Origin of the sequence: Mycobacterium sp., from assembly GCF_032159565.1 — a bacterium.
In the GTDB taxonomy this organism is placed as follows: domain Bacteria; phylum Actinomycetota; class Actinomycetes; order Mycobacteriales; family Mycobacteriaceae; genus Mycobacterium.
Window position 1 is genome coordinate 1 of sequence record NZ_JAVHWR010000081.1, and the last position, 57,069, is coordinate 57,069.

A 57,069-nucleotide genomic window follows, 5' to 3' on the forward strand; every position below is an offset into this window, starting at 1 on the left:
TAAGCACCGCGACTAAGCACGGCGAGCGTGCGCGTTTGCACGCGACACGCCGCGAAAAGTTGGCATTCTATGCACGCTCGCGGTGCAAGTCAGGCGCCCTTGAGCCGCACGGCCAGGTAGTCGGACACGGCGTCGAGCGCGATCCGCTCCTGCGACATCGCGTCGCGCTCCCGGATCGTGACGGCCTGGTCGTCGAGCGTGTCGAAGTCGACCGTCACACAGAACGGGGTGCCGATTTCGTCCTGACGGCGATAGCGCCGGCCGATGGCGCCCGCGTCGTCGAATTCGACGTTCCAGGACTTGCGCAACTCGGCGGCGAGATCACGCGCCTTGGGTGACAGGTCCTCGTTCCGCGACAGCGGCAGCACGGCCGCCTTGACCGGTGCCAGGCGTGGGTCAAGGCGCAGGACCGTGCGCTTGTCGACACCACCCTTGGCGTTGGGTGCCTCGTCCTCGGCGTAGGCGTCGACGAGGAAGGCCATGAACGACCGCGTCAGGCCCGCTGCCGGTTCGATGACGTACGGCACATACCGGGTGTCGGAGGCCTGGTCGTAGAACGACAGGTCGACACCGGAATGCGCTGAGTGCGTTGATAGGTCGAAGTTGGTCCGGTTGGCGACGCCCTCCAGCTCGCCCCACGGGTTGCCCTGGAAGCCGAACTTGTACTCGATGTCGACGGTGCGGTCCGAGTAGTGCGACAGCTTGTCCTTGGGGTGCTCGTACAGCCGCAGATTGTCGCGTTGGATACCGAGGTCGACGTACCACTGCAGCCTGTTGTCGATCCAGTATTGGTGCCATTCGGGTGCACTGTCCGGTTCGACGAAGAACTCCATCTCCATCTGCTCGAACTCGCGGGTGCGGAAGATGAAGTTGCCGGGGGTGATCTCGTTGCGGAAACTCTTGCCGATCTGGCCGATACCGAACGGCGGCTTCTTACGTGACGTCGTGACGACGTTGGCGAAGTTGACGAAGATGCCCTGCGCGGTCTCCGGCCGCAAATAGTGCAGGCCCTCCTCGGTCTCGATCGGCCCGAGGTAGGTCTTGAGCATCATGTTGAAGTCGCGCGGCTCGGTCCACTGCCCCTTGGTCCCGCAGTCCGGGCACACGATCTCCGTCATCGGGACGGATTCGGGGTCTTCGATCCCCTTCTTCTCCGCGTACGCCTCCTGCAAATGGTCCTGCCGATGCCGCTTGTGGCAGTTCAGGCATTCCACCAGCGGGTCGTTGAACACCTCGACGTGGCCGGAGGCGACCCAGACCTCGCGCGGCAGGATGATCGCGCTGTCGAGGCCGACGACGTCGTCGCGGCTGGTGACCACGGACCGCCACCACTGCCGCTTGATGTTCTCCTTGAGCTCGACCCCCAAAGGGCCGTAATCCCAAGCCGACTTGGTGCCGCCGTAGATTTCGCCGGACTGGTAGACCAGGCCTCGGCGCTTGGCCAGGTTTGCAACGGTGTCGATGATGGACGCCACGGGTGAACAGCGTAACGATGCGTTTGTTGCGGCGTTTACTCGCACTTCGCCGCAACAAACGATACAAACCCGACGCCGTTGACATGCGTGATCACGCATGTATCGTGGCGGACATAATGAAAACGGTTTCCAACTTCTCATCGGGGCTGGCGCCGGATACTTCTGATCGCCACCAGCACAGCGACGCCCCGTTGCCGGACCTGCCGTCTCGCGAGGTCCTCGACACGGCTGGTGACCTGCTGCGCGCGCTGGCCGCGCCGGTGCGGATAGCGATCGTGTTGCAGCTGCGCGAGTCGTCGCGCTGCGTGCACGAACTTGTCGACGCCCTCGGCGTTCCGCAACCGCTGGTCAGCCAGCACCTGCGCATTCTCAAATCCGCGGGTGTCGTGGCCGGCGAGCGCTCAGGCCGCGAGGTGCTCTACCGCCTCGTCGATCACCACCTCGCGCACATCGTGGTCGCCGCCGTGACGCACGCCGCGGAGGACAGCGAGTGAGCACCGCGGACGCGAGGAGCAATTCGAGCACCGCGCACGCGAGGAGCAATTCAAGCACCGCGGACGCGAGGAGCAATTCGAGCACGCCGCCCGGACTGCGCGCCACCCGGCAGCGCGCGGCGATCTCGGCCTTGCTGGAGAACCTCGACGACTTCCGTTCCGCCCAGGAGCTACACGACGAACTGCGCCGCCGTGGTGAGGGCACCGGCCTGACCACGGTGTACCGAACCCTGCAGTCGATGGCGGCGGCCGGCCTGGTGGACACCCTGCGCACCGACACCGGCGAGTCGCTGTACCGACGGTGCTCGGACCATCACCACCACCATTTGGTGTGCCGGGTGTGCGGTTGCACGGTCGAGGTGCAGGGCGGCCAGGTGGAGACATGGGCGGCCGACGTCGCACGCGAGCACGGCTTCTCCGACGTCAGCCACACGATCGAGATCTTCGGCGTCTGCGGCGGCTGCGGACAGGCCGATTAGGAGTCGGCGTCGCCGCTCAACGTCTCACGGACATCGGCGCCCGCACTGATCACCATCATGATCAACGTCCGTAGCGCCTCATCGGTCAGGCCCGCGGCCGGGAAGTTGTAGCGCAGAGTGACGTCGGCGACGCCACTACCGGCCACCTGCTCGGCCAATGACACCGTGCCCAGCACGGTGTCGTGCGTCAGCTGAGCGACCTTGTCACGAATCTCGTGGTCCAACGGCAGGTTCCACGCCAGGATCTGGGTCAGCGACACCATCTCGAGATCCTCGGCGATCGCCACCACCCGCAGCGACGTGAAGGTGTGTTCATAGGAAACGGTGAGGGCGCCGTCGTCTTCTTCCTCGTAGCGCAGCACGCCGTCAAGGACGGCCCGCACCCGATCGGCGAGGTCCATCAGGCTCTGCCGAACCTTCGGTTGCGGTTGACGTACTCCTCGCACGCCTCCCACAGGTCGCGGCGATCGTAGTCCGGCCACAGCTTGTCCTGAAAGACGTATTCGGCGTAGGCCGCCTGCCACAGCAGGAAGTTGCTCGCGCGCTGCTCCCCCGATGTTCTGATGAACAGGTCGACGTCGGGGATGTCGGACCGGTGAAGGTGTTTGGCGAACGCTGCCTCGCTGATCCGGTTGGGGTTGACCTTGCCGTCGACGGCCTCCTGAGCCAGTTCGCGCGCCGCCTCGACGAGTTCGGTGCGGCCGCCGTAGTTGACGCAGTAGTTGATGGTGATGACGTCGTTGCCGACCGTCATCTGCTCGGCGATGTCGAACTCTTTGATGACGCTGCGCCACATCCGCGGCCGCGAACCCACCCAGCGCATCCGCACGCCCATGTCGTTGAGGTTCTCGCGCCTGCGGCGGACCACGTCGCGGTTGAAACCCATCAGGAAGCGGACCTCTTCGGTGCTGCGCTTCCAGTTCTCGGTCGAGAAGGCGTAGACCGTCAGGTGTTTGACGCCGACTTCGATGGCGCCGCAAGTGATGTCGATGAGGACCGCCTCACCCATCTTGTGGCCCTCGGTGCGGTGCAGCCCGCGCTGGGTGGCCCAGCGGCCGTTGCCGTCCATGACAACCGCGACGTGGTGGGGCACCTGGTCGGCCGGGATCTTGGGTGCGGCGGCCTTCGACGTGTGCTGGGGCGGACGCGCGAACCTGCCGTTGCTGTGCGGCGGCAGCGCCGGAAATACGACCGGCCACGACGACTTGTCAGGGAAGGTCGGATAGTCGTCAGGCGCCGGAGGCAGCTGAGGGTACGGGGTCTTGGCCGCCCGTTTCATCGCCACGTGTGACATCCTGCCCGAACAGCGAGACGCGATGCTCGGCGACCGCGCGATCAACCCGGTAGACACGCTCGACCAGCGGCAATGTCCGGAGTTGACGCTCGAGATGCCACTGCAGGTGCGCAGCCACCAGTCCGCTGGCCTGGTTGCGGTGCGACTGTTGCGAGGCCTGCGCGGCGTCCCAGTCGCCGTCGTAGAGCGCCGACATCAGATCGAGCACGGCCTGCGGCGGTGTGGTTGATCCGGACGGCCTGCAATGCACGCACACGCTGCCGCCTGCGGCGATGTGGAACGCCCTGTGCGGACCGGGTGCAGCGCAACGGGCACACGCCGTGAGTGCGGGCGCCCATCCGGCGATTCCCATGGCGCGCAGCAGGTAAGCGTCCAGGACGAGTTCCCACGGACGGCTGCCGTCGGCCACCGCACGCAACGCACCGACCGTCAGCCGGTGCAGTGCGGGCACCGGAGCGTGCTCCTCACCCGCCAGTCGTTCAGCGGTTTCCAGCACGGCGCACGCACAGGTGTAGCGGCCGTAGTCGCTGACGATGTCGGAGGCGAACGCATCGATTGCCTGAACTTGGGTGACGATGTCGAGATTGCGGCCGGGGTGCAGTTGGACGTCGATGTGCGCGAACGGCTCCAGCCGGGAACCGAACTTGCTGCGCGTGCGCCGGACGCCCTTGGCCACGGCACGGACCAACCCGTGGTCGCGGGTGAGCAGGGTGACGATCCGGTCGGCCTCGCCGAGCTTGTGCTGGCGAAGCACCACCGCCCGATCCCGGTATAGGCGCATTGACCCAGTTTCTCATCGTGTTCCGACAGGGCCGGTAGGCAGCGCCGGGATATTCTCGGTATCGATGGCTCAGCCTTCCATGCCCACACTTACGGGCTTGCTGTATCGGCTGGCCAGCGGCAGGGTGACGTCGGTCGAGCTGACCAAGCAGTCGCTGGACGCCATAGAAGCCAGCCAGCCGACGCTCAACGCGTTCCGCGTGGTGCTGCGCAAACAGGCGCTCGCCGACGCCGCGAGGGCCGACCGCAGACGTGCCACCGGACAGCAGGCTCCGTTGCTCGGGGTGCCGATCGCGGTCAAGGACGATGTCGACGTCGCAGGCGTGCCGACGATGTTCGGCGCGGCGGGCCGGGTCCGGTCATCGGTGGCCGACGCTGAGGTCGTGCGCCGACTGCGCACCGCCGGTGCGATCATCGTCGGTAAGACGAATACGTGCGAGCTCGGTCAATGGCCGTTCACCAGCGGACCCGCCTTCGGACACACACGAAACCCATGGTCGCGCAACCACACTCCGGGCGGTTCGTCCGGTGGCAGCGCAGCCGCGGTGGCAGCGGGGCTGGTGACCGCCGCGATCGGGTCGGACGGCGCGGGCAGCGTCCGGATTCCCGCGGCATGGACGCACCTGGTCGGCATCAAGCCGCAGCGGGGCCGGATCTCGACATTGCCACTGCCGGAGGCGTTCAACGGCATAACGGTCAACGGCGTGCTGGCCCGCACCGTCATCGACGCGGCACTGCTACTCGACGCCGCGTCGGGCAATGTTGACGGGGACCGTCACAAGCCGGCGCCCATTCAGGCAGCCGAGGCCGTCGGCCGTGCGCCGGGCCCGCTGAAGGTCGCACTGTCGACGAAGTTCCCGTTCAACGTCTTCCGCCCCACGCTGAACCCCGACATCCGCGCCGCATTGCACACCGTCGGCGAACAACTCACCGAACTCGGTCACACCATCGTCGCGGCCGACCCTGACTACAAGATCGGGATGTCGTGGAACTTCCTGTCCCGGTCGACGTCCGGGCTGATGGACTGGGCAGACCGCTTGGGCCACGACGTCGAGCTGGACAGGCGCACTGTCGAGAATCTGCGGATGGGACGGCTGCTCTCGGAGAACGTGCTCCGCAAGGCTCGCGCCAAGGAGGCCGCGGCACAGCGCCGCGTCGGCTATATCTTCAATCTGGTCGACGTGATCCTGGCGCCGACGACTGCGCTGCCGCCGCCGACCGTGCACCACTTCGACAAACGCGGCGGGTTCTCCACCGATCGGGCGATGATCCGCGCCTGCCCCGCGACATGGCCGTGGAACCTACTGGGCTGGCCGTCGATCAATGTGCCCGCCGGCTTCACCTCGGAGGGATTGCCGATCGGCGTGCAGTTGATGGGTCCGGCCGACAGTGAACCGCTGCTGATCTCGCTTGCCGCCGAGCTGGAGGCGGTGAACGGCTGGGTGACCAGGCAGCCCGAGCCGTGGTGGACGGAACCCGCGGACGGTGCCGCCGGCGGTTGATTCGCTTAAGCGGGCCCGGAATCGCTAGAAGCCGAGTCGCCCGAGCTGTTTGGGATCGCGCTGCCAGTTCTTGGCGATCTTGACGCGCAGGTCCAGATACACCTTGGTGCCGAGCAGCTTCTCGATCTGCGTGCGTGCGGCGGTGCCCACCTCGCGCAACCTGGCACCGCCCTTGCCGATCACGATGCCCTTCTGGCTGTCTCGCTCCACGAAGAGGTTGGCGTGCACATCGATCAGGTCATCGCGGCCATCACGCGGGCTGACCTCCTCGATCACCACCGCCAGCGAGTGCGGCAGCTCGTCGCGCACACCCTCCAGCGCGGCCTCGCGGATCAGCTCCGCCATCAGCACTTCCTCGGGCTCATCGGTCAGCTCGCCCTCGGGATAGAACGCAGGCCCCGGCGGCAGCTGTTCGACCAGCACACCGATCAGCACATCGATCTGCTCCCCGGTAGTCGCCGACACCGGCACGATCTCGGTGTCCTGGCCGACCAGCTCGCTGACAGCCATCAGCTGCGCGGCCAACCGTTCCTTGGGCACCATGTCTATTTTGGTGACGACCACGACCAGCGTGGTCTTGGGCGCGACGGTGCGGATCTGCTCGTGAATCCACCGGTCCCCCGGCCCGATCGGCTCGTCGGCGGGTATGCACAGCCCGATGACGTCGACCTCCGAATAGGTGTCCCGAACAAGGTCGTTGAGCCGCTGGCCCAGCAGAGTGCGTGGCCGGTGCAGGCCCGGCGTGTCGACGAGCACGATCTGGAAGTCGTCGCGGTGCACGATCCCGCGGATGGTGTGCCGCGTGGTCTGCGGTCGGTCGGACGTGATCGCCACCTTGGTGCCGACGAGCGCATTCGTCAACGTCGACTTGCCCGTGTTGGGCCTGCCGACGAAACACACGAAGCCGGAACGGAATTCGCTCATATGTCCTCGAGCCTGCGGGGAGGTCGCCCGGATGGCCGACTTCGCGATCTGTGCGCAGTCTCGGCGTTCACAACGGCGTCCCCGATCGGTCGGTGACGATGACCGCGGCGTCGCCCGACAACTCGCGCACGGCAGAGACGCCCGCGTCGTCGGCGGATCCGCCGACCAGCACGGCCGCCTCGAAACCGGTCGCACCACTCGACACAGCCGCGGCCACGGCGGCCTGCAGCGCGGTCAGCGTCAGCGCATCGAGGGTCACCGGTGCCCCCGCGTAGGTGCGGCCGTCGCGATCCCGCACGGCGGCTCCGCTGCGCGCCTCGGCCCGGCCCATCGCACCGCGGGCGAGTGTCACCAGCTTGGCGTCTTCCGCGTCGAGCTCAGTCATCGTCACCATCCTGCTCGGGGGCGCTGGGGCTGACCAGAACGGTGCCGATCCGTACCCGACCGCGATGGTCGCGGCCGCCTTCGGCGCGCAGCTGCAGCCCATCCCACGTCACCTCGGCGCCAGGCAGCGGGACACGGCCGAGTTCGAGGGCCAACAGGCCGCCGACGGTGTCGACGTCGAGGTCCTCGTCGAACTCGCGGTCGTACAGCTCGCCGAGGTCCTCGATCGGCAACCGGGCCGACACCCGGTAGCGCTGGTCGCCCAGTTCTTCGACGGGCGCGACCTCGTCGGTGTCGTACTCGTCGGCGATCTCGCCGACGATCTCCTCCAGCACGTCCTCGATCGTGACCAGACCGGCGATGGCGCCGTACTCGTCGACGAGCAGTGCCATGTGGTTGCGGTCGCGCTGCATCTCGCGCAGCAGCGCGTCCAGCGGTTTGGAGTCGGGTACGAAGACCGGCGGGCGCATCACCGCCGACACGTTGGTGTCCCGTCCGCCGTTGTTCGAGTAGTAGGTGCGCTCGACGAGGTCCTTGAGATACACGACGCCGATGACGTCGTCGACGTTCTCCCCGATGACCGGGATGCGGGAATGCCCGCTGCGCACCGCGAGCGAGGTTGCCTGGCCCGCCGTTTTGTCGCTTTCGATCCAGACCATCTCGGTGCGCGGCACCATCACCTCTCGGGCCGGGGTGTCGCCGAGTTCGAAGACCGACTGGATCATCCGTCGCTCATCGTCGGCCACCACGCCGCTCTGCTGGGCGAGATCGACGACCTCGCGCAGTTCGATCTCCGACGCGAACGGCCCGTTGCGGAACCCTCGGCCGGGCGTCAGGGCATTACCGATGAGGACGAGCAGGCGGCTGATGGGGGTCAGCAGAACCGAAATGGCTTGCAGGGGAACGGCCGCCCCGAGCGCGATGGTGTAGGCGTTCTGCCTGCCCAGGGTTCTCGGCCCGACGCCGATCACCACGAAGCTGACGACGACCATGATCGCCGCCGCCGCGATCAGGCCCCAGTCCAGGCCGAGATGCTCGTAGAGGTAGTCGACCAGCAGCGCCGTCGCGGTGATCTCGCAGGCGATGCGCAGCAGCACAACGAGATTGATGTAACGCGGCCGCTCGTTGATCACCCGGGCCAGCCGGACCGCACCGGGCCGCTCGTCGCGCACCATTTCCTCGACGCGAGCGATCGACACCGTGCTGATCGCGGCGTCGATGGCCGCGAACAGCCCACCGAAACCGATCAGCGCGATCGCGCCGAGCAGCGAACCCAGGCCGGTCACGATTCGTCGAAGAAACGGGATTTGTCCAGCAGCCGCCGATCCTTCTCGGTCTGCCGGTCTTGGTGATAGGCCTCGACCTGATCGGCCACCCACTCGGTGAGCAATTGACGTTGCAGCGCGAACATCTCTTTCTCTTCGTCGGCTTCGGCATGGTCGTAGCCGAGCAGGTGCAGCACACCGTGCACTGTCAGCAGCGCAAGCTCCTGGCCGAGTGTATGTCCGGCCGCGGTGGCCTGCTCGGCGGCGAACTGGGGGCACAGCACGATGTCTCCGAGCATCGACGGCCCCGGCTCGGGCGCGTCGGGCCGGCCCCCGGGTTCGAGTTCGTCCATCGGAAAGCTCATCACGTCGGTCGGACCGGGCAGGTCCATCCAACGCATGTGCAGGTCGGCCATCGCGGCGGTGTCGAGCAGCACCATCGAAAGCTCGGCCGCGGGATGCACTTTCATCTTCTTGATGACGAAACGGGCGACGCTGACCAGTTCCTCCTCGGAGACGTCGAGGCCCGACTCGTTGGAAACCTCAATACTCATGGCGACCCCGCTTATCGCCGCGGCCGGCTGCCCGAGGCGCGGCGCTGCGCCCGGTTCATCGACCCGGGATCCTCGGATTTGGCGTACGCGTCCACGATCTCGGCGACCAGGCGGTGCCGCACGACGTCGGAGCTGGTGAGTTCGGCTATGTGGATGTCGTCGACCCCGTCGAGTATCTGAACCGCCGAACGCAGCCCTGAGTTGGCGCCGCCCGGCAGGTCGATCTGCGTAATATCGCCGGTGACAACCATTTTCGCGCCAAAACCCAGCCGGGTCAGGAACATTTTCATCTGCTCACCGGTGGTGTTCTGCGCCTCGTCGAGGATGATGAAGGCATCGTTCAATGTCCGGCCACGCATGTACGCCAGCGGCGCGACCTCGATTACCCCGGCACTCATCAGCTTCGGGATCAGCTCGGGATCCAGCATGTCATGCAGCGCGTCGTAGAGCGGGCGCAGATAGGGGTCGATCTTCTCGCTCAGCGTGCCGGGCAGAAAGCCAAGGCGTTCACCGGCTTCCACGGCGGGGCGGGTCAGGATGATCCGTGACACCTGCTTGGTCTGCAATGCGCGGACGGCCTTGGCCATCGCCAGATAGGTCTTACCGGTGCCCGCGGGCCCGATGGCGAAGACGATGGTGTTCGCATCGATTGCGTCCACGTATCGCTTCTGGTTCAACGTCTTCGGCCGGATCGTTTTGCCGCGCCGCGACAGGATGTCGAGCGTCAGCACCTCCGCGGGTGACTCGTCCTCGGCGCCGGTCAGCATCGCGACGCTGTGCCGCACCACCTCGGGGTTCAGCGGCTGACCGCTGGCAGCGATCGCGATCAGCTCGGAGATCACCCGCTCTGCCAGGGCCACATCGGCGGGCTCGCCGGAGAGGGTGAGGGCGTTGCCTCGGGCATGGATGTCGGCCGCCAGGATGCGTTCGAGTGCGCGCAGATTCTCGTCGGCCGAACCGAGCAGGCCCACGACGAGGTCGGGCGGAACATTGATGCTGCTGCGGACCGGTGAGCCGGAGTCAGCGTTCGTCTCGCTGGGCGTCACGTGGGGTTTTCTGCCTACTTTCTGGGGTTCTTGCCTGTTTGTCTGCTACTAAGCCCAGTTTACCGCCGCCTGCCGACCCATCCCAATGTTTAACCTGCGACGACGTCGGCCGCAGCTGTCAGCCCCAGCGCGCCGTCAGCACCCCCAATGCACCGAGCGCGACGGCCGCCGCCGTCGACGTCCTGAGCACCGTCGGCCCCAGCCGCACCACTTTCGCGCCCGCACGGGACAGCGCGGCGATCTCGTCGTCGGCGATGCCACCCTCGGGGCCGATCACCAACATCAGCGAATCGACCTGCGCGAAGGACACTTTCGTCACCGCTTCGGTGGCGGACTCGTGCAGCGCCAGCACCGTCGTTCCCGCGGAGACGGCCTTGCGGACATCGGTCACCAGCTCGTCGGTGGCGACCACTCCGGTGACGGATGGGATTTGCGGCCTGCGGGACTGACGGGCGGCCGCGCGGGCGACCGCACGCCACCGGCGCAGGCCCTTGTCGGCCCGGCCACCGTCCCAGCGCGCCACGCAGCGGGCGGACTGCCAGGCCACGAAGGCGTCGGCGCCCGCCTCAGTGGCCAGCTCGATGGCCAGTTCGGAGCGGTCGGATTTGGGCAGTGCCTGCACGACGGTGACGGTCGGCGTCGTCGGCTCGACGGTCCAGCGGTCGCACACGCGGGCCGACAACCGGCCCTTGCTGACCTCTTCGATCACGCAGTGCGCCATCGCGCCTGCACCGTCTGACAGGTCGAGTTGTTCACCGACCCTGATTCGACGCACGTTGGCGGCGTGGAAGCCCTCGTCGCCGTCGACGACGGCCAGGCCACCGACCTCCGGCAGGGCGTCGACGTAGAAGAGGGCCGCAGGCACGCGGCGGCTATCGGCCGGTGAAGGTCTCGCGCAGCCTGCTGAACAGCCCGCCGCCTGCTCCGCCGGTCTGGGTGGATTTCACCTCGGCAACGTCGCGGATGCGGAGTTCCTTCAGCTTGCGCAGCAGCTCGACGTCGTCGTGGTCGAGCCGCGAGGGAACGACAACCTCGATGTGAGCATGCAGATCGCCCCGGACCCCGGACCGCAGATGCGGCATACCGTGGCCGCGAAGCGTGGTCACCGAGCCCGGTTGGGTGCCTGCGGGGATCGTGATCTCGGTCGGCCCGTTCAGGATCGCGTCGACGGTGACGGTGGTCCCCAGCGCCGCGTCGACCATTGGCACCGAGACGGTGCAGTGCAGGTCGTCGCCGTCGCGCAGGAAGGTGTCATGCGGCTTCTCGTGGACCTCGACGTACAGGTCGCCCGCCGGGCCGCCGCCGGGGCCGACCTCGCCCTGGGCGGCCAGCCGGACCCGCATGCCGTCCCCGACACCTGCCGGGATCTTGACGCTGATCTCGCGCCGTGCGCGCACCCGGCCGTCGCCGCCGCATCGGCTGCACGGATCGAGGATGACTTCGCCGACCCCGCCGCAGACCGGGCACGGGCGCGACGTCATGACCTGTCCGAGCAGTGAGCGCTGCACCGTCTGGATTTCGCCCTGGCCGCCGCACGTGTCGCAGGTCGTCGGCCTGGAGTTGCCGTGTGTGCCCTTGCCCTGGCACAGATCGCACAGCACGGCCGTGTCGACGGTCACCTGCTTGGTGACGCCGGTCGCGCATTCTTCGAGGTCCAGACGCATCCGAAGCAGGGAGTCGGCGCCGGGCCGCACGCGGCCGATCGGCCCACGGGACGTGGCGCCACCGCCGAAGAAGGCCTCGAATACGTCCCCGAGCCCGCCGAACCCGCCGAAGCCGTTGCCCGCCGAACCCGCGGACTGCAGCGGGTCGCCGCCGAGGTCGACGACGCGACGCCTCTCCGGATCGCTGAGCACCTCGTAGGCGACGCTGATCTCCTGGAAATGTGCCTGGGCCTCCTGGTCGGGGTTGACGTCGGGATGAAGCTCACGGGCCAGCTTGCGATAGGCGCGTTTGATCTCCGAATCACTCGCGCCTTTGCTCACCCCGAGCAGGCCGTAATAATCGCGTGCCACTCCCTGACCTTCCCTACCGCTGATGCGGTCTTACCGCTTACCTAAGACTTCGCCTATGTAGAGAGCAACCGCAGCGACGTTAGCGATCGTTCCCGGATAGTCCATTCGAGTGGGCCCGAGCACACCCATGCCGCCGTAGACCGTTCCCATACTGCCGTAAGTCGTGGTGACCACCGACGTGCCGGCCATCTCCTCGGCTTCCGTCTCGTGCCCGATGCGCACGGTGACCTTGCCGGCCTCCTGCTGCGCGGCCAGCAGCCGCAGCACCACGACCTGCTCCTCGAGCGCCTCGAGGACCGAGCGCAGCGAACCGCCGAAGTCGGCGGTGTTGCGGGTCAGGTTAGCGGTGCCGCCCAGCAGCAGCCGCTCATCGGTGTGTTCGACGAGCGATTCCAGCAGAACCGTCGCCGACCGGCCGATCGCGTCGCCGAGCCCGCCGCTGCCGTCCATGTGGACGGCCAGCTCCGACACCGCCACCGACGCCACCGACAGCCGCTTGCCCTCCAGCGCCTGGCCGAGCATTTCGCGCAGCTGGCTGACCTGGTGTTCGTCGATGACGTCGCCGAGCTCCACCATGCGCTGGTCGACTCGGCCGGAATCGGTGATCACCACCAGCAGGAGGCGCGCGGGCGTCAGCGGGACGACCTCGAGGTGGCGGACAGTGGACGTGGACAACGTCGGGTACTGCACGATGGCGACCTGTCGAGTCAGCTGCGCCAGCAGCCGCACCGCGCGCCGCAGCACATCGTCGAGATCGACCCCCGTCTCGAGGAATTTCAAGATGGCGGATCGCTCGGACGTCGACAGCGGCTTGATGTCCTCCAGGCGGTCGACGAACTCGCGGTAACCCTTCTCCGTCGGCACCCGACCCGAGCTGGTGTGCGGCTGGGTGATATAGCCCTCGGCCTCCAGCACGGCCATGTCGTTGCGGACGGTCGCGCTGGACACGCCGAGGTTGTGCCGCTCGACGAGCGTCTTCGAGCCGATCGGCTCGTGCGTCGCCACGAAGTCGGCGACGATGGCGCGCAACACGTCGAACCGACGATCGTCGGCACTACTCATCTGTTCACCTCCCGGACCGGATCCATTTTACGGTGACCAGCAGGGGCAACGCCTCCGCACACGGTTCGCCTGGCGGATCGGCCGGTTACGGCTAGCCTCTGATCATGGTGAAGCCATCGCCACGCGGGACAAGTCGAAGGATTTCGGGCAGGTGATCTTCAAAGGTGTTATCGATGGCAAGCCGTATCCCAACCACGGGCTGACGTATCGACAGTGGTCACAGATTCCGCCGCGGCAGATCCGCCTCGATGAGCTGGTGACCACCACGACGGTGCTGCAGTTGGACCGCCTGTTGTCGGAGGACTCGACCTTCTACGGCGACCTGTTTCCGCATGCCGTGCGCTGGCGAGGCGTCATCTATCTCGAAGACGGTCTGCATCGCGCGGTGCGGGCCGCATTGCGCAATCGGACGGTGCTGCACGCCCGGGTGTTCGACATGGACGCTCCGGTCGCCCGCCAGATGTAGAGGTACTTGCAGCTGGCAAGTATGCGCAGACTGGCGCTGGCGGGAGGGCGCAATGGGCGTCAGCGTTGACGACTGCGCAGCCCCAGACCGCAATTCTGTAAACCATGGTTACAGCGCAAACATCGCCCAAGGCGACGAGTGGAGAAATAGCCGAGGTCGTTGACGGTCCTCGGGCGCCCGTGAAGTACGCAGTCGAGGCAATTGGGACCTTCTTCTTGGTATTCACCGTCGGCGCGAGTGTCGGCAGTGCCAGTCCGTTCGCCCCGCTGGCGATCGGCGCGGTCCTGATGGTCATGATCTATGCCGGCGGGCACCTATCCGGTGGGCATTACAACCCCGCTGTGACGTTGGCCGTGCTGGTTCGACGACGGATCGGACTGCGTGACGCTGTCGCGTACTGGGTCGTGCAGTTTGGTGCCGGCCTGCTCGCGTCTGCCGTAGTACGGACGTTTATCGACCCGGCGCGGAGGCCGACCACGGCCGCCGCGATGCTGAGCGGTCACATCCTGGTGGCCGCGCTCGTGGTGGAGCTGTTGTTCACCTTCGCGCTGTGCTACGTGGTGCTCAATGTTGCCACCAGCAAGGACCACCCGGACAACGCGTTCTATGGTCTGGCGATCGGATTCACAGTCGTGGCAGGCGCTTTCGCGGTGGGCGCCATCTCGGGCGGCGCGTTCAACCCGGCGGTGTCGTTCGGCGCTGCCGTGATGGGGTTGTCCGCCTGGCAGACGTTATGGGTGTACCTGCTGGCCCAGACGGTGGCCGGGATAGCTGCAGGTCTCAGCTTCCTTGCACTGAACCCCGACGACAAGTGAGCGGAACATGAACAACGAGTCCGATCCCGAATTCATGCAAGCCGACATTCCGGTGATCGCACCGATCTCCCGGCACGACCCGATCGTTGCGCGCTCGGTAGTGGGCCTGCCGGGCCTCCCGACAATCGTTGCCATCGGTCCGTTCGACGACAGCACACACGCCGAGCAGCTGGCCGCCGCCTTTACCGTGGTGCGACGCCGCTGCCAGGCGCAACTCGTCCTCCTCGGGGACGGCACGCATCGCACCACCGTCATGAGAAGGACTCTGGCGCTGGGTGTTCGGACAAGCGTGCACATGGAAAAAGATCTCGCCGGGGACCGATGGGCAGACCTGATTGCCGCAGCCGATGTCGTCGTGCCCAGCGTCGCCGCGGGACCGATCACGCTGCTGGACGTGTTGGCCGCCGGCAGGCCCGTAGTCGCGCCCGTTGATCCAGCGGCTGTGCAGCTGATCGTTCCCGCCAGCGTTGGACTCGTCTACCGGCCGGGTGATGTGTCCGGGATGGCAAGAGCACTTTTACGTCTCCTGACCAGTCCGACATTACGAACCGGAATGGGCTGTCGCGCACAAGAAGTCGCGCACCGATACCACTGCAAACGGATGGCGCTGCAGCCGGCCGGACAGGCGGAGTGGTGATGCGTACCGTCGCTACACGACTGATCCTTTGGGTCGCTGAAATCCTCGATCATAATCTGGTCACCGTGCCGGATGTCGACCTGTTCGACGGAGGCTGTCTTCGTCTCGAGCGACCACCACTCGCTGACTCTGCTTGATGTAACCATGGCTGAGTCAATGCCCGTTTCTGGGACTCCACTCGAAGTTGAGCGGCTGTTGGCGGCGGGATTGTCGACCACGCTGCGGGCCTTGCCAATACCGGTTGGCAGGCATCCCGGTAGTGGTGCTGGCATGACAGGTGGTTGGTCGTCAGCACTGACGACGTGGCCGACGGTTGTGGCGAAGGTAGAAGCCATGGTCACGCCACACGCCACCGCGGGCGCAAGCGCCACCGGCGCAGGAAATGCCACGACAGTGCGCGGCCCGCGAGCCGGCGCGCGGTACGCGTTCGAGGCGATCGGAACATTCCTACTGGTGATCGCCGTTGGGGCGGCGGCGGAAAGTGGCAGCCCGTTGGCGCTTCTTGGCATCGGCGCGGTGCTGATCGCGATGGTGTATGCCGGTGGACACTACAACCCGGCTGTGACGCTTGCCGTGCTGATTCGACGCCGGGTCGGGTTGTCTGAAGCCATCGTGCATTGGGCTCTGCAGATCGGTGCCGGGGTACTCGCCGCAGCGGTGGTGTGGGCGATCGTCGACCCTACACGTGCGGCCGCGACGGCGGCGATCACGTTGACTGGTCACACTCTGGTGGCCGCATTCGCCGTGGAGCTGCTGGTCATCTTCGTGCTGTGCTACATGGCGACCAGCGGGGACCACCGTGACGACTCGTACTACAGCCTGGCGATCGGATTCACCACCGTCGCAAGCGCGTTCGCGGTCGCCGCCATCGCGGGCGGCGCGTTCAACGCGACGTTGTCGCTCGGTGCGGTGGTGACGCTGTCGGTGTACCTGGTCGCCCAGGTGCTCGGCGGAATAGCCGCCGGCGTCAGCTCCCTTGCAAATGAATCGCGACACGAATGAAGCGCCAGCCCCACAATGAGAGGAACGACAATGCCTGACCCTCAACCTATTCCGACGACGACGAATGCCGGGATTCCGGTGGAAAGCGATGAGCATTCGCTGACCATCGGCCCGGACGGACCGATTCTGCTGCATGATCACTACCTAATCGAGCAGCTGGCGCAGTTCAACCGCGAACGCGTGCCCGAACGACAGCCGCACGCCAAAGGTTCGGGTGCGTTCGGCCACTTCGAGGTGACCAATGATGTCAGCGCGTTCACCAAGGCGGCAGTGTTTCAGCCCGGCACCAGGACCGACACGGTGATCCGCTTCTCCACCGTGGCCGGTGAGCGCGGCAGCCCAGACACCTGGCGCGACCCGCGCGGCTTCGCGCTGAAGTTCTACACCACCGAGGGCAATTACGACATCGTCGGCAACGACACCCCGGTGTTCTTCCTGCGCGACCCGATCAAGTTCCCAAGTTTCATACGCTCGCAGAAGCGCCGCGCCGACAACAATCTGCGTGACCACGACATGCAATGGGACTTCTGGACCCTCTCGCCGGAATCGGCGCACCAAGTCACCTGGTTGATGGGGGATCGCGGCATCCCGCGCAGCTGGCGGCACATGAACCTCTATAGCGGACATACCTTCATGTGGGTCAACGCCGCCGGCGAGAAGGTCTGGGTGCGCTATCACTTCATCACCGATCAGGGCATCCAGAACCTGACCCAGGCCGAAGCCGACGCGCTGGTGTCAGTGGACACCGACTACCACACCCGGGATCTGTTCGAGGCGATCAAGGGTGGCGACCACCCGTCGTGGACCCTGAAGATGCAGATCATGCCGTTCGAGGACGCCAAAACCTACCGCTTCAACCCGTTCGACCTGACGAAGGTCTGGCCGCATGCGGACTATCCGCTCATCGAGGTGGGCCGGCTGACGCTGGATCGCAACCCCACCGACAACCACAGCCAGATCGAGCAGGGCGCCTGGTCGCCCTCCAACCTGGTGCCCGGCATCGGAGCGAGCCCGGACAAGATGCTGCTGGGTCGGATGTTCGCCTACGCCGACGCGCAGCGCTACCGCATCGGCGCCAACTACAACCAGCTGCCGGTCAACGCACCCCAGGCACCGGTGCACAGTTACAACACCGCCGGCCAAATGCGGTATCAGTTGGCCGCCGACCCGGTGTACGCACCCAACTCCAAGGGCGGCCCGCAGGCCGACACCGAGCGCTACGGCGCGCCGGCCGGCTGGCACACCGACGGCGACATGGTGCGCACCGCATACACGCTGCGCGCCGACGATGACGACTGGGGCCAGGCCGGCACCCTGGTCCGCGACGTCATGAACGACGCCGAGCGGGACCGGTTGGTCAACAACATCGTCGGGCACCTGCTCGACGGAGTCACCGAGCCCGTCCTGCAACGCGCCTTCGAATACTTCCGCAACGTCGACATCGACCTCGGCGAGCGAGTCGAGAAAGGTGTGCGCGCGGGCTCACTCATGCAAGGCGTGGACGAATGACCCGGGCTCTTCCAGCACAATTGGTGATCTTCGTGGCTGGATTCTCAATCGAGATCACCCTTGCCCCTGCCGCGACAAGCAAACAACGATGACGGAAAGAATCGCTGGAGTCACCATTCCCGACACCGTTGTAGTGAAGGCCGCGACCGAGCTGGCCCTTGATGCGGAAGACGAACTGCTGTTCCATCACTCTCGGCGCGTATACCTCTGGGGCACACTCAAATCCCGCCGGCGCGGGCGTCGGCCCGACCCCGAAATGAGCTACGTCGGCGCCATGTTCCACGATCTCGGCTTGACGCCGAAATACCGCACCGACTATCAGCGGTTCGAGGTCGACGGTGCCGACATCGCACGACATTTCCTGCTGGATCAGGGATACAGTCCCGCTGAGGCCCAGATGGTGTGGTTATCGATCGCCCTTCACACCACTCCGGGCATCCCCGAACACCTTTCACCGGAGGTCCATCTCGTAACCCTCGGTGTGGAGACCGACGTACTCGGCCGGGAACTCTACGAGATCACCGACGAGCAACGGGCCGCGGTGACCGCTGCGCATCCGCGCCCCGACTTCAAGAACCGGATTCAGCATGCGTTCTACGACGGCATGAAGGACCGGCCGGATACGACATTCGGCACGATGAACGACGACGTCCTTGCGCATTTCGATCCGCACTTCAACCGCGAAGACTTCGTCAGCGTCATCATGCAATCGGCCTGGCCCGAGTAGCCCACTCCTCGCGCGGCGCATTCGTTCTTGCCCTGCAAACCACAGCGCTTAGGGCGAGACTATGAGTCTCCTGCCCTAAGCGTGGTCGTGGTCAGCGGTGGTGGAACATCAGGGCGCCCATATCCCCGCCGAATGGCTGTTGGTTTTGGGCGGCCTCTTGCGAGGCTGCACCGGGTGTAGCAACGACTTGAGCATTTCCCGGGCTTTGGTGCACGGACGCGTCGGCCGCGGCGATCGGTGCCAGTCCAATCGCTGCCGCGGACGCGGCGAGGGCCAGGGGCGCAACGTATCGCAGTTTCATCTTCATTTTTCTCCTCATCTAGGTGACATCGCCTATACGCGATGTCGGGTAAAACCGCGTTCCGGCGGCTTACTCGCCAACCGGTAGGAGCACGGAGCAGGCGGCGCCGCCGATGTGTTTGCTGTAACCCTGGCCGGGGATCCTGCCGTCGGATGCACCCACCGTTGGCTGCCTGTCGAGCGGTCTGCGCCGACCATAGTCATCGATCTCCTCCACATGCTTTTTGGCTCGGCATGTATGTCTAGACTGCTCGATTCGGGCATCGTTGTCGTCGGCGTTAGCCGCCAAAACTGCTTGAGGAGAGCCGCAATCCCGCATTGCGGCTAGTTGCAATGCGGATCGCCATCCCACGGAAGATTTGGGGTCACTAGGAGTCCGCAGCGGTCAGCCTTGCGCCGTGGCATGTCCGCCGGAAGTGACTCGATGCCTCACTCGCTGTGGAGCGGGATCGTGACGTCCAGTGACGTTCCACTGCCGGCTCGGCTCGTAACCGTCAAACTGCCGCCGAGAGCCTCGGCCCGGTCTTTGAGCCCGATCAGTCCTGACCCCTTGCCCAAGTCGGCCCCCCCGACTCCGTCGTCGCGAATCGAGAGGTAGAGGTCGTCATCCCCGGAACGCGCGCACACTTCCACTTGGGACGCGCGGGCATGCTTGGCGGCGTTGGTCAGCCCCTCGGCCACGACGTAATAGGCGCCGACTTCGACGGAGTCCGGCAAACCTCGGTCGATGGCGAGATCGAGGGCGACAGGGACGGTGGATCGGCGGGCCAGCGTCTTGAGCGCGGGACCCAGTCCGCCCTTCGACAAGATCGCGGGATGAATTCCCCGCGAGATCTCTTGCAGATCGACTGATACGTCGGTCAACCCCGAAACAACGCGGGCCAGTTGGCTTTTGATGCCATCCAGTTGCGGCGGCACCGACGCCTCGGCCAGCCGCGTTTGTAAACTTAGCGAGACCAGCCGTTGTTGGGCGCCATCGTGCAGGTCGCGTTCCAATCGGCGGCGCGCATCGTCGGCGGCTGCGACGATGCGGGCGCGTGACGCCACGAGTTCGGCGCGCGTGGCGGCGTTAGCGATTGCCGTCGCGACGAGGTCGGCGAAGTCGCCGATCCGCGCCTCGGTGTCCGGTGGAAGCGGTTCAGGTCCCCAGGAGCCGACGATGGCCGCGCCCCACAGCCGCCCGTCGACAACAACGGGGACTCCCACTGCCGAACGGATGCCGAGCTCACGGATTTGGGCGGCATGGGTACCGGCGGCATTGTCATGTGTGTCCATTCGCGCGGCGCGACTGGTTCGGAACACCCTCGTCGCGACGTTGTCGCCGTCCAACGCCAGTCGCAGGCCCTCGGGCAGCTGCTGCAGCGCGTCCCCGTGAAAAATGGCGAGCGGGATGAGTGTGTCGTCGGCGCCGAATTGAGACACCGTCGCATGACGCACATGCAGGCATCGAGCCATTTCGTCGGCCACCGCGCAGAACACCTCCGACGGGGTGACCCCCCGCGCAACCAGTGTCGCGACCCGCCGCAAAGTGGCCTGCTGATCGGCGAGCACACTTAGCTCGTCGCGGCGCGACTGTAGTTCGGAGCGCGTGGCGGCGTTGGCGATCGACGTTGCGACAAGGTCGGCGAAATCGCCGACACGCGCCTCGGTGTCCGGCGGCAACGGTTCAGGCGCCGAAGAGCCTACGGCCGCCATTCCCCACACCTGTCCCTCGACAACGATCGGCACCGCCACAGTGCAACGCAGGCCCATCTCGCGAAGCCGTGCGGCGATGGAGCCCGGCGCCTGCTGGACGTCCGAGCTGTCAAGTCGCGCGGAGCGGCCGGCCTGAATCACTCTCGTCGCGATGTTGTCACCTTCCAACGTGTGGCGCTCGCCGACGACGGGCTTGTTCTTCATTTCCTGGTCAAGGTGAGACAGGGCCAGGACAGTCACTTCGTCGCCGTCGAAGCGGTTCACCGACGCGTTGCGCACCCCCAGGCAGCCGGCCATCTCGCGGGCCACCGTTGAGAACACCTCCGACGGAGGTGCCCCGCGCGCCACCAGAGTCGCGACTCGCCGCAGCCCGGCCTGCTGTTCGGCGAGCTCCCTTAGTTTGTCGCGCCGCGTCTCGGCGACGATCTGCGCTTGGTGCAACTCGGTTTGTTCGCGGCGACGTTCGGTGACGTCGCGGCCAACTGCGTAGAACAGGCCCCGATGCCACACGACGCTCCACTCGACCCAACGCTGGGAACCGTCCCTGCAGATCACGCGATCCTCGAAACGTACCGGCTCGGCACGGCCGGGCAGCCTTTCAAGCAAGGCGCGCACGTGATCTCGATCTTCGGGCACGACCAAATCGAGATAAGGGCGGGAAGAAATGTCGTCGAGTGAGTAGCCGAGTATCTGGCTGAAGGCAGGGTTGATGCGGATGACCCTTTCCGGACCCGTGATGCAAAGCAGGTCAGGCGACAGAACAAAGAACCTCTCGCCTACCCGCGCCAGGCCCGCGAGTGCGTTTGCTACCAACGCGACTACCAGAAAGACGCCGATCACCAACCAGCTCTGTGATTCCGCCATCGCAAAATCGGTGGTCGGCCACAGCCGGAAGTAAGCAAATGCAAGGGCGCTGGCGACCGACATCGTTGCGGCCAAGCCGAATCCCCACACCGTCGACACCATTAGGACGCCAACCAGGTAGAGCGTGCCGAAGCGTCCGGTCGAATCGGTAGCCACGTTGAGCGCACACACGATGAGGGTCTCGACCATAATCAAGGCCGCCGCGACCGCGACGCCCAGCGTCACCGACGGTGCCTTCGAGCCGCTCAGCAGCGCAAGTAGGCGCAACCGCAAGATGCGCGGACCCAAACCTGCGTCGGAGCGGCTGCCCGCGAACCAGCCGCCCGGCATCCACGCCGAGCCGGGTTGCCGTGACTGCTTCTGCGTCACCAGGAAACTCACATCGCTCTGCGGCGGCTGTCAACCAGACGGGTAGAAGCCAGCATAGCCGCGCCCAGACCTGCGCTGGGGGATTCCTGCAAGGCACGGCAGACCGTCGCTCGATACCCACTGGCTGCAAGGCACAGATCCCGGCTCGCGGGAGTGCACATTGGGTGTCTGCCGTGACGACATCTGTTTGCCGGAGCGCGATTATTGACCTCAACCGGCTAGTGAGGAGCGTCACGATGACATTCGGCGTCGCGCTTACATGCGCAGCCCTTACGGGGTGGATTGTGGAGTGGGCCCAGCGTCAGTGCGAACGGTGGGCATATGAGCGGGACAAGGACCTATGAACGAGCCTGAGAGCGCCCCGGCCTCACCGGCTATGGCGTGCCCGGCCAGCCATCGCGGGTGAATGTGCCGCCAAATCCCTGCAAAATTTCCCAGCAGCTTCACACTCGGCGTTCATCTCGGCAATGAATTGGGCCCAACGGGACTATTCCGCCCTTGCGGCGGCGGCGCAAGGGCGGCGCAAGGGCGGAATGGTCACAGCGAATGTCGCGTGGATATATCAAGAAGGCAGGCCTACGCCACCACCCGGATTCGCGTTGCCGGAGTCGTTCGGCAGGATCGGATTGTAATACCCGCTCTGAAACGGGATTTGGGGATCAGTCCCCTCCGGCACCAGAGGGTCTTCCCCACTGGGCGAAGGTGCCGCGGTGGTGATGACGTTGTTGTGCGGGACCGGCAATGCGGCGGTAGCGGCACTGGCCAAGGGCGCCAGGGCAATCGCCACACCGATGGCAGCGGCGGACAACCACGGTGCCATGTACTTGATGGTTTTCGTCATGGTCCTTCTCCCTTCTAGGATCGCTGTAATCGGCTGTGCCGTGGCCTAGAAAGGCAGGTCCAGCCGCCAGCAGGGTTCGTGGTGCCGGAGCCGTCCGAAGTGTTCGGGTTATAACCCCTCAGGGAAGGGGACGTATGGATCGGGTCCGAACGGCACCCGGGGGTCTTCTCCACTTTGCGCGGTGAACGTGGGCGTCGCGTTAGTGACGGCATTGTTGTGCGGGACTGGTGCGGCGGCGGAAGCAGCGCTGGCCAAGGGCGCCAAGGCAATCGCCCCGCCGATCGCGGCCGCGGACAACCACGGAGCCACGTACTTGATCATCTTCTTCATGGTGCTCCTACCATCTCTCACACCAGGGGCCGTCCAACAGTTCGGTTGCCTGACGTAGGCCCTGGAGATGTTTAGGTCGCGCCCCCTGCGTAAGGGAAGTAATCAACCTGCGGAGGCGCGTCGTTGATCTGAACGTTGCCGGGCGCCTGGCATTCGCTTTGCGTGCCGCCTAAGTCAGCGCAGGACTGTTGATCCTGAGAGGAATGACCCTGGGCCGTCGGTGCGGCAGTGGCAATCGGCGCTGCGGCGATGGCTACCGCGGCAGCTCCCGCAGCCAACAGTGGTGCGAGGTAGTTCAGTCCGAGTCGCACGGTGACTCTCCTTCGATGGTTGGACCATATGTATAAGTTCCAGAATTGCGAGACGGCGAGCCGCTGTCGTCACTGCTGACACCAATAAGCGCTTCCCGCCAGCCGGAATGACTTGAGCTCGAAGGCACGCGAAAGGGCGCCGGGTGGCAATGAGTGCCACACCGGTGCCCCGCTAGCAGCGATGTCGGACAACGCAGACTTATCGCACGGTCATTGACCGTTACCGGTGTCCACCGCCGTGACCCCCAGCGACGTGGCCCCCGCCGTATCCGTAACCGCCGAGAAGGAAGGCGTCGCCTCCGTAGGGGTAATAACTGACCGGCGGCGGCGAGTCGTTGATCTGGACATTGCCTGGCGACTGACACTCGGTTCCCGCGCCGCTCTGGCCGCAGGACTGCGACGGCGGCCCACTGGGAGCGGCCGCGGCGGCAATCGGTGCGGCGACGATCGCAAAAGCGGCGGCTGCCGCACCCAACGCCGGTGTGATGTAACTCAGTTTGATTCGCATGGTGGCAACTCCTCGATAGTTGATTGTGCCTGTCCGTGTTCCAGAATTGCCTTTCTGCCAACGGATGTCGTCACAGCTGACACCCATCCGTGGCGTGGCCACCTGGAATTTGTCTCTATCTGTCAGCATGCACGGCTCGAAGAATGCGCGGGGAAGTCGGTTCCGACAAGCGGGTCATGCCATGGTCGGCTCTTCATGGGCGGGTTTGGGTTTCGCCGATCTGTAAGGACGTAATAATGGCGGAAGCGGCATTCGTGACGCCGCTTCCGCACAATCATTAGCCTCGATCAGCGGCCCCAGCCCCAGGGGCTCCAGCCCCATGGTTGCCAGCCCCAGCCGCCGCGATCACCGTGAAAGCCACCGCGATAGCCGCCCCCGTGAAAGCCACCGCCATGTCCGCCGCCGCCGCCGTGGAAGCCCGCCGGGGTGACTTGGCTCGCCACAGCCGCGGTCGGGCCGACCGTCTGTGCGGCTGCCGGCTCGGCGGCAGCCGTAGGTGCCGCGGCGATAGCGACCGCCGCAGCACCCGCGGCCAGCGCTCCTGTGATGCGCGTGAGTTTCATTCGCATAGTTGCACTCTCTCGTGATGGCCGGCTTACCTGTTACCGAAAGCCGGCATATCTATCTCGTACACTTCCAGAGTTGCGCTGTAACAAGGCCGTGTCGTCACGGCTCACACCCATCAGCGCGACCCTGCTAACCGGAATCGCCGGCCGCGGGTCAGGATTCCTCGGAGGGGATCATGGCAAGGAGTTCCGTGCCGCTTCCGACGACACTGGAGATCCGCAGCTCCCCCCCAAGCGCCTCGACTCGGTCGATCAACCCGATGAGTCCGGATCCCTTGTGTGAGTCGGCACCACCGATGCCGTCGTCCCGAATCGACAGCCGCAAGTTCGGACCGTCGGCTTCCGCACTCACCTGCACCTCGGACGCTCTTGCGTACTTCGCAGCATTCGTGAGCGCTTCCGCGACAACGTAATAGGCCGCCACTTCGACGGACTCGGGCAACCGTCGGTCGATTGCGACGCGAAGATCCACCGGGACGGCGGACCGGCGGCCCAGCGTCTTCAGCGCTGGGCCCAGTCCACCTCTCGAAAGTATCGCAGGATGGATCCCGCGGGAAATCTCTTGGAGATCTTCTGATACACCCGTCAGACCCGTGACGACGTCAGAAAGCCTCTCCCGCAACACATGCCATTCGGGTGGCAACGACGCCTCAGCCGTGCGCAGCTGGAGCCCCAACGACACAAGCCGCTGCTGGGCACCGTCGTGCAGATCGCGTTCGAATCGGCGCCGGGCGGCGTCAGAAGCGGCAACGATCCTGGTCCGTGATGCCGTGAGTTCTGCGCGTGCGTCGGCGTTGGCAATCGCGGTCGCCACCAGGTCCGCGAAGTCCCCGACGCGCGCCTCGGTATTAGGGGGTAGCGGCTCATGTCGCGACGATCCGACATTGGCCGCGCCCCACAGCCGGCCGCCCACACCGATCGGCACGCCGACGCCTGAGCGCAGACCCAGCTCATGTAGGTATTGAATGTCCGGAGTGGGCGAATCCTCGTGGCTGTCCCGCCGGGCCGCCCCGCCCATGCGGAATACCATCGCCGGGACGCTTTCGCCGTCGAACGAAAATCGCCTACCGATCGGAATCTTTTTCTGCGACCCACGGTCGTCGTGGCTGGCGAGCAGAACCGCGGAACCGTCGGCCTCATAGCGGACCAGAGTTGCGTGGGTGACTCCAAGGCACCGGGCCAACTCCTCCGTCACCGCTGAGAACACCTCGGACGGCGCCACCGCCCGCGCCACAAGTGTGGCAATGCGTCGCAAGGCGGCCTGCAGGTCCGCGAGCACGCGGAGTTCATCCCGGCTTTCCTCGGCCTCCTCGCGGCGCCGATTCGCCTCGGCGGCTCGTAATCGCGCCTGGCCGACAAGCACATTGGCCAGCAGCGCGATGGGCACGAAGATGATGATCGCCACCGAGTCTTCGGTCGTGATGGGGAAGATGCTCCCGTCGGCGTCGAGATGGACGAACGCGTAGACAACCGCGCTCACCAACGTCGTCGACACCGCCAGCCCGAATCCCCAACCGGCAGAGACGACCAGGACGCCGAGCAAGAAGACGACGCCAAAGGTCATCACCGGAAAGACCTTCTCGAAGAGATACACCAGCAGCGTCTCCACGGCGATGAAGGCCGCGGCGACCGCGATGCCGAACGCGAGGGGCGGGGCTGTCGGGCGGACCAACATTTCGACCAGGCGGGCGCTCGTTCGTGGCGCCCCCGCAACCGCATCAGAACTGCATGTCACGCGCACCTCGACCACACACTTCCCTCAGATTGAGACGCCTACCACCGACAGCTTCATGTCGCGAAGACGGTCAGGCGATCGCCGGGTTGCGATGCGGTTTTAGCAGCCGCCGTGACGGCGGAGGCGACGTCGTCGTCGCCGTGGTCTCCGGCAATGGCCTCATACCAGCGCGGCAGTAGAGCGCTCGTCAGTGGGAGCTCCACACCGTGCCGATGGGCGGCGGTCAGTGCAAGCTCCGCGTCCTTGGTCGCGTGTCGCAACGGGAAGCCCGGGACGAACTCGCCGGTGAGCATCGCGGCGCCCTTTGCCATCGCGTAGTCCGACGCCATCGGCCCCTCTCCAACGGCTTCGAGCAGTAGCTGTGGGTCGAGGCCGAGCGCTTCAGTAAGGGTCAGTGTTTCCACCATCCCTTCGACGAGCACCGCCAGCCAGTTGTTGAGCGCGAGCTTGAGCCGGCTGCCGTCGCCGGGGCTCTGTAGCCACAACGTTTGATGTCCCAGCACGTCGAAGATCGGCTTCACCCGGGGACGGACCGCTGCAGCACCAGAGGCGAGGATAACCAGTTCGCCCTCCTCCGCGGCGCCGGAGCTGCCCGACACCGGGGCGTCGACGAACGTCACGTCATGGCTGACCACCAGGCCGGTGAAGCGGTCAGTCCATTCGGCACCGACCGTGCTCATCTGGATCCAGATCGCCCCCGCCCCAAGCATCGAGAGCGCGCCGGTCGGACCGGTCATGACCTGCTCGACGGCCGCGCCGTCGGCGAGCATGGTGATCAGCACGTCGGCGCCGGCGGCAGCATCCCCTGGAGTGGACATGCGGCGCGCATCGACGCCGACCGCCGCGGCTTTGGCCAGAGTGCGGTTCCATACGCGGACGTCGAATCCGGCATGGAGCAGGTTGCGGGCCATCGGTGCGCCCATCGTCCCAGTGCCCAGCACGGCAACAGTCACAAGTGGCTTAGTCACGGCATGCCTTCCGGGGACGGTCCGGCGACCGGTGTGGCGTCAGCCATGATCTTGTCGATCTCATCGAGATCCGAGTCGCAAAGTGAAATTTCGGCTGCGCTGAGGCTGTCCTCGATATGACCGACCTGCCGGGCACCGACGATCGCGACGTTCACGGCGGGGTTCGCGAGCGTCCATGCGATGGCCAACTGGCTCACCGTAATGCCACGGTCAGCTGCGACCTTTTCCAGGGCGCGCACCGCGGCCAGGTTGCGACGGTACGTGTCGCCGGTGAAAACCCCGCTCGTGCCGCGCCAGTCACCAGCATCGAAGGCGGTGTGCGCGCCTAGCGTTCCGGTCAGTAGCCCGTGCGCCAGCGGCCCGTACACCAGTACACCGATGTTGTTGTCGAGGCAGTACGGCAGCACCTCGTCCTCGATCTCACGACGGAACAGGTGATAAGGCGGCTGCAAGGTCTCAACTGGCAGCGTCGCGGCGAATTCGGCCATCTGTTCGGAGGTGTAATTCGAGACGCCGACATGGCTGATCTTGCCTTCGGTGATCAGGTCGCCTAGGGCGTCCGCCGTCTCGGCCACAGGTACCGTCGCATCGGGCCAGTGCACCTGGTAAAGGTCGATGTGGTCGATATCCAGTGCAGTCAGGCTTGCCTCCACCCCTTTACGTAGCCACTCGGGGCTTGCGTCGCGGACGAGGCCGGAATCGGTTTGGCGTAGACCGCCTTTGGTGGCAATCACGACCTCGTCGCGGTCACCGACAAGCTCGTGGCGCAACGCCCTGCCGAGGATACGTTCGGATGCGCCGAAGCCGTACGCTTGGGCGGTGTCGAAAAAGTTGACGCCGAGCTCGCGAGCCCGACGGATGGCAGTCACGGCCGCGTCCTCGTCGAACTTGCCCCAGTCGCCCCCAAGTTGCCAAGTACCGAATGCGATTCGCGATACTTCGAGCTTGCTTCGTCCCAATATCGTGGTCTTCATGCCGCTCCAATCTCGCCGAGTCTCGGCAGCCCTGCGTCAGCGTGGTTGTATGCCAGCGTTGCGCACAGACGAACCGGTGTCGCTACCGCTGATACCAATCGATGCCCCCCGGCAGGGGGAATCTCCGCATACCTGCCAGCTGGAGCTTGGGTCCGGGTGTCAGATGTTTGCAGTTAGTGGGAATGCGCACCTGCACTCAACACTGCGAAGCTGATCTCATGCTGCTGCGAGGTTCCCAATGCGCTGTCTAATCGTTGATGACAGCGCGGGTTTCGTCGACGCCGCGCGCGGCCTGTTGGAGTGTCAGGGCTTATCGGTCGTCGGCGTGGCGTCCACCAGCGGCGAGGCGCTGCGGTTGTTCGAGGAAATACGGCCCGACGTGACGCTGGTCGACATCAACCTCGGCGGGGAGAGCGGCTTCGAACTCGCTGAGCAACTCCATCGGGTTGGGGGGTCGACACCGTCACCGGTGATATTGATTTCCACCCACGCCGCCCAAGACTTCGCGGACATGATCGAAACCAGCCCCGCCGTCGGGTTCCTATCCAAGTCCGCCTTGACGGGCGCGGCCATCCGCGATCTCGTCGACGGGTTAGCAAGCGTCGAGGAAGGTGATCACCGCTAACACCCGGCGGTGATCCTCGCCGGCCTCCGGCAGGTTCAGCTTGGTCAAGATGCTGCGGACGTGCTTTTCCACAGTGCCTTCGGTGACCCAAAGTCGATGAGCGATACCGGCATTGGAACGTCCCTCCGCCATCAACGCCAACACCTCACGCTCCCTCGCACTGAGGGCCGCTAACGGATCATCCCGCCGCCGCGCCGACACCAGCTCGGACACCAACGCTGGGTCGACCACCGACGCGCCCTTGGCGATCCGCTCCAACGTTTCCAGGAAATCCGCCACATCGGTAACCCGGCTCTTCAGCAGATAACCGATGCTGTGGCCGCTGCCCAATAACTCCATCGCATGCTCGACCTCAACATGTGCCGACAGCAGCAAGATGGCGATATCGGGGAACTCCTCTCGGATCACCCGCGCGGCATCAAGCCCCTCAGTGCTATGCGTTGGCGGCATCCGAATGTCGGCCACCACCAACTCCGGGGTGCGCTCGCGAACCAGCGCGAGGAGCTGGCCACCGTCACCCGCCTGCCCCACCACATCGAACCCCGAACGGTCCAACAGGCTGGCCAAACCCTCTCTGAGCAACAAATCGTCATCGGCTACCACTACCTGCATCGCGATCACCACCTTCCGGGTCGGCTCGAACTCATACTGCACCGTTCGGATACCGATGCACCTGAGGATTGAGCAAAACTGAAGCTGGCAGGTATGCCACAGTCGGGCTGGCAGGGGCGCTCAGTGCGCGAACTGCTCCTCCACCGCGCGCCTGTCGAGTGCGCCCTTCGCAGTATGAGGCAGAGCCGCGACGACTTCGAGCCGTTCGGGCACTTCGAAAGGCGAAAGCTTGCTCTTGCACTCCCGCAGGATTGTCTCGGGTCCCATGCTCTCGTTCTGGGACAGGACTACGACCGCGCCCACACGCTCCCCGTATGTCGCGTCGGGCATCGCGAAGACGGCCGCCTCGGTGACACCACGACACCCGGCGAGGATCGCTTCGACGTGCTCCGGCGAGATCTTTTCGCCACCGCGATTGATGATGTTCTTGATGCGCCCGGTGAGAAACAGGTACCCGTCCTCGTCGACTGACCCCAGATCACCCGTGCGGAACCATCCTTCGGCGAAGCTGTGCGCCGTGCCGGCCTGGTTGGCGAGGTACCCGCGCGCGACCGTGGGACCGTGTACCCACACCTCGCCTTCGATGCCGGCCGGGCAGATGTGTCCGTCGTTGTCGACGACGCGAAGGTCCACCCCGGTTGCCCGGCCGACCGATCCGTGCTTAACGGGTCCGCGCAGCGGCAGCGGCAGGCTGGTCGCCTGATGCGAGGTTTCGGTCATCCCGTAGGCGGACAACACGGGCGCGCCGAAGGTGCGCTCCATCGCTCGCGCCGTGACCGTGTCGAGGGGCGCACTGCAGCTGCGCACGAACCTCAACGGCACTTCCTGCTGGCCGGGGTACTCGCGCGGTGACCGCTGCAGAAGGATCTGATGGATGGTGGGAACCGCGGTGAACCAGGTGGCGGCCGCGGCCCGCATGTCGTCCCAGAAGGTACGTGCGGAGAATCGGCCGTGCTCAGGGAGTAGCACACATCCGCCGCTGGCAAGGGTGGACAGCAGCACCGCGAGCAGGCCGTGTCCATGGAAGAGTGGCATCACCGCGACCGTCGCATCTTCGGGACCCAGCTCGTAGGTCCTGCAGATGGCCCTCACGGAGGCGGCGAGGTTCGCATGCGTCAGCGGAACCATTTTGGCCTGGTCTGTGGTGCCCGAGGTGAACAGCACAAGGGCGTCGTCATCCGAGAGATCGTCTATCGCGCCCCTGACATGTCGCTCTAGACGCGCGCCTGTCTCGAGGGTGGCCGTCGCGGGCCCGCCAATGGCGACGTCTACCTGCAGTTCCCATGTCGCGATGGGGAACTGCGGCGGTGCGTTGTCGGCCGCACGTGGTCCGACGAGGATCACCTGTGCGCCGACCCTTTCGAGCCGGGTGCACATCTCCGACTGGGGCAGCGCAGGATCCAGTGGAGCGACCACAATCCCGGCGCGTGCCGCCCCGAGGAGCGCCACGACGAACTCGACATTGTTGGCACTGATGAGGCCGACCGCATCTCCTCTGCAAAGCCCTGCACTGCCGAGGCGGCCGGCCATGTCGTCGACCAAGACTGCAAGCGCGCCGTAGGACACAGGTATCCGGTCCCTCGTCAGGACAAGCGCCTGCCCTTCCGGACGATCGCTTGCCTGCCGATCGAGGAGATCGACCAATCCTGTGATCACTGGCGCCAAATACGTGGTCGCGTCGCCGTCGATTCGCTCAGTGAGAGCGGCCATGGTCACCTCCTCCTCGCAAACGGTCATGCAGTCGCTTGCTATAAGTCTGGAAAGGAGTGGCGGGCGTGCCCAATACCGACCTGCGAACGCTCGATAACGGGCGGCTACCGTTTTCGGGCGGCATGCATTGCGGCGGCACGACCGGCGTGGTCAGCGTCCCACGCGTGAGGTACTGATCGAGATTTCGCAACACCAGTTCCCTCATCATCGAGAGGCTTCGCACTGTCACGCCGCCGATGTGTGGTAGCAGCACCACGTTGTCGAGTCGACATAATTCCGTTGGAACATAAGGTTCGTCGGTGAAAACATCCAGTCCTGCGCCCGCCAGCCGCCCCGCGACAAGCAGTTCGACGAGGGCATCCTGATCAACGACGCTTCCCCGCGCGATATTGATGACATAGCCGTGCGGCCCAAGGGCTTCCAAGACCGCACGGCTTACGAGGTGTTCGGTCCCAGCGCCTCCAACGGTTGCCACCACCAGCACGTCAACGGACTCGGCGAGCGCAACCGGCGAGGCGAGGTAGCGGTACGGAGAGCCGGGCACCTCGCGGCGGTTGTGGTACGCGATGGCACAGCCAAAGGCGACCAGCCGCGTGGCGATCGCCGAGCCGATGCGGCCAAGGCCCACGATGCCGACTCGTGATCCGCTCACGTCACGGCCCAGAGGATACTTTCCGTCATTGGGCCAACTGCCGGCGCGAACATGGCGGTCTGCTGTGCACAAGCCACGCATCGTCGCCAGCATCAGGCCGACGGCTGTGTCGGCAACGGAGTCGTTGAGCACGTCGGGGGTGTTGCTGACTCCAATACCGAGCCGGTACGCCGCGTCGACGTCGATGGTGTCGTAGCCGGCTCCGTGGTGCACGATGGCGCCGAGGTTGGGCAGCGCCTTCATCAGTTCCGCGTCCACACCAGGGAGGCCAGAGTCGACGATGGCAGTGACCGACCGTCCATGCTCGGCAAGAAAGTCGGCTCGTGTGGCATCGTTAGGTAATTGCAGCACTTGGTGTCTCGCCGCCAGTACGTCGGCCAGTGACGGCTCGATCGTGCCCACTTGAAGAACGCTCATACCTGGCCTTTTCGATCTCGGTGCTGACTCCTGGGCAGCTGTTTTCTGCCGTCAGTCAATGGTTGCGTTCCAGGCCCACCCCGTCGTCACCGATGACACCAATTTTGGGACCCTGCCAGCGGTACTCGCTACACACCGGTGAGCACGCAAGGCGAAGATTCCGGCTGGCTGGGGCCATTGATAGGTGCCAGCGGTGACGACACCGCTTGGCCGAGAGTGCAATTCTTTTGACGCACCGAAATTCGAGGGGCTGTGCTGACCGCGGACGGATTAGGAATTTTCACGATGAGCTACCCGAGCGGACGTCACTTCCTACAGATTCCCGGCCCGACGAACATCCCCGACCGAGTGCTGCGGGCTATTGACGCGCCAACCATCGACCATCGGGGCCCGGCCTTTCAAGCCCTCGCCCTCGATGTTCTCGAGCTGCTGGGCCCAGTGTTCGGAACCAAGGGGCCAGTGGTGATCTACCCTGCCTCGGGGTCGGGGGCATGGGAGGCCGCCCTGGTGAACACGCTGAGCCCCGGCGACACCGTATTGGCATTCGGCACAGGGCATTTCGCAACATTATGGCGTGAGATGGCCGGCAAGCTCGGACTTGCCGTCGACTTCGTTCCCGGAGACTGGCGTCATGGGGTGGACCCCGGTGTCGTGGCGGAGAAGCTCGCCGCCGACACTTCCGGAGCGATAAAGGGGGTGTGCGTGGTGCACAACGAGACGTCCACCGGGGTGACCAGCCGGGTTGCCGAAATCCGCAAGGCGATCGACAGCGTCGGCCACCCGACGTTGCTGTTGGTCGACGCGATTTCCTCGCTCGGCTGTATCGACTACCGACACGACGAGTGGGGTGTCGATGTGACGGTCGCCGGTTCGCAGAAGGGGCTGATGCTTCCGCCGGGCATGAGCTTCAACGCCATTGGCGAAAAGGCACTCGAAGCCTCCGCCGCAGCGGGCCTGCCCAGGTCGTACTGGGACTGGGGGCCCATCCTCGAGGGCAATCGGAACGGGTTCTTCCCTTACACGCCACCCACCAACCTGCTGTATGGGCTGAAAGAGTCGCTTGCGCTGCTGTACGCCGAGGGCCTACCAGAGGTATTCGCCCGGCACGCCCGGCATTCGGCGGCTACCAGGGCCGCTGTCCGGGCGTGGGGCCTGGCCGTGGTGTGCGCCGACGAGCGCGAGCACTCCCCGTCAGTGACGGCGGTGTTGCTTCCTGAGCAACACGACGCCGACAAGGTCCGCGATATCATCTTGGACCGCTTCGACATGTCGCTCGGCGCCGGCCTGAGCAAGCTTGCGGGGCGGGTGTTTCGGATCGGCCACCTCGGCCATTTCAACGACCTGACCCTGGCCGGAACGCTCGCCGGGGTACAGATGGGGCTGCAGCTCGCGGAGGTCCCCATCGACCCTGCCGGTGTGAGCGCTGCGTTGGAGTTGCTGCGCGCATGATCACCGCGCTGATGCGGGCACGTTGGTTTCGCGGGCGGTCGAGCGGCTGCGAACGCGCGATCCTGAGCGTGACGCGTTGCGCCGTGCCGGCCGGGCGGCGATCGTCGTTCCGCTTGCGGCCGCGGTGAGCTTTTTCGTTGTGGGCGGCTCGCAGGCACCGTTGTTCACGGCTCTGCGCCAACACCTTTGCCACGCTGCGAGCCGCGCCCCAGCCCGCAGCGGGATGGTGATAATCCTCCCGGGAGAACTCAGCACCGGCGTTCGGACCCCGGCCCCACTGCGGGGCGTCCCGGCTCACCCTGACCAAGCAAGTCACCTGCAATAGGGGCCTTGTCGTTGCTCACCGTGATGCCCTTCCGCCGTGTTCCAGCCGGTCGACGCGCCGCTGTATCTGACGTTCCCAGCCGAGAGGCAAGAACTGATCCTTCAGCTTTGCAGGCCCGATGTCGCCATGGCTAGCTTCAATGTGCACGTGTATGCGGGGTTGGACGGCAGACAACCCGGCTAGCGGGAATCTCCGGTGGGTGTCCGCTGTGGTGACACAGGTGCGCTGAGGCGGAACCCTTGACGCTACAGCCAGATAGTGCCGGCCATCGGGCGCCGACCCGCTCAACCGCGTCGTCATGGCTGATTGGTACCAAGCAGTCCACGTACCGGAAGGCGGCCCCATGGATCTGGACAGACGCTCCTTACTGGTTGCCACATTCCTGACGGCGGCGGTCGCCGGCTGTGAAAAGAACGCCGGCCGTCCGGCTATCCACTCCATATCCACGACTGACCCCTATCCCCCCGATCCCAACGAAACCTTCGTGCTACCCCACGACAAAATGGCATTCAAAGCTTGGGGCGGCTTGCCGCCACGAAGCGGCGAAATGGCAATGCTCTACGGCGATCTCAACAAGCAAGGCCCGTATCTAGTAATGATGAGATGGCATCCCGGTTGGTTCAGCGCACCACATACCTATGCGACCGATCGAGTTTGCGTCGTCGTGTCCGGCACCTGGTGGGTCAACAGTGGGAACGATTTCTTGCCCAACGACGCAGTTCCCGTTGGGCCAGGCGGATATGTGAAACGTACTGCCCGCACACCGCACTACGACGGGGTGTTGGCCGGTCGACGCAATCCCGCCGTGATCGCAATCTTTGGCTTGGGCCCCGTCGACATCCAGTTGGTTGACCCGACAGAGCCTTCATGGCACCAAGTTTGAACGCTACCTGTCCACTGTCGCTTCGGAGAAAATGATGAGTAAATCGAGCGTGTCCCGGCCATTGGCCGGTCGCGTCGCCGTGGTGACCGGTGCGGCTCGCGGAATCGGACGGGCAGCCGCTGTCGCTCTTAGCGGTGCCGGCGCGGACGTGGCCGGGATTGACATCGCAAGCCCGGTGAGCGACATCCTTGACTACGAGCCGGCCACCGTCGACGACCTGTGTGAGACCGGCCGACTCGTGACGTCCGCGGGTGGCCGGTGGTCACAGCACGTCGCCGATCAGCGCCGGATCGATGAGATTCGCGCTGCGGCTGAGGCGGTTGCACGGGAGCGGGGAGGCGTCGATATCGTCTTCGCGAACGCCGGCATTCAGGCTTTCAAGCCGCTACTCGAGATGTCTGACCCCGACTGGCGGGACCAGATCGAGGTGAATCTCGACGGCACGGCGAACGTGTTGCGGGTTTTCGCGCCGCTGCTGGTCAGCCGCGGCGGAGGGCGGATCATCGTCACGTCATCGACACAGGGTCAGCACGGAACCAAGTTCGGATCGTCGTACTCGGCCTCCAAATGGGGACTGCTCGGCTTGATGAAGTCCGCGGCACTAGAGCTGGGCGTCCACAACATCACGGTGAACGCCGTCATCCCGGGTTTGGTCAACACGGCGCTGACCCGGCATGAGGACCGCTACGCACAGGCCATCAGCGATGCCGGAGGCGCACCGAGCGGCGATCCGGTTCAGGATGAGCGCACCACCATCGAATTGATGAAAAAGAAGACGCCGCTTGGAGTTCCGTGGGTTGAACCCGAGGATGTTGCTTCGCTGGTCGTCTTCTTGGCAACCGATCAGGCGGCCATGGTCAGCGGTACCGCATTCGCCGCCACCGCCGGTGACAGCGCACACGTCACCGCCTAATCAGCCGGCGCATCGGCCGCGAAACCCAGTGTCCTTTGAGTGCCCGCGAGGTGTGCCTTGATTGCATCGAGGGATCGATTACGGTCGCCATCTCGCAGCGCTTCGGCGATCTGCATGTGTTCAGTGAGAATCGTTTCCATTCGCGCGGGCTCTCGAACGGCGGATTCACCGACCATGCGCATCTGGCGGTCGCGAAGCGAGTTGTAGACGTCATGCAGAATGCCGTTCCCGGTCGCCTCGATGAGAATGGCGTGGAAGGCGCGATCTGCATCCGAGAATTCGCGCAGGTCCCCAGCTGCGGCAGTCTGACGCTGTCGAGCGAGCTCGGAGGTCATCCGATCGGACACAGCACCGCGCGCTTCAGCAGATTGCCCGGCGACCTTCCCGGCAGCGAACTGCTCGAGAACCAGCCTGGCCTCCATGACGGCGCGCACCTCTTGTGGGGAAACGGAGATCACCAGGGCGCCGCGCTGCGGATACAGCCGCAGCAGTCCTTCGGCCTCCATGCGCAGGAACGCCTCCCTCACTGGGGTGCGCGACATGCTCAATGTGTCGGCGACCTCGCCCTCGCTGATCAGCTCGCCCCCCGGGAAGGCGCCACTGAGGATCTGGTTCTTGACGTAGTCAAGCGCTCGATCCTTCGCAGTGCGTCGGCTCCCGCGAGTGGGCCTTTTTGCCACGGCGACCTCTGCTTCAATCTCAGTCGTATACCAGTGCGTGTTGAGCGTACCGCCCAATCCCCAATCTCAAGCGGTGGTGAGCGACGTCACTGGCCGGCTGACGTTTTACTAACTAAGATACAAGTTGTATCTATTGGCAAAGCTGCATTCTTTGTAGGAGGAGACAATGTCCACCAGCACAGAGCTAGAGCCAGTCGACGTCGGTGAGGACGGGTTGGATCCAACGGTTCCGGCGCCGATGACCAACGTGGCCGAGTACGGGTTCGAGGGGCGCTTCGAGGATTGGGCCGAGGACGCGCGTTACTTCGAGTACTCCAAGGCCGCAAACCCGATCGGGTCCGGGCACACTACGCAGGTTCCTATCAAGTCCTTCGGCCGCGACCTTTACCTCGACGGTCCGACTCGAATCATCCCGTTGGACCTGTCCGCCGAACTGGGCATAAGTGGCGGGCCCGCGACCAGCCCGGCGTTGGTGGCGCACTTCGTGCGGATCTGCGGGGGTGACCAGATCGCCACCAGCCCGAACGCCACCTCTCAGCTGTATTACGTGATCAGTGGCCGAGGCTTCACCGCCGTGAACGGTCGGCTTGCGCGGTGGGAGAAGGGTGACTTCCTGACGCTGCCTGCCAACAGCCTGGCGACGTTCTACGCAGACTCCGGCTCCGACGCCGCGATGTACTGGGTGCACGACGAGCCGCTGCTTCGCCACCTGGGCGCAGAGGCCACCGAACCACGTTTCCGCCCAACGAAATTCCGCCGCACTGAGGCCGTGGCTCGGCTGGATGAGATCGCCTCGCGCCCGGGCGCAAACGACAAGAGCAGAGTAAGCGTCCTGTTGGCCAATGCCGAGGAGGAGCAGACACTGACGATCACGCACGTGTTGTGGGCAATGTTCGGTCTGCTGCCGCCGGATCAGGAACAACGTCCACACCGCCACCAGTCGGTCGCGCTCGATCTGATTCTCGACGCCAAGCCCGGCTGCTACACGCTGCTGGGCACCCGATTGAACGAGCGGGGCGACATCATCAACCCAACCCGTGTCGATTGGGAGGCGGGCGGCGCGTTTGTCACGCCACCTGGCCTGTGGCACGCGCACTTCAACGAGTCGGGGGCGCCTGCGCACCTGATCCCGATCCAGGACGCGGGCCTGCAAACCTACCTGCGGAGCCTGGACATCCGGTTCTCCGACCGCCGGTGATCACTCGATTTCGAAAGGGATGTTGACGTCCAGCGAGGTGCCGTTTCCGGGGTGGCTCGAGATCGACAAGGTGCCCCCGAGCGCCTCGACACGGTCGATGAGACCGACGAGTCCAGATCCTTTGGCGGTGTCGGCACCGCCGATTCCATCGTCTCGAACCGAGAGATGCAGATTGGGGCCCTCGGTATCGACGCACACCTGCACTTCAGTCGCCCGAGCGTATTTGGCCGCATTCGTAAGGGCCTCGGCCACAACGTAATACGCCGCCACCTCGGCAGAGTCCGGCAACCGTTTATCGACAGCGAGGACCAGCTCGACGGGGACCGCGGATCGGCGGGCCAGGACCTTGAGCGCTGGGCTCAGTCCTCCCCTGGACAGGATCGCCGGATGAATCCCGCGGGAGAGTTCCTGTAGCTCGGTCGAGATTTCGGCCACTTTTGTCACAAGGTGGTCAATCTGCTCCTTCAGCGGGTTCAGTTGGGCAGGCACGCCCGCCTCCGCGGTACGCAACTCGAGCCCGAGCGAGACCAACCGCTGTTGGGCGCCGTCGTGCAGATCGCGTTCGATACGGCGCCGGGCGTCGTCGGCGGCCGCGACGATCCGGACCCGCGACGCGGTGAGCTCGGCGTGGGTGTGGGCATTTGCGATCGCAGTCGCCACCAGATCCGCGAAATCCCCGACGCGCGCCTCGGTGTCGGATGGCAGCGGCTCGGGTCGAGACGAGCCGACGACCGCCACACCCCATAGCCTTCCGTCGACGATGATCGGCGCCCCAACCGACGAGCGGATTCCTATCTCACGGACGTACTCGGCGGCCAAACCAGCAGCTTTGTCGTGGCTGTCCATTCGGGCGGTGCGGCCGGTTTCGTGGACCATCGCCGCGACGTTATCGCCCGCGAATGAAAACCGCCTGCCGACGGGAACCGTCTTCAACCCCGGCTCGTGGCGGGCCGCGAGCAACGTGGCCGTGCCATCGGACTCGTAGCGGAACAGCGTCGAGTGGTGCACGCCCAGACACCGGGCCAACTCCCCCGCCACTGCGGAGAAGAGCTCAGACGGGTGTTCCCCGCGCGCAACCAACGTCGCCACCCTTCGCAGGGCAGTCTGTTGCTCGGCGAGCACAGCGAGGTCGGCGCGGGTCTGGGCGTTGGCGATCGCGGTCGCGACCAGATCCGTGAAGTCCCCGACGCGCGCCTCGGTATCGGGAGGCAGCGGAGCCGGCTTCGTCGAGCCGACGATGGCCGCGCCCCACAGGTCGCCATCGACGATGATCGGCGCGCCTACGGCTGAGCGGAGTCCCAGATCGCGGAAGCTCGCCGCGACGGACCCGGAAGCATGCTCGTAGCTGTCCATTCGGGCGGCGCGACAGGTGCGGGCCACCTGTGCCGCGACGCTTTCGCCCTCGAGTGAGAACCGCTGCCCCACCGGAGCCGCCTTGAGCCCACTGTCACCATGGCCTGCGGCCAGCAGAACGCCCGTGCTCTCGGACTCGTACCGGAATAACACGGCATGGTGGTACGTGCCCAGGCACCGCGCCAGCTCCTCCGCCACCGCGCAGAACAGCTCCGACGGGACGATCCCGCGAGCAACCAGTGTCGCTACCCGTCGCAACGCGGCCTGGTGATCGGCGAGCACACTGAGATCGTCATGGCTTGCCTCGACCTCCCGGCGGCGCTCGTGCGCCGCGACGGCGCGCAATCGGGCCACGCCGGCGAGAGCGGTGGCGGACAGCGCGATAACCAGGAAGACAGCGACGGCCACCCAGTGCCGGGGGTCGGTTGGGACGAAGCTTCCGCCTGTCTGGAGATAGTGGAAGTACCCGTAGACGAGGGCACTCGCCAGCGCCGTCGTTGTCCCGAGCCTGAATCCCCACCCCAGCGAAACCACCAGCACGCCCAGTAGGAAGACCACACCGAAAAGGTTGCCGGGGACGACCTGCATGAGCAGATATACGACGAGGCTCTCTGTCGCGAGGAGTGCCGCCGCGACCGCGACCCCCAGAGCAAGAGGTGGGCTGATCGGACGCAACACCAAAGACAGCACGCGTGCGCGCATCGGCTGCACTTCTACATCGGACGTGACGCTCGCAAAATTGCCACCCTGCATCCGGCCGGGCAGCCGCGACAGCTTCTGCGTCATAGGCAAGCTCACATCGGTCGTGGCGGAGTCGCTCGAGCGCCAACATGCAGCATAACCGGCGTATCCGCCCCTCGGCCGTGGGGAGTCTAGCTGGGGTCGGGTGGACCTTCATCGCTCGATGCCGCGAAGACCTCGCTGGCCGCGGCGCCGAAGCCGTCGGGTTGTCCTACCGCCGCGAAGGTCCTGCCGACCTCGGCGAGTTCGTAGGACCACCGCCAGCCCTTCTCGTGGGTCTGCTGGCGGGCTTGCCGCCACGCCTCTGCAAGATGGGGTTGGCTAATCGCCCATTCGTTTACCAGGTCGCCGTCCACCCCGTAGCCGGCGGCGGTACGTCGGATCGAAACCAGCAATGCCGCAGTCGTCTTGGTCCAGGCCGCGTACGTCATCTTCAGCGCCGATGCGGCCGGCGGCGCGCCGGCCAGGCTGACGGCGTTGAGCGCGGATCCGGCGAAGAGGTTGGCGACCTCGCCGTCGTCGCCGGCGAGATAGAGCCGCGTCGTGCCTGCTGTGGTGGGGGGCGGCCCGATGATGCCACCGTCGACGTAGCCGGCGCCGCCGGCGATGACGGTGCGACCGATAAGCGCCGATGTCTCGGGACTAATAGCGTTGGCGTCCACCACAATTCCCTGGAAGCCCGCCAACTCTCGGGCCATTTCGAGCGCACCGTGCGGCGGGCAAATCGAGAACACAATGTCGCTGCGGGCCAGCAGCTCGGCAAGGTCGTCGAACGGAGTCAACCCGGCCTGTGCGGCCCGCCGTGATGTCGCTTCGCTTCGGCCGGTGTGCAGCCAGCCGACCTCGTGGCTGCGATCGACCAGACACGCGGCCACGGCCGCGCCCATGGCGCCGGGATGGAGAACGGCGAGCATACGCTTGCCGATCATTGAAGGCTGAGACGTAGCGCCGACATCGCTCGCCACACCGGACCCGCCAACCGATTACGCGGCATAAGCGCCCTCCTGCCTTTCCGTGGGGCCGGCGATGAGCGGTGCGAGCCGCTCGGCCGAACGAATCGCGGATCCCGATGTCGACCATACGGCCAGGACGGTAATCACAAGCCCTAAAGTTGCGCACATCAGCCACAGCGGCCTGGCATCCACGGTGTACTGGGCACCGCTTGCGGTCAGAGCCGCCCCCGCGAGCGAACCGCAAAGCGCCACACCGATACTGACGCCGACCTGACGGCTGGTCGACGCCACCGCCGACGCCGCGCCTGCACGATCGGTCGGCATGCCGCTGACCGCAGTGGTCGTGATCGGTGCGTTGGCCATCGCGAAGCCCGCACCGAACACCGCAAAGATCGCCACCACCGCCCACACCGGAGCGGTGACGGTGAGACCGGCCAGCATCATCGTCGCCGCGGTGATCATGATGCCGGCCGCGACCAGAGACGGCCGACTACCGAAGCGACCGACCAACCGACCCGACAACGGCGACAGAGTCAGAGCTGCAACCGAAATCGGTAGATACATCAAGCCCGTGTGAAACGCCGAGTAGTGCCGCGCACCCTGCAGGTACAACGACATCATGAACAGGAATGCGCCATAGCCGGCATATGCACACACGGCGATCACCGTCGCCGACGCGAACGGGACGCTCTGGAAGAACCGCAAGTCGATGAACGGATCGTTGCGCCGGGACTCGTAACGGAGAAATCCCAACAATGCCAACAATGCGACGATCGATATCGCCACCGACGGAGCGGCGCTCCCGCCCAGCTCTCGTCCCTGGATGAGGACGAAAACGACGGAGAACAGGAACGTCACGGCCAGCGCTTGGCCGATCGGGTCGACGTCTCGCATTGTGGCCGACCGTGACTCCGGTACGAAGATCGCGGTGAGCAGTATCGCGGCCGCGCAGATCGGCAAGTTGATCCAGAACACCGCGCGCCAGTCACCGAGCTGGATCAGTGCGCCACCCAGCATCGGGCCCAGCGCCATCGCAATGCCCATCACGCCCCCCCACACGCCGATCGCCCGGGCCCGTTCGACCCGGCCGACGAAGACCTGACTGATGATCGACAGCGCAACAGGATTCAGCATTGAACCGCCGATTCCCTGCAGTAGTCGGGCCGCGATCAGGGTGTGAGTGTCGGGAGCCACGCTGCATAACAGCGATCCGACGGCGAAGATCGTCAACCCGATTTGGAAGACTCGGCGGCGGCCAAACCGGTCGGCGGTGGCTCCGGACAACAGCAGCAACGAGGCCAGCACCAATGTGTAGACGTCGATCACCCATTGCAGCTCACTAGCCGATGCGTGCAGCTCAGTACGGATCGACGGGATCGCGACGTTGACGATGGTCGCGTCCATGGACACGATCAACAGGCTCAGGCAGCAGGAGATCAGGATGATCACCTTGCGGCGCGAGCTGAGAGCGTTCACCTACCGATTGTGAAACTGCAAGGTCATTCGGTCGAGCATGCCAGCCGGAATCTGTGATCACCTGTTAGCGCCCAGCGAAGGGCTAACACCACTACCACTTCCGGCCCCCTGGCGCTCCAAGGCTCTAAGCGACCCAAGCGCCAGTCCGGTCCGGACCCGAGTTCAAAACTCCACTCCTGTACTGGGTTTCAGGTTGTAGGCGTCGACGCGCCATACACCGCCGACGAAGCTGAGCTGGTTCCAGCAGCCGGTCCTTTGCTCGATGTCGGTCAACGAGGGATCGATCAGCGGGAGCAGTGCGCAGTTGAATGCATCGTGAGACACCAGGACGAGAGGACCAGTGTCGTGTTCGACCACCAACTCGATAAACGCTGCGCGAGCACGCGAGGCCAGAACGTCAAGTGGTTTCAACTCCGGGCGCGGCGTCGATGCTGCCGAACCGGCATCGCACCTCATCGCGACGCTCTCCGGTCAGCGTTCCGTAATCGCGGTCGTTGAGGCGGATGTCGATCGACGCCGGCACACCGGCCGCCGCACCGATCGCCTCTGCGGTGGCAACCGCCCGCTGAAGCGGGCTGGAGATCACCGCTGTCGGGTTCTTGGTGGCAAGCACTTCGGCAAGCCGAGCCGCCTCCGCCACACCGACTTCGTCGAGCGGTGGATCGCTCAACCCGAGCAACAGGTCTTCCGCATTGAGCGCGGTGCGGCCATGCCGAGCCAGATAAACCCTTGTGGCGCCGCGATACATTACAGACCTTTCCTCGCCTCAGGAATACTTACGAGCGGACGATGGCTGCCTCGGATGGCTCGTTAGTCGGTGTGTCCGAGAGTGCGTACAACTCAGAAAGATTGATCACAATTGCTTCTTGGGTGCTGCGTGCGATCACGATCTCAGCGGGTGAGCTGGGATCCGGATTCTCTTCCCGGTGCGGAACGTACGGCGGGACGAAGATGTAGTCACCGGGTGCGGTGGCGATGCGGACTTCACCGACGCCGTCGTGGAATACAAACTCCGGGTTTCCGCTTCGTACGAATATCGCTGTTTCGGATTCGCCATGGTGATGGTTGTCCGACGCCGTCGCCGGCGAAACGTGGGTCTCGCCCATCCAGATCTCCTGCGACCCGACCGAGGTACCGCTAATTGCGGCAAATCGCTGCATACCCTCCGTCTGGGCCGTAGCGGCGCTGAGCTCTGAAACCCTGACATGGTGCACGCGCGAACGTAACGACCTGCGGGCACTCTCGCCGCGGGTCAAGTCAGGATGAAAACCGTCGATGTTGGACATGAAACATCGGCCTCATTCCTTCGTTGCTCGAATCCGTACGATGCTCCGCGATCTCGTCGGCGCCCGTTCGAACGGTTGGCACTGGCCCGCCTGATCCAGCCTCCCCGCTCAGAATCGCATTTCACCAGACCAAAGTCCCGCCCGCTGGCACCCATCTGAGCCGCCCTCCAGCTGCAATTTCGACGCACCCGCCCGTTGGAGTCATGTGTGTCGTTCGATGAGGGTATTCAGAATGGCATGGATGCATTTCTCCTTGCACGGCCAGCAATACCAGTCCTCCCAGCTCTTTATCCACTGGAGTGTCCGCTTGGTGGTGCCGCAGACGGAGCACTTGGGCTTTTCATCGCGCGCCGATCTCTTGACCGTCTGGCAGATGCCGTAGAAGAGCCCCATGAAGATGAGGACGACGATTCCGGTCATGACCCCTCTGCAGTACAACGACTTTCACCTATGACGACGTGCGTTCGCTGTTGCGGTTCCAAGCGACGCGGGTCCGGTCCGAATCGGCCTGACTGACGTCGGCGCTTGCGACGGGTCTCACTGCGATGTGCGACCCGTGCTGATTTGAGAATGGCGATTGCGAAGGCGGATGTCATCAAGGCCAGCCGCCATGTGCGCTTCCGGCCGGTCGGTGCCGAGAACTACCTGTTACCTGGAAGCGCACAGCGCCATCGCTCGCGGGTTTGGTGACGAGCGGGCCTGAGGTGGAGCTCCCGCCGACCTCTTGCACCCACCGATCACGGACTCTTACAAACCGCGGATCTGGTCAGTTCCGCGGACGGCGACCGGCACGTGTCGGCTTCCAGATAAGCAGTCTGGGCGGCTGGATCATGCGCGGTCTATTTGGAACACTGCGCAGGTCCCGGCGAGCTCGGCGAATCCGTCTGGGCTGATGTCGTCCACCACGCCGGCGTCGCGCATGATCGCGGCGCCGGTCGCGGCATGCGTGGGCCATTCCCGCAGAATGACCACCGCGGCCAGTGGGTCGAGTTCCACCAGGTGTACACGCTCGACCTCGCGACCGACGGCAAGAACTGCGATCCCGCCGGCTGCGCGAACGTTGCGTGCCCAATCGGCGCCCGGGAACCCCTCTAGCAGGTAGCGGTTTGCGTCGAGGGTAACGACGGTGATCGGGGTGCTGCGTGGCTTGCCGCTGACGCGGCCGGCGACGGTGAGCACGTGCAGCTCGCGCATCCCGCCCACGCGACGCATAACGAGGAACATGCGGTTGAGGTGCTTGAGCCAGCGGGGTGGCCGGATCACTCTGCGTGGTGGGAGCATCGGTACGGTCGCTTCTCTCAGTAACGTTGGACAAGAAGACAAATGGCGTCGTGGCGCAAGAGCCGACGCAGTCCCCGATGCCCGCGTCGCAACGCATCAACGCAATGCGCGGAAGAACTCGCGAATGTCCGCAGTCAGGTCAGCAGGGTGCTCCAGCGCAGCGAAGTGGCCACCGTGGTCCACGTCGGTCCACCGCACGATGGTGTTCTCGGCCTCCGCATAGCGTCGTATCCCAACGTCGTGGGCGAACACCATCGCCGCAGTGGGAACCCCGGAGTTCGCCTTCGGCGCCCCCCAGGGCGCATTTTGGGCATAGCCGACATAGGCCGCTGACGCGGCCGTGCCGGTCAGCCAGTAGATCATCACGTTAGTTAGGAGCCGATCAATGTTGATGACGTTCTCCGGCAGCGTCTCTCGAGGGTGGGTCCACTCGCGGAACTTGTCCATAATCCAGGCAAGTTGGCCGACCGGCGAGTCGATCAACCCGTACCCGAGCGTCTGCGGCCGGGTGGACTGGATCGCAATGTAGCCGGACTCCTCGCGCATGAACGCCTCGATCCGGCCTACCCGGTCACGCTCTATGTCTGACAACGATGCAAGTTCGTCCTCTGGCAGTGGCACCGTTACAAATCCGCCAGGTCCGCCGTTGGTATGCACTCCGACGACACGCGCCGGGGAAACCCGGGCCACCTCGGGTGCCACTGCCGCACCAATGTCTCCGCCCTGTGTGCCGTAGCGCCGATAGTTCAGGCGGGACATCAACTCGTCCCAGGCCTGCGCGATCCTGGTGACAGTCCACCTGTCGTCGGACACGGGGCCAGAGAATCCGAAACCGGGTAATGCCGGAATCACCACGTCGAAGGCGTCAGAAGGGTCGCCATCGTGCGTGCGCGGATCGGTGAGTGGGCCGATCAGGTCGATGAACTCCACTGCCGAACCGGGCCATCCGTGGGTAAGGAGGAGTGGCAGCGCCTCCGACTCTGGTGAGCGGACATGCAGGAAGTGGATATGTTGGCCGTCTAGGACTGTGGTGAACTGGGGGAAATCATTGAGTTGCCGCTCGGCCTCGCGCCAGTCGTAGCTGCTCCGCCAGTACCTGGTAATCTCGCGCAGCCACGAAACCGGGACGCCGGTATCCCAGTCGTCGCCCGGCATCGGCGACGGCCACCGGGTGTCGTCGAGCTTGCGGTTCAGCGAATCGATCTCGGCTTGCGGGATGTCGATTTGGAAAGGTTGGATCGCGTCGGTTGTGTTCACGCCACTATGCTATGAACGATTTAGGACAGGTTCGGTCCTAAGAATCCGCGAATGCGCGCGCCAAGCACCGAATTGAGCACCGCCGGGTCTATCGCTGATCTCCCGCTTTCGGTCTCATCTAGGCCGCGGACCCAAAACAGCACGGACTGGGCAACTTGACTCGCATCCCGAACGCCCCGACGACCGTAGACACCTGTCCATTCGAAAGATCCAGAACACCAACAGTTCTCGGTGCCCGCTGTGAGACAACCAAGACGGCCGATGTCATAGCCTCGCGATCGGTCCCACGGCAGTTCCCTTCCGGCCGGCCAGCGGACGACCTCAGCCCGTTGACCTCGACTAGCTACGCCGACGCCGGCACCCACCAATAGCCGACACTCACTCGCGGTGGATCAGTTACCGGGGTCCCTCCAGATCTCGGTTGGTGTCGGCGTCGACGAGTGCGACGTCGTCGCATTCCTCGATGTCACGCACGGGATTCCCGCCCACGTGCATCATGGGGTGGGCCTCCGAAATGGCGGTGCACATGTAGATGCAATGCACCAATACGGCGCCGACGACGTTGCGCCCGACGAGGGTATCCAGATTCTTGAGGCTGATGTCACCCGACAGTCCGTTCACCTCGGCCTGGGTTGGCATCGATACGGTGAGAGTCGTTCCACAGCCTTGTGGGCAGAGCAGCCTGAGTCCCCGTGGTTGGTTGTTCATGCTGCGGCCTCCTGGTCCTCATTGCGGATGTTGAACAACTGTGTCACCGCCGGTTCTACTGCGTAGAACACGCTTCCCTTCGGAGTTGTTGCTAAATCTGGACTTTGAGTTTCTTGTACTCGGGTCGAGCTGGTGATCGTTGTCATCTCTTGAGTTGCGTCGAGTAACCGCATTCTCGTCGCAACGATTGCATACGATTCAGCAAGAGTCGTTCCCGCTGGCGCCCGTGTGAGATACCTGCTACCTGGAAGACTTCGGCGGCACCTCGATCGGAACTGGGGGCTCCGGCTAGCAGGTATGCGCGAATCTCGTTGGCGGGTAACACAGATTGCGGCTGCCCTCGATGACACCATGGCCGCCGACCGCGATTCTCAATGCACGACGAGTCGCATACAAAGGGGTTGGACATGTCGCAAGTGCAGATGGAAGAATGGCACCAGTCTCCACCCATCGACGATGCGCCGAGACGGCGAGACGGCGTTTCGCCGCCGGGACCGTTCGGGGGCGCCCGCACGCTGGTCCGGACAATCGGACGGGCCGCGATGGTGCAGGCATACGAACTGGGGCTGATGGCATCGGTAGTTACGACGGCGTCGCTGCACCTGGTCGGCGGCGGTACCGACCCGGCATTCGTTGCGCTTCAAAGGGTCCCGGCCCACCCCGCATCCTCGACGTGCCCGGTGTTGCTCGTGCACGGCTTAGGGGGCACGAAGTCAAGCTGGTCCTTCGTCGCGCGAGCCCTGGCTGCCAAAGGCTTGACAGTCGACGCGATCACCTACACGCCGTTCGGAACTTCGGTGGAGCAGCTAGCCGACCGGCTCGTCGTCAAGGTTGAGCGGATATTGTCGCGAACCGGGGCCGATAAGGTGCATCTGATCGGACACAGCCTGGGCGGGGTCGTCATCGCGCAGGCCATCGCAAGCGGTCGGCTCGCCGGGAAGGTCGACACGATTGTCACCCTCGGCGCACCGTTCGGGGGTTCGCCGTGGGCGCATCTTGCGCCGTTCGGGGCGATTGTCCGGGCGCTGCGGCAAGGTTCGCCACTCTTGCGCCGACTTGCCTCCGCGCCGGTACCCGAAGGCGTGCGCTGGCTGGCAATCACGGCCACACTCGATATGATCGTGCCCGGCGTCCGGTCGGTTCCCGCCCATGCCGAAGTGAAAACCGTGGCAATCGGCGGCGTCGGCCACCTCGGAATGCTCCTCAGCCCGGAGGTTGTCGGAAGCATCGTCGCCGCATTCCCTCAAATCACCGACGAAGACAACGCATCTGATTCGTGCCCCTTCGTCAACCCAGTGACATGCCTTCGGCAAGCGATTACCCCCGCCGACGAGAGCGTCACGAAAAGTGGTCGTCGAAATCGTAGGAGCGACAACGGCTCTAATGAGCTTGTCCGATAAGCGGACCGTACTCCCGGCAGCGACTTACCAGTGAGGCGGCCACGACCGCACCCGTGGCGCCGGCGAGAGAGGAGGGCGAGCACACGCTTGCCACACCAGTCCTCCAACCGGTTACGCGGCGTAAGCACTCTTCGGTCTGTTCACGGGCCCCGCGATGAGCGGTGCGAGCCGCTCGGCCGAACGAATCGCGGGTCGCGATGTCGACCAAATGGCCAAGATGGTGATCACGAGCCCGAGCATTGCGCACATCAGCCATAGCGGCCTGACGTCTGCGGTGTACTGGGCAGTTCGCAGCGTCGCGGCCTGCGCCAGGACCGTCGTCGGACGTCCGTGGGCCTCCCGGTGTGGACGCGGATCTGATGAAGGCACTACCGAACCTGGGCGCCATCGTCCACCAGGGAGCCGGCACAACACCACCTGACCAGAGATCCGTACTGCGTCCCGAGGCAGATCGGCAGCCGCGCGGGGCTCGGAGGCATGGACTAGATCACCTTGACCGCTATGAGGCGATGTGGCGGAGATTACTTGGCATCTAGACTTCTGACGACCACTGCCCGCCCAGGATGCCGATCCGCAGCGGACCATTCTCGCTTCCAGTCACAGGCGCGGCGCTAACACTGCAACCCTGCGCGATGACTGAACTCCATGGCGACGCTCCTCTGAACAGCCGGATTTCTCATCAATCGGTGTCATCCGAGAGCGCGTAGAGCTTGGGAAGATTGATCACAATCGCTTCTTGGGTACTTCGTGCGATCACGATCTCAGCGGGTGAGCTGGGATCCGGATTCTCTTCCCGGTGCGGAACGTACGGCGGGACGAAGACGTAGTCGCCGGGCGCGGTGGTGACGCGGACTTCACCGACGCCGTCATGGAATACAAACTCCGGGTTTCCGCTTCGTACGAATATCGCTGTTTCCGATTCGCCATGGTGATGGTTGTCCGACGCCGTCGCCGGCGAAACATGGGTTTCACCCATCCAAATGTCTTCCGACCCAACCGAGGTACCACTAATCGCGGCAAATCGCTGCATACCCTCCGTCTGGGCCGTGCCGGCGCTGAGTTCTGAAGCCCTGACATGGTGCACGCGCGATCGTAACGACCTGCGGGCAGGCTCGCCGCTGGTCAAGTCTGGATGAAAACCTTCGCTGTTAGACATTGAACATCAGCCTCACTCCGTTGCCACCTAATTGTCGTCATGAAGGCCCGCAATCTCATCGGCGCGGTTTCAAGCCGCCTATGCGGAGTCTTGCACGCTTCTTGGGTTGCCGCGGTTGACATCGCGGACACAACGCCACGATGACCGGCGTCCTGAACGGTTCAAGGCATCGACGGCAGTACAGCCACAGCATTACGGCCACTCGGCCTGCCGCCACCCGGCCTTGGTGACAGCAAAGCGGATGGTCGACAGGGCGGCAAACGCCGCAATGGCTGCGCAGGCCAGTGTTTCGAACATAGGCGTTCTCTCGATCAATCCGAGGAGGGGAACGGACCCTCACCCGACCGATCCAATGGCGAATGTTAGGACATCCCAAGGACGATGGGCCCGTTCCCTACTTACCAGGTTGGACTGGAGGGCTGGCTGTGTCATTGCTGCCATCCAGGAAATTCATAGGGAGGCTAGCCGGTAGCGCCCACGTGCCAGAATCCGAAACAATGAGCGGTGCATCAATTCTCGTGAAGACCGAACAAACTAGATACGGATCGAGTTCGATGACGATCCCGCCGGCCCGCCCGCCAGATTTGCAGTGAGGATCCGCCCGCTCCAACTGTTCAGCTAGCCAGTGCCCGCATCGCTGTTGCCACGATGGCGTCGGCGTCGGACGGCGTCAATCCCCCGTGTCCAGTCGCCATCCGGTACATCGCCGCCCCGAAAATGAGATCCAGCGCCACCTCGGGATCGACACGCCGACGAGTTGGGCGTACATCGCGCCAGATCGGCTGCTGTAGAACCCCATCATGCCGCGCAATGTCAGGCGCAAGTCTTCGGCCGCCGATCCGGTGTCGGGCACGGGCGCGTCGGTCATCATCCGATCCAGGAACGCGTCGATTGCTACCGCGGTTCTGTTCGGCCACCATTTGTAGATGGTTGCCTTGCTGACCCCGCTGCGTTGGGCGATCCGGTCGATCGACGCCCTGCGCAGGTCGTCCTCCTACATTAATTCCATGGCGGCTTTGAGGACGGCGTCGCGGTGTTGCTCGCTACGCGGTCGACCGCGCCCTCGATTCGGGCTCATTCCTCCAGTGTCCTACCCGTCGTTGGTACAAAGGTAATTACTAGACGTCTCGCTGTGAGTATGCCTCCGTGAGTTGCCACCAGCTAAGCGGACGCGCAACATGCTGCTGTGCAAGCAAATTCGAGCTCAGACAGCGGCTCAATATCAAAGGAGAGTGAGGCACGCGCCGAACTCATCGGCGTGGTGACCGCCAGTCTCGAGGAGTATATCGCCTCCCCACTTAGTCCGATCTTGTGGTGCGACAACACGATCGACTGCGAATCCATCGTGAAGTTCGTCCTGCTGGCCTACGCAATCGTGGGTGGTGACGTCTGATGGCATGCATCAACTCCCAGCTCTGGCCGCCGCTATCGAGGCCGACCTCGCTGCGCTCATATCTCGACTGCGCCTGAACCGCCGCCGAAGCAGGCGGAGGGTGCGCGCATGACCGCGGGAACAAGGCCGCCACGGTCAATTCGGGCCACCGCCGTTGGGTTTGCTTTCTTCTGCATCACGCCCGCTCACGCAGACACAGCCAGAACCACACCCAGAGCGTTGGCTAGTTGTGCGTCCGCTGTCAGATGGCCGAGGACATCTGAGTGCATGCGCGAACTCACGCGTTGTGGAAACGGTCGCCGCTGGTCAGTTCCGGACGAGAACCGTCATAGTTAGACGTAGAACCTCGGCCTCATTCCGGTAGGTGGTGGTGGACCATACATAGTTGATGAGTCACCGGCGGATCACGTGTTCTTCGAAAGCGATGAGCGGCATGAGACGTCTTTCGTCGCGGCTGGGTGAACGCCAGACTGGTCTCCGGTGTCCAACGCGTGGCGCCGGCGGGATCCGCCAGCCGGAATCGGCGCCGAGCGCCCCCGCACTGATTCAGCCAGCTGACCAGCGGGCAGAAGGTGATGGTGGAAATCGACCCGCGTGCGGCTAGGGCTGATTACGGTCATGGGTTGATCACGATCCGGCCCGGGGTGCCGCTGGCCACCGCGCGGTAGGCGTCTTGGCTTTCGCCGAGGTCGTAGCTCCGAGTGACCTGCAGTGGCCGGAACGCGCCGGATTCGAAATATGAGGCCATTTCGGTCAGTCGACTGCCGGATTCGGCAACGCCGACAAAGCTGCTGTTGACGCCAAGCAGCCGACTCTCGTTGCGGTAGAAGTCGATTAGGTCGATCGGCACGACGCGGTTGCCGACCGCGTTGATGACGACCAGACGGCCGCGGGGGGCCAACGCCGCCAGCGCCGCAGGCGTGGTGACCCCTCCGACGGCGTCGTACACCACTTCGACGCCGCGGCCCCCTGTCGCCTCTCGGACCTGATCGGCGACTCCTTGGTGGTCACCGTCGAACGTCACGAAACCCTCGACGATCGTTGCCGCGGGCGAATCGACGAGCGGCGGGATGCGGTCGATCCCGATCACCCGGGCGCCGCGGGCGCGGGCGATCTGGGCCACCGCGCCGCCGACCCCGCCGGACACCCCGAACACCGCGATGGTCTCGTCCTTGTCCAGCTGTGCGGCCTCGACCGCGCCGAGCCAGCCAACGACGAAGTTCACCCCGACCGTGGCGGCTTCAGCGAAGCTGAGCGCTTCGGGCTTGCGTGCCAGCGCCTCGACGGGCACGCCGAGCAGCTCGGCGTGCGATCCGTCCCGGGTGAAGCCGACGTCGCCGCCGGTTCCCCACACCTCGACACCGATCCAATCGGTGGGTCCATCGACGACAATGCCGGCGAAGTCGCGGCCGGGCACCCGGGGCAGCACCGTCGCCGGGAACGCCCCGGCGACATTCTTGACGTCCGACGGGTTCACCGACGCCGCCTGCACGGCGATGACGGCCTGGCCGTCGCTCGCGACGGGATCGACGACGTCGGCGACATGCAAAACATCGGGAGCACCGAAACGATCAAAACGTAAGGCGCGCACGGGCGGATCCTCCTGTGGTCTTGGCAACTGCCGGGGCGCTTTCGAGCGGCATTCTCAAGAATTCAGCTGCGGCACACCGTTGTCGTCACCGCTGACGTCCATCAGGACCCCCCGCCAGCGGTACCCCGGTCATACCGGCCAGCTGCAGTCACGGCCGATGCCGGACCGGGTACACGGCGCACTTGGAGCTAGAGGGTATGCGCGGAGTGTTGCTGGCGGGCAGCGCCGATGGGCGTTAGCAGCGACGACAGGGAACGCCTCGCATCACCATGATGGGCCCTGACACCTGAGCCGTCAGATGCTCAGCCCACCACGACGGGGTAGGACGATGACCCACCTAGAGCCCATCTCGACGAAGGATGCCGAAATCTCGTCAGAGAGACGCGCAGCACCAGTCGTCGACGATGCAACCGAGCTCACCGACGGGTACCACTTGGTTGTCGATGCACTCAAGCTCAACGACATCCACACGATCTACGGGGTGGTGGGTATCCCGATCACCGATGTGGCGCGCGCCGCGCAGGCCTCGGGTATCCGCTACATCGGTTTCCGGCACGAAAGCGACGCGGGGCACGCGGCGGCGGCAACCGGGTTCCTGACCAAGAAGCCGGGTATCTGCCTGACCGTCTCCGCGCCGGGCTTCCTCAACGGAATCGTCGCACTCGCGAACGCCACCACGAATTGCTTTCCGATGGTTCAGATCTCGGGGTCGAGCGAGCGACATATCGTCGATCTCAAGCAAGGCGACTACGAGGAACTCGACCAGCTCGCGGCGGCCGAACCGTTCGCCAAGGCCGCCTTTCGGGTTAACCGGGTCGAAGACATCGGTCGCGGCATGGCCCGAGCGATACGGACCGCAGTCTCAGGGCGCCCTGGCGGGGTCTACCTCGACATCCCGGCCGCGGTGCTCGGCCAGGTCATCGACGCCGCGGTCGGCAGCGCGTCGCTGCGGCGCGTCGTCGACCCGGCGCCGCGCCAGCTGCCCGCGCCCGAGGCGGTGGACCGGGCGATCGCGCTGCTCGCCGGTGCCCAACGGCCGCTGGTGGTGTTGGGCAAGGGCGCCGCATACTCGCAGGCCGACAAGCAGATCCGGGCGTTCATCGAGGCGACCGACCTGCCTTACCTGCCGATGTCGATGGCCAAGGGCCTGCTGCCCGACCGTCATCCTCAGTCGGTGGCCGCAGCCCGGTCGCTGGCACTGCGCGAAGCCGATGTCGTGATGCTGGTCGGCGCCCGGCTGAACTGGCTGCTGGGCCACGGTGAGGCGCCCCAGTGGAATCCCGACGCGCGGTTCATCCAGGTCGACATCGAGCCCGCCGAGCTGGACAGCAACCAATCGATCGACGCGCCATTGGTCGGTGACATCGGCTCCGTGATGTCCGCTCTGATCGAGCGGACGAAGCCCGACCAAATCAGGGCGACGCCTCAGTGGCGCGGTCAACTCAATGCACGCTCGGCGCAGAACCTCACAAAAATGGCCGATCGGCTCGACGCCGATCACCACCCGATGCGTTTCTACGGAGCGCTGCGCGCCATCCGCGACGTGCTGCGCGAGCGGCCGGACGTCTATGTCGTCAACGAAGGTGCCAACGCACTTGACTTCGCGCGCAACGTGGTCGATATGTCTGTGCCGCGTCACCGCCTCGACAGCGGCACCTGGGGCGTCATGGGAATCGGGATGGGTTATGCGATCGCCGCCGCAGTCGAAAGCGGCTCGCCGGTCGTGGCGATCGAAGGCGACAGCGCGTTCGGGTTCAGCGGTATGGAGCTGGAGACCATCTGCCGCTACCGGCTGCCCGTCGTGGTGATCGTCCTCAACAACGGCGGTGTCTATCGCGGCGACGGTGTCAACCGTGTTTCCGACGACCCGTCGCCGACCACCCTGATGCCGCTGGCCCGCCACGACCGCCTGATCGAGGCGTTCGGCGGAAAGGGCTACCAGGCGACTACGCCGGCGCAGCTCACCATTGCGCTCACTGGCGCACTCCTGTCGGGCGGTCCCGCGCTCATCGATTGCATGATCGATCCCGCCGACGGCACCGAAAGCGGCCACCTCACCCACCTCAACCCAACCGGCGTCGGACAGAAATAACATCAAAGATCCTGCACAGGACCAAAACTCATGGCGACCTAGTTGCCTGACCGGAATCGAGGCCATCGACTCCGCTGGAGTCCTGGCAGGCCCGGCGTGAACTCAAAGGCTTGCTTGCTTCGGGGCTCGACGTCGAGCGCCCCGTCAAGATGCACGCAGACCACGTCGTCTGACCCGATGAACCACCTGCGCCTCTAGATCGTATTTCTAGTAGAAACCGTGACGACGGAGTCATGGCGCTGCTGTTCGCCGCGGGGAGTAGGTCTGTTGAAGTCGTCTGCACGTGCATTGAGCACCGCGCCACCAATGGTGCTACGCGTCGCTCGGCAATTGACGCGATTCGACGCACGCAATACACCTCCGCCGCCGATACCGTGGGCCGTCATCGTGCTGACCGATGACCGGCGGATGCCGCCCGGACTGCAGCGGGCACTCGCCAGGTACAGCAAGGTCAATCCCGCGTTGCCTCAACACCTGGCTCTCGTCCGCACTACGAGAGGCCAAGATCCGCGATGACCGTTCAGATCCAGGACAACCGCGATGTGGTTGTCATCGGGGCGGGCCCTTCCGGGCTCGCTGTCGCACGCGAACTCGAGCACAAGCACGGCGTCGAGACACTCGTCGTTGACCGAGCCGCCGCACCGGCCGTCTCGTGGCGCACGCGCTATGACAGCTTCCGCCTCAATACCACTGGGTTCCTGTCGCACCTTCCGGGGCAACGGATCCCGTTGAGTGCAGGCCGTTGGCCAACGCGGGACGACATGGTTCGTTACTTCGACACCTACGTGCAGCGGCAGAACATCACACTCGAGCTTGGCTGTGAGGTCGACGGGATCGTCCCCGTCGCAGGCGGCTGGCGCCTGGAAACATCGTCAGGGGAAATACGAAGCCGGGCAATCGTCCTGGCCACCGGCAATTACCGCACACCTGTCATTCCTCCGTGGCCGGGCCTGAGCCAGTTCACCGGCGAGGTCGTTCACTCCGGCAACTTCAGGAACGCCCGGCCCTTCCGCAACCGCGATGTCCTCGTTGTCGGCGCGGGCAATTCGGCAGCCGACATCGCAGTTCAGCTTGCCAACAACGGTGCGCGACGGGTCTGGCTTGCGGTCCGCACACCGCCGCATCTCGTGCGGCGCGCCATCGGACCGCTTCCGTCGGACATCCTCCTCGAGCTTTTCGCCTGGGCGCCTGCCGGCGCGGTCGATCCGATCATCGGGCTCTCGGAGCGCCTGATGTGGGGCGACCTCTCGGCCTACGGCTTCAACCGCCCGCCGGCAGGCCTGAAGGCGACGGTGGAACGGACGGGTCGGATCCCCACGCTGGCCGACGAGCTCATCGACGTGGTGCGAGCAGGCCGTGTCGAGGTCGTCCCGTCTGTTGAGGCCGTCGAATCCGGCCGGGTGATCCTCGCCGATGGCAGCGCCGTACCACCTGCGGTGATCATCGCCGCGACCGGCTTCAGTGTGGATCTCGACGGCCTGGTCGGCGCCCTCGGGGTCCTGGACGAAAACGGCAGGTTAGGCGGCGGGTTCGCCTCGCACGTCGGCCACGGAATGTTCGCGATCGGCTACGGCATTCCGCCCAACGGCCCGCTGCGCGCAATCCGCCGCGCCGCCTCGCCATTGGCCGGCCAGATCGCCGCCTACCTGGGCGCGACATCACGCAACGCAGCTGTGAGCTCAACCACTCCCGCTGAACGAAAACGGCTGAAAAGCCGTGTCAATAGATAACCGCCGTTTGAAAACCAAGGGGACGCAATGGTTCAGACCTCCTTCGAAATTACTCACTTCCGGGGCGCACCCGGATACGAGGCAGCCCGTCGGGCAACGGTATGGAACGGCCTGCTGCCTGATCGTTACCCCGACGTGATCGTGCAGGCTCACGACGTCGACGGCGTAGTCGCAGCGCTCCGCTATGCGCGTGAAAACGGTCATAAGGTCGGCGTGCGGTCGGGCGGGCACAGTTGGGCGGCCAGCCACCTGCGCGACGGGGGTTTGCTGCTCGACGTCAGCCGCCTCGACCACTGCACCGTCGACACAGCCCGGATGACCGCCGATGTCGGGCCGGGAAAAATCGCCAGCGACTTCGCAATCGAACTCGACTCAGAAGGGCTCTTCTTCCCTTCGGGCCATTGCGAAGGCATTCGCCTCGGCGGCTTTTTACTGCAGGGTGGATACGGCTGGAACAGCCCGGCGATCGGCCTGGCCTGCGAGAGCGTGCTTGGGCTGGAGGTCGTCACGGCAGACGGTGAACGGATCTACTGCGACCCCGAGAACCACCCCGACATGTATTGGGCCGCCCGCGGCTCGGGACCGGGTTTCTTCGGTGTGGTCACCTCGTTCAAACTGCGAATTCACCCGCGCCCGGCGGTGGTGGGCACCTGCCTGTACATGTACCCGATCGAGCTCGCCGACGAGATTTACACCTGGGCGCGCGAGATCAGTTCGGAGGTCGACGACAGGGTCGAGCTGCAGATCCTCGCCACGCGTGCTAACCCGGCAGCCGGGATCGACCAGCCCACGATCACCATCGCCTCGCCGGTGTTCGCCGAATCGGACGAGGAGGCGGCGAAAGCCCTTGCCGTACTTGGCACCTGCCCGGTCGCAGGCAAGGCGATGATCAATCTGCCCTATATGCCTACCACCCTCGCAAATTGGTACACCGCCGTGATGACGAACTACCCGGAGGGGCATCGCTACATCGCCGACAACATGTTCACGTCGGCTTCGGCGGCCGAACTGCTGCCAGGCATCCGCAAGATCATCGAAACAATGCCGCCACACCCCTCGCACTTCATCTTCACGGGGTGGAACGCATCACCGGATCGCGCCGACAAGGTGTACGGCTTGGAGGCCGAGATCTACATGGCCCTCTACACCGTCTGGCAGGATCCGGCCGACGACGAACGCTACCGCGATTGGGCTGCTTCCAACATGGCGGCGATGTCGCACCTGGCCACGGGCATCGCGCTCGCCGATGAAAACCTCGGCCGGCGCCCGGCACGGTTCATCACCGAGCCCAACATGG

The 57,069-nt window shown here is 64.9% G+C and carries 55 protein-coding genes and 1 pseudogene (1 of these 56 only partly in view); 18 read left to right on the top strand and 38 right to left on the bottom strand.

All coding sequences use genetic code 11. The annotated features are described in order from the left end of the window. Positions 1-89: 89 nt before the first annotated feature. The gene (locus QOC76_RS10160; RefSeq protein WP_526356706.1) at positions 90-1,520 is read right to left on the bottom strand and encodes a glycine--tRNA ligase; all 1,431 of its coding nucleotides are present in this window, start codon (positions 1,518-1,520) and stop codon (positions 90-92) included. 71 nt (positions 1,521-1,591) lie between these two features. Here QOC76_RS10160 and QOC76_RS10165 point away from each other — a divergent pair, with 71 nt between their 5' ends. Next, positions 1,592-1,969 (top strand): ArsR/SmtB family transcription factor, encoded by a 378-nt coding sequence (locus QOC76_RS10165; protein WP_526356707.1) that lies wholly within the window; start codon positions 1,592-1,594, stop codon positions 1,967-1,969. A 95-nt stretch (positions 1,970-2,064) separates the two neighbouring features. Beyond that, entirely contained in the window at positions 2,065-2,448 is a 384-nt protein-coding gene (locus QOC76_RS10170) for a Fur family transcriptional regulator (RefSeq protein ID WP_526356765.1), read from the top strand. Here the strand turns inward: QOC76_RS10170 and QOC76_RS10175 are convergent. Genes QOC76_RS10175 through recO form a run of 3 tightly spaced genes read right to left on the bottom strand, consistent with a single transcriptional unit; the run spans position 2,445 to position 4,523 of the window. Then, positions 2,445-2,849 (bottom strand): hypothetical protein, encoded by a 405-nt coding sequence (locus QOC76_RS10175; protein ID WP_526356708.1) that lies wholly within the window; start codon positions 2,847-2,849, stop codon positions 2,445-2,447. The genes QOC76_RS10170 and QOC76_RS10175 overlap by 4 nt on opposite strands. Beyond that, entirely contained in the window at positions 2,849-3,742 is an 894-nt protein-coding gene (locus tag QOC76_RS10180) for a decaprenyl diphosphate synthase (protein ID WP_526356709.1), read from the bottom strand. Before QOC76_RS10180 ends, QOC76_RS10175 begins: the two co-directional genes overlap by 1 nt. Continuing rightward, positions 3,678-4,523, bottom strand: a complete 846-nt coding sequence (recO, locus tag QOC76_RS10185; RefSeq protein ID WP_526356710.1) for a DNA repair protein RecO — start codon at positions 4,521-4,523, stop codon at positions 3,678-3,680. The genes QOC76_RS10180 and recO overlap by 65 nt, the downstream gene beginning before the upstream one ends. 64 nt (positions 4,524-4,587) lie before the next feature. Here recO and QOC76_RS10190 point away from each other — a divergent pair, with 64 nt between their 5' ends. Then, a complete protein-coding gene (locus QOC76_RS10190) occupies positions 4,588-6,024 on the top strand; it encodes an amidase (protein WP_526356711.1) in 1,437 nt (478 codons plus the stop codon). Positions 6,025-6,048: 24 nt separating this feature from the next. Here QOC76_RS10190 and era read toward each other — a convergent pair whose 3' ends face one another. From era to hrcA, 8 genes are all read right to left on the bottom strand, one after another. Continuing rightward, positions 6,049-6,948, bottom strand: a complete 900-nt coding sequence (gene era / locus QOC76_RS10195) for a GTPase Era (protein ID WP_526356712.1) — start codon at positions 6,946-6,948, stop codon at positions 6,049-6,051. Between the two features lie 67 nt (positions 6,949-7,015). Beyond that, positions 7,016-7,333 carry a cytidine deaminase-like protein gene (locus tag QOC76_RS10200; protein ID WP_526356713.1) on the bottom strand — a complete coding sequence of 106 codons (318 nt, stop codon included), beginning with the start codon at positions 7,331-7,333 and terminating at the stop codon, positions 7,016-7,018. After that, on the bottom strand, positions 7,326-8,618 hold the full coding sequence (locus QOC76_RS10205) for a CNNM domain-containing protein (RefSeq protein WP_526356714.1): 1,293 nt from the start codon (positions 8,616-8,618) through the stop codon (positions 7,326-7,328). The genes QOC76_RS10200 and QOC76_RS10205 overlap by 8 nt, the downstream gene beginning before the upstream one ends. Further along, complete coding sequence (gene ybeY / locus QOC76_RS10210; protein WP_526356715.1) at positions 8,615-9,151, bottom strand: rRNA maturation RNase YbeY; 537 nt, start codon at positions 9,149-9,151, stop codon at positions 8,615-8,617. The genes QOC76_RS10205 and ybeY overlap by 4 nt, the downstream gene beginning before the upstream one ends. Positions 9,152-9,162: 11 nt before the next feature. Continuing rightward, positions 9,163-10,197, bottom strand: a complete 1,035-nt coding sequence (locus QOC76_RS10215) for a PhoH family protein (RefSeq protein ID WP_526356716.1) — start codon at positions 10,195-10,197, stop codon at positions 9,163-9,165. A 118-nt stretch (positions 10,198-10,315) separates the two neighbouring features. Beyond that, positions 10,316-11,062, bottom strand: a complete 747-nt coding sequence (locus QOC76_RS10220; protein WP_526356717.1) for a 16S rRNA (uracil(1498)-N(3))-methyltransferase — start codon at positions 11,060-11,062, stop codon at positions 10,316-10,318. A gap of 7 nt (positions 11,063-11,069) precedes the next feature. Further along, positions 11,070-12,212, bottom strand: coding sequence for a molecular chaperone DnaJ (gene dnaJ, locus QOC76_RS10225; RefSeq protein ID WP_526356718.1), 1,143 nt, complete (start codon positions 12,210-12,212; stop codon positions 11,070-11,072). A gap of 30 nt (positions 12,213-12,242) precedes the next feature. Further along, complete coding sequence (gene hrcA, locus QOC76_RS10230; RefSeq protein ID WP_526356719.1) at positions 12,243-13,274, bottom strand: heat-inducible transcriptional repressor HrcA; 1,032 nt, start codon at positions 13,272-13,274, stop codon at positions 12,243-12,245. 151 nt (positions 13,275-13,425) lie between these two features. Here hrcA and QOC76_RS10235 point away from each other — a divergent pair, with 151 nt between their 5' ends. The 6 genes from QOC76_RS10235 to QOC76_RS10260 all read left to right on the top strand — a co-directional run bounded on the left by QOC76_RS10235 (position 13,426) and on the right by QOC76_RS10260 (position 18,430). Continuing rightward, the gene (locus QOC76_RS10235) at positions 13,426-13,740 is read left to right on the top strand and encodes a type II toxin-antitoxin system VapB family antitoxin (protein WP_526356720.1); all 315 of its coding nucleotides are present in this window, start codon (positions 13,426-13,428) and stop codon (positions 13,738-13,740) included. 104 nt (positions 13,741-13,844) lie between these two features. Beyond that, on the top strand, positions 13,845-14,555 hold the full coding sequence (locus QOC76_RS10240) for an MIP/aquaporin family protein (RefSeq protein ID WP_526356721.1): 711 nt from the start codon (positions 13,845-13,847) through the stop codon (positions 14,553-14,555). Positions 14,556-14,562: 7 nt separating this feature from the next. Beyond that, complete coding sequence (locus tag QOC76_RS10245; protein ID WP_526356722.1) at positions 14,563-15,192, top strand: glycosyltransferase; 630 nt, start codon at positions 14,563-14,565, stop codon at positions 15,190-15,192. 333 nt (positions 15,193-15,525) lie between these two features. After that, the gene (locus QOC76_RS10250; RefSeq protein WP_526356723.1) at positions 15,526-16,194 is read left to right on the top strand and encodes an aquaporin; all 669 of its coding nucleotides are present in this window, start codon (positions 15,526-15,528) and stop codon (positions 16,192-16,194) included. A gap of 30 nt (positions 16,195-16,224) precedes the next feature. Continuing rightward, positions 16,225-17,703, top strand: a complete 1,479-nt coding sequence (locus QOC76_RS10255; protein WP_526356724.1) for a catalase — start codon at positions 16,225-16,227, stop codon at positions 17,701-17,703. Between the two features lie 88 nt (positions 17,704-17,791). After that, positions 17,792-18,430, top strand: coding sequence for an HD domain-containing protein (locus tag QOC76_RS10260; RefSeq protein ID WP_526356725.1), 639 nt, complete (start codon positions 17,792-17,794; stop codon positions 18,428-18,430). 729 nt (positions 18,431-19,159) lie between these two features. Here the strand turns inward: QOC76_RS10260 and QOC76_RS10265 are convergent. The 8 genes from QOC76_RS10265 to QOC76_RS10300 all read right to left on the bottom strand — a co-directional run bounded on the left by QOC76_RS10265 (position 19,160) and on the right by QOC76_RS10300 (position 27,891). Next, positions 19,160-21,658: a GAF domain-containing protein gene (locus QOC76_RS10265; RefSeq protein WP_526356726.1), complete on the bottom strand. Its 2,499-nt coding sequence runs from the start codon at positions 21,656-21,658 to the stop codon at positions 19,160-19,162. Between the two features lie 562 nt (positions 21,659-22,220). Further along, positions 22,221-22,499: a hypothetical protein gene (locus tag QOC76_RS10270; protein WP_526356727.1), complete on the bottom strand. Its 279-nt coding sequence runs from the start codon at positions 22,497-22,499 to the stop codon at positions 22,221-22,223. 108 nt (positions 22,500-22,607) lie between these two features. Next, positions 22,608-22,829 (bottom strand): hypothetical protein, encoded by a 222-nt coding sequence (locus QOC76_RS10275; protein ID WP_526356728.1) that lies wholly within the window; start codon positions 22,827-22,829, stop codon positions 22,608-22,610. Between the two features lie 531 nt (positions 22,830-23,360). Beyond that, complete coding sequence (locus QOC76_RS10280) at positions 23,361-23,648, bottom strand: hypothetical protein (protein ID WP_526356729.1); 288 nt, start codon at positions 23,646-23,648, stop codon at positions 23,361-23,363. A gap of 287 nt (positions 23,649-23,935) precedes the next feature. Beyond that, positions 23,936-24,217 carry a hypothetical protein gene (locus QOC76_RS10285; RefSeq protein WP_526356730.1) on the bottom strand — a complete coding sequence of 94 codons (282 nt, stop codon included), beginning with the start codon at positions 24,215-24,217 and terminating at the stop codon, positions 23,936-23,938. 151 nt (positions 24,218-24,368) lie between these two features. Then, positions 24,369-25,889, bottom strand: coding sequence for a GAF domain-containing sensor histidine kinase (locus tag QOC76_RS10290; protein ID WP_526356731.1), 1,521 nt, complete (start codon positions 25,887-25,889; stop codon positions 24,369-24,371). A 113-nt stretch (positions 25,890-26,002) separates the two neighbouring features. Further along, positions 26,003-26,917: an NAD(P)-dependent oxidoreductase gene (locus QOC76_RS10295; RefSeq protein WP_526356732.1), complete on the bottom strand. Its 915-nt coding sequence runs from the start codon at positions 26,915-26,917 to the stop codon at positions 26,003-26,005. Beyond that, complete coding sequence (locus tag QOC76_RS10300; RefSeq protein ID WP_526356733.1) at positions 26,914-27,891, bottom strand: aldo/keto reductase; 978 nt, start codon at positions 27,889-27,891, stop codon at positions 26,914-26,916. Before QOC76_RS10300 ends, QOC76_RS10295 begins: the two co-directional genes overlap by 4 nt. A gap of 238 nt (positions 27,892-28,129) precedes the next feature. Between QOC76_RS10300 and QOC76_RS10305 the strand changes: the two genes are divergently transcribed. Continuing rightward, the gene (locus QOC76_RS10305) at positions 28,130-28,516 is read left to right on the top strand and encodes a response regulator (protein ID WP_526356734.1); all 387 of its coding nucleotides are present in this window, start codon (positions 28,130-28,132) and stop codon (positions 28,514-28,516) included. Here the strand turns inward: QOC76_RS10305 and QOC76_RS10310 are convergent. The 3 genes from QOC76_RS10310 to QOC76_RS10320 all read right to left on the bottom strand — a co-directional run bounded on the left by QOC76_RS10310 (position 28,484) and on the right by QOC76_RS10320 (position 31,907). Beyond that, a complete protein-coding gene (locus QOC76_RS10310) occupies positions 28,484-29,128 on the bottom strand; it encodes a response regulator transcription factor (RefSeq protein WP_526356766.1) in 645 nt (214 codons plus the stop codon). The genes QOC76_RS10305 and QOC76_RS10310 overlap by 33 nt on opposite strands. A gap of 120 nt (positions 29,129-29,248) precedes the next feature. Further along, positions 29,249-30,838: a FadD7 family fatty acid--CoA ligase gene (locus QOC76_RS10315; protein ID WP_526356735.1), complete on the bottom strand. Its 1,590-nt coding sequence runs from the start codon at positions 30,836-30,838 to the stop codon at positions 29,249-29,251. Continuing rightward, entirely contained in the window at positions 30,822-31,907 is a 1,086-nt protein-coding gene (locus QOC76_RS10320) for a 2-hydroxyacid dehydrogenase (protein WP_526356736.1), read from the bottom strand. The genes QOC76_RS10315 and QOC76_RS10320 overlap by 17 nt, the downstream gene beginning before the upstream one ends. Positions 31,908-32,192: 285 nt before the next feature. On the opposite strand from QOC76_RS10320, the gene QOC76_RS10325 reads away from it, so the two are divergent. The 3 genes from QOC76_RS10325 to QOC76_RS10335 all read left to right on the top strand — a co-directional run bounded on the left by QOC76_RS10325 (position 32,193) and on the right by QOC76_RS10335 (position 35,477). Next, positions 32,193-33,356, top strand: coding sequence for a pyridoxal-phosphate-dependent aminotransferase family protein (locus QOC76_RS10325; protein ID WP_526356737.1), 1,164 nt, complete (start codon positions 32,193-32,195; stop codon positions 33,354-33,356). Between the two features lie 668 nt (positions 33,357-34,024). Further along, the gene (locus QOC76_RS10330; protein ID WP_526356738.1) at positions 34,025-34,564 is read left to right on the top strand and encodes a cupin domain-containing protein; all 540 of its coding nucleotides are present in this window, start codon (positions 34,025-34,027) and stop codon (positions 34,562-34,564) included. A gap of 34 nt (positions 34,565-34,598) precedes the next feature. Then, the gene (locus QOC76_RS10335; protein WP_526356739.1) at positions 34,599-35,477 is read left to right on the top strand and encodes an SDR family NAD(P)-dependent oxidoreductase; all 879 of its coding nucleotides are present in this window, start codon (positions 34,599-34,601) and stop codon (positions 35,475-35,477) included. Here QOC76_RS10335 and QOC76_RS10340 read toward each other — a convergent pair. Further along, a complete protein-coding gene (locus QOC76_RS10340) occupies positions 35,474-36,214 on the bottom strand; it encodes a GntR family transcriptional regulator (protein WP_526356740.1) in 741 nt (246 codons plus the stop codon). The genes QOC76_RS10335 and QOC76_RS10340 overlap by 4 nt on opposite strands. 109 nt (positions 36,215-36,323) lie before the next feature. Between QOC76_RS10340 and QOC76_RS10345 the strand changes: the two genes are divergently transcribed. Next, positions 36,324-37,355, top strand: a complete 1,032-nt coding sequence (locus QOC76_RS10345) for an AraC family ligand binding domain-containing protein (RefSeq protein WP_526356741.1) — start codon at positions 36,324-36,326, stop codon at positions 37,353-37,355. Here QOC76_RS10345 and QOC76_RS10350 read toward each other — a convergent pair whose 3' ends face one another. The 10 genes from QOC76_RS10350 to QOC76_RS10395 form a co-directional block, all read right to left on the bottom strand. After that, positions 37,356-39,494: a GAF domain-containing sensor histidine kinase gene (locus QOC76_RS10350; protein ID WP_526356742.1), complete on the bottom strand. Its 2,139-nt coding sequence runs from the start codon at positions 39,492-39,494 to the stop codon at positions 37,356-37,358. An 86-nt stretch (positions 39,495-39,580) separates the two neighbouring features. Next, the gene (locus QOC76_RS10355) at positions 39,581-40,378 is read right to left on the bottom strand and encodes a DUF1932 domain-containing protein (RefSeq protein ID WP_526356743.1); all 798 of its coding nucleotides are present in this window, start codon (positions 40,376-40,378) and stop codon (positions 39,581-39,583) included. Positions 40,379-40,432: 54 nt separating this feature from the next. Further along, complete coding sequence (locus tag QOC76_RS10360; RefSeq protein WP_526356744.1) at positions 40,433-41,878, bottom strand: DHA2 family efflux MFS transporter permease subunit; 1,446 nt, start codon at positions 41,876-41,878, stop codon at positions 40,433-40,435. Between the two features lie 162 nt (positions 41,879-42,040). Continuing rightward, positions 42,041-42,334, bottom strand: a complete 294-nt coding sequence (locus tag QOC76_RS10365; RefSeq protein WP_526356745.1) for a histidine phosphatase family protein — start codon at positions 42,332-42,334, stop codon at positions 42,041-42,043. Beyond that, on the bottom strand, positions 42,276-42,626 hold the full coding sequence (locus QOC76_RS10370; protein ID WP_526356746.1) for a histidine phosphatase family protein: 351 nt from the start codon (positions 42,624-42,626) through the stop codon (positions 42,276-42,278). The genes QOC76_RS10365 and QOC76_RS10370 overlap by 59 nt, the downstream gene beginning before the upstream one ends. Positions 42,627-42,654: 28 nt before the next feature. Next, positions 42,655-43,164 carry a cupin domain-containing protein gene (locus tag QOC76_RS10375; RefSeq protein ID WP_526356747.1) on the bottom strand — a complete coding sequence of 170 codons (510 nt, stop codon included), beginning with the start codon at positions 43,162-43,164 and terminating at the stop codon, positions 42,655-42,657. A gap of 201 nt (positions 43,165-43,365) precedes the next feature. Beyond that, a complete protein-coding gene (locus QOC76_RS10380; RefSeq protein WP_526356748.1) occupies positions 43,366-43,584 on the bottom strand; it encodes a hypothetical protein in 219 nt (72 codons plus the stop codon). Between the two features lie 408 nt (positions 43,585-43,992). Further along, positions 43,993-44,445 (bottom strand): PNPOx family protein, encoded by a 453-nt coding sequence (locus tag QOC76_RS10385; protein WP_526356749.1) that lies wholly within the window; start codon positions 44,443-44,445, stop codon positions 43,993-43,995. 96 nt (positions 44,446-44,541) lie between these two features. Beyond that, the gene (locus QOC76_RS10390) at positions 44,542-45,702 is read right to left on the bottom strand and encodes an alpha/beta fold hydrolase (RefSeq protein WP_526356750.1); all 1,161 of its coding nucleotides are present in this window, start codon (positions 45,700-45,702) and stop codon (positions 44,542-44,544) included. A 396-nt stretch (positions 45,703-46,098) separates the two neighbouring features. Then, positions 46,099-46,341 carry a hypothetical protein gene (locus QOC76_RS10395; protein WP_526356751.1) on the bottom strand — a complete coding sequence of 81 codons (243 nt, stop codon included), beginning with the start codon at positions 46,339-46,341 and terminating at the stop codon, positions 46,099-46,101. A gap of 749 nt (positions 46,342-47,090) precedes the next feature. On the opposite strand from QOC76_RS10395, the gene QOC76_RS10400 reads away from it, so the two are divergent. Beyond that, positions 47,091-47,810: an esterase/lipase family protein gene (locus tag QOC76_RS10400; protein WP_526356752.1), complete on the top strand. Its 720-nt coding sequence runs from the start codon at positions 47,091-47,093 to the stop codon at positions 47,808-47,810. A 679-nt stretch (positions 47,811-48,489) separates the two neighbouring features. Here QOC76_RS10400 and QOC76_RS10405 read toward each other — a convergent pair. From QOC76_RS10405 to QOC76_RS10420, 4 genes and pseudogenes are all read right to left on the bottom strand, one after another. Beyond that, positions 48,490-48,966, bottom strand: coding sequence for a cupin domain-containing protein (locus QOC76_RS10405; RefSeq protein ID WP_526356753.1), 477 nt, complete (start codon positions 48,964-48,966; stop codon positions 48,490-48,492). A 670-nt stretch (positions 48,967-49,636) separates the two neighbouring features. Beyond that, a complete protein-coding gene (locus QOC76_RS10410; protein WP_526356754.1) occupies positions 49,637-49,834 on the bottom strand; it encodes a hypothetical protein in 198 nt (65 codons plus the stop codon). 69 nt (positions 49,835-49,903) lie between these two features. Beyond that, positions 49,904-49,951 (bottom strand): annotated as a pseudogene (locus QOC76_RS10415) (hypothetical protein); the annotation flags it as partial. A gap of 1,024 nt (positions 49,952-50,975) precedes the next feature. Continuing rightward, positions 50,976-51,950, bottom strand: coding sequence for a quinone oxidoreductase family protein (locus QOC76_RS10420; protein ID WP_526356755.1), 975 nt, complete (start codon positions 51,948-51,950; stop codon positions 50,976-50,978). Between the two features lie 328 nt (positions 51,951-52,278). Between QOC76_RS10420 and oxc the strand changes: the two genes are divergently transcribed. From oxc to QOC76_RS10435, 3 genes are all read left to right on the top strand, one after another. Then, positions 52,279-54,042: an oxalyl-CoA decarboxylase gene (gene oxc, locus QOC76_RS10425; protein ID WP_526356756.1), complete on the top strand. Its 1,764-nt coding sequence runs from the start codon at positions 52,279-52,281 to the stop codon at positions 54,040-54,042. Positions 54,043-54,554: 512 nt separating this feature from the next. Further along, complete coding sequence (locus QOC76_RS10430) at positions 54,555-55,772, top strand: flavin-containing monooxygenase (RefSeq protein ID WP_526356757.1); 1,218 nt, start codon at positions 54,555-54,557, stop codon at positions 55,770-55,772. A gap of 27 nt (positions 55,773-55,799) precedes the next feature. Then, positions 55,800-57,069, top strand: the 5' portion of a protein-coding gene (locus tag QOC76_RS10435; RefSeq protein ID WP_526356758.1) for an FAD-binding oxidoreductase. The gene runs 68 nt beyond the window's last position; only the first 1,270 of its 1,338 coding nucleotides appear in the window; the start codon lies at positions 55,800-55,802; the stop codon falls past the right edge of the window.

Excerpts from the sequence above, each read along its gene's own strand:
- QOC76_RS10405 (WP_526356753.1), bottom strand. The coding sequence starts at position 48,966 with ATGTCTAACAGCGAAGGTTTTCATCCAGACTTGACCAGCGGCGAGCCT.
- QOC76_RS10310 (WP_526356766.1), bottom strand. The coding sequence starts at position 29,128 with ATGCAGGTAGTGGTAGCCGATGACGATTTGTTGCTCAGAGAGGGTTTG.
- QOC76_RS10395 (WP_526356751.1), bottom strand. The coding sequence starts at position 46,341 with ATGCCAACCCAGGCCGAGGTGAACGGACTGTCGGGTGACATCAGCCTC.
- QOC76_RS10240 (WP_526356721.1), top strand. The coding sequence starts at position 13,845 with ATGGTTACAGCGCAAACATCGCCCAAGGCGACGAGTGGAGAAATAGCC.
- QOC76_RS10385 (WP_526356749.1), bottom strand. The coding sequence starts at position 44,445 with ATGCTCCCACCACGCAGAGTGATCCGGCCACCCCGCTGGCTCAAGCAC.
- QOC76_RS10250 (WP_526356723.1), top strand. The coding sequence starts at position 15,526 with ATGGTCACGCCACACGCCACCGCGGGCGCAAGCGCCACCGGCGCAGGA.
- QOC76_RS10370 (WP_526356746.1), bottom strand. The coding sequence starts at position 42,626 with ATGTATCGCGGCGCCACAAGGGTTTATCTGGCTCGGCATGGCCGCACC.
- QOC76_RS10245 (WP_526356722.1), top strand. The coding sequence starts at position 14,563 with ATGAACAACGAGTCCGATCCCGAATTCATGCAAGCCGACATTCCGGTG.
- QOC76_RS10300 (WP_526356733.1), bottom strand. The coding sequence starts at position 27,891 with ATGAAGACCACGATATTGGGACGAAGCAAGCTCGAAGTATCGCGAATC.
- QOC76_RS10175 (WP_526356708.1), bottom strand. The coding sequence starts at position 2,849 with ATGGACCTCGCCGATCGGGTGCGGGCCGTCCTTGACGGCGTGCTGCGC.
- QOC76_RS10345 (WP_526356741.1), top strand. The coding sequence starts at position 36,324 with ATGTCCACCAGCACAGAGCTAGAGCCAGTCGACGTCGGTGAGGACGGG.
- QOC76_RS10270 (WP_526356727.1), bottom strand. The coding sequence starts at position 22,499 with ATGACGAAAACCATCAAGTACATGGCACCGTGGTTGTCCGCCGCTGCC.
- hrcA (WP_526356719.1), bottom strand. The coding sequence starts at position 13,274 with ATGAGTAGTGCCGACGATCGTCGGTTCGACGTGTTGCGCGCCATCGTC.
- oxc (WP_526356756.1), top strand. The coding sequence starts at position 52,279 with ATGACCCACCTAGAGCCCATCTCGACGAAGGATGCCGAAATCTCGTCA.
- QOC76_RS10180 (WP_526356709.1), bottom strand. The coding sequence starts at position 3,742 with ATGTCACACGTGGCGATGAAACGGGCGGCCAAGACCCCGTACCCTCAG.
- QOC76_RS10380 (WP_526356748.1), bottom strand. The coding sequence starts at position 43,584 with ATGACCGGAATCGTCGTCCTCATCTTCATGGGGCTCTTCTACGGCATC.
- QOC76_RS10290 (WP_526356731.1), bottom strand. The coding sequence starts at position 25,889 with ATGTTGGTCCGCCCGACAGCCCCGCCCCTCGCGTTCGGCATCGCGGTC.
- ybeY (WP_526356715.1), bottom strand. The coding sequence starts at position 9,151 with ATGAGTATTGAGGTTTCCAACGAGTCGGGCCTCGACGTCTCCGAGGAG.
- QOC76_RS10280 (WP_526356729.1), bottom strand. The coding sequence starts at position 23,648 with ATGCGAATCAAACTGAGTTACATCACACCGGCGTTGGGTGCGGCAGCC.
- era (WP_526356712.1), bottom strand. The coding sequence starts at position 6,948 with ATGAGCGAATTCCGTTCCGGCTTCGTGTGTTTCGTCGGCAGGCCCAAC.
- QOC76_RS10375 (WP_526356747.1), bottom strand. The coding sequence starts at position 43,164 with ATGTCCAACATCGACGGTTTTCATCCTGACTTGACCCGCGGCGAGAGT.
- QOC76_RS10320 (WP_526356736.1), bottom strand. The coding sequence starts at position 31,907 with ATGAGCGTTCTTCAAGTGGGCACGATCGAGCCGTCACTGGCCGACGTA.
- QOC76_RS10200 (WP_526356713.1), bottom strand. The coding sequence starts at position 7,333 with ATGACTGAGCTCGACGCGGAAGACGCCAAGCTGGTGACACTCGCCCGC.
- QOC76_RS10365 (WP_526356745.1), bottom strand. The coding sequence starts at position 42,334 with ATGAGGTGCGATGCCGGTTCGGCAGCATCGACGCCGCGCCCGGAGTTG.
- recO (WP_526356710.1), bottom strand. The coding sequence starts at position 4,523 with ATGCGCCTATACCGGGATCGGGCGGTGGTGCTTCGCCAGCACAAGCTC.
- QOC76_RS10305 (WP_526356734.1), top strand. The coding sequence starts at position 28,130 with ATGCGCTGTCTAATCGTTGATGACAGCGCGGGTTTCGTCGACGCCGCG.
- QOC76_RS10315 (WP_526356735.1), bottom strand. The coding sequence starts at position 30,838 with ATGGCCGCTCTCACTGAGCGAATCGACGGCGACGCGACCACGTATTTG.
- QOC76_RS10350 (WP_526356742.1), bottom strand. The coding sequence starts at position 39,494 with ATGACGCAGAAGCTGTCGCGGCTGCCCGGCCGGATGCAGGGTGGCAAT.
- QOC76_RS10335 (WP_526356739.1), top strand. The coding sequence starts at position 34,599 with ATGAGTAAATCGAGCGTGTCCCGGCCATTGGCCGGTCGCGTCGCCGTG.
- QOC76_RS10325 (WP_526356737.1), top strand. The coding sequence starts at position 32,193 with ATGAGCTACCCGAGCGGACGTCACTTCCTACAGATTCCCGGCCCGACG.
- QOC76_RS10355 (WP_526356743.1), bottom strand. The coding sequence starts at position 40,378 with ATGATCGGCAAGCGTATGCTCGCCGTTCTCCATCCCGGCGCCATGGGC.
- QOC76_RS10430 (WP_526356757.1), top strand. The coding sequence starts at position 54,555 with ATGACCGTTCAGATCCAGGACAACCGCGATGTGGTTGTCATCGGGGCG.
- QOC76_RS10275 (WP_526356728.1), bottom strand. The coding sequence starts at position 22,829 with ATGAAGAAGATGATCAAGTACGTGGCTCCGTGGTTGTCCGCGGCCGCG.
- QOC76_RS10255 (WP_526356724.1), top strand. The coding sequence starts at position 16,225 with ATGCCTGACCCTCAACCTATTCCGACGACGACGAATGCCGGGATTCCG.
- QOC76_RS10260 (WP_526356725.1), top strand. The coding sequence starts at position 17,792 with ATGACGGAAAGAATCGCTGGAGTCACCATTCCCGACACCGTTGTAGTG.
- QOC76_RS10285 (WP_526356730.1), bottom strand. The coding sequence starts at position 24,217 with ATGCGAATGAAACTCACGCGCATCACAGGAGCGCTGGCCGCGGGTGCT.
- QOC76_RS10330 (WP_526356738.1), top strand. The coding sequence starts at position 34,025 with ATGGATCTGGACAGACGCTCCTTACTGGTTGCCACATTCCTGACGGCG.
- QOC76_RS10165 (WP_526356707.1), top strand. The coding sequence starts at position 1,592 with ATGAAAACGGTTTCCAACTTCTCATCGGGGCTGGCGCCGGATACTTCT.
- QOC76_RS10410 (WP_526356754.1), bottom strand. The coding sequence starts at position 49,834 with ATGACCGACGCGCCCGTGCCCGACACCGGATCGGCGGCCGAAGACTTG.
- QOC76_RS10190 (WP_526356711.1), top strand. The coding sequence starts at position 4,588 with ATGGCTCAGCCTTCCATGCCCACACTTACGGGCTTGCTGTATCGGCTG.